Here is a 57,671-nt window from a genome sequence, read left to right as displayed (position 1 = left end):
GCAATGATTACAGGGGCAAAATTTTGAGGATCAAGCCGGAGCCGGACGGGACTTACAGCATTCCGGAGGGTAACCTCTTTCCAAAGGACGGTTCGCAAGGGAAGCCCGAGATTTACGCCATGGGCGTCAGGAACCCGTTCCGCATTTCCATCGACCCGAAGACCAGGTACCTGTACTGGGGCGATGTGGGCCCGGATACGGAGGTGCCGGGCAGTGAAGGTAAGATGAGTTACGACGAAATTAACCAGGCCCGCAAGCCGGGATTTTTCGGTTATCCCTATTTCCTGGGGGACAATGAGGTGTTTCCCGACTACGATTTCGCCACAAAAAAGGAAGGTCCGGGAAAAGACCCGCAAAAGCCGCACAACGATTCGCCGCATAACACGGGTACCCGCGACTTGCCCCCCGCACAACCCGCATTCATCTGGTATGGCAAGGGGCCTTCTAAAAAATATCCGCTCGTAGGCAAAGGCGGCGCCAGTGCCATGGCCGGTCCCGTGTATTACAGCGATTTGTACCCCAATGCGCCTTACAAGCTTCCGGAATATTATAATGGCAAGCTGTTCATTTTTGAATGGATCCGGAAATGGATCATGGCGGTGACGATGGATGCGAACGGTAACTACGTCGGTATGGAGCCGTTTCTGCCGCAACTGAAAGTGGTTGCGCCGATCGATATGCAGATCGCGCCCGACGGCGCTATTTACCTGCTGGCCTACGGTACCAACTGGTTTGCCCGCAATACCGATTCGGGGATCATCCGGGTGGAGTACGCCGAAGGCAACCGCAATCCGGTAGCGGCCGTGACGACCGGCAAAACCATCGGAGCGGCGCCTTTCACAGCCACCCTTTCAGCCAAAGGTTCGAAGGATTACGACGCTAACGACAAGCTGACTTACGAATGGAAGATCGGGACGAAAAAGCTGGTGGGCGAGGAAGCGAAGCATACTTTTACCAAACCTGGCATTTACAATGTGGTCCTCACCGTCTCCGACCAGCATGGCGGTAAAGGTACGGCCACGACCGAGTTCAAGATCGGTAACACGCCGCCGGATGTAAAAATCGAGACGAAGGCCAACCGCAGCTTCTATTGGGATAATGCCCCATTTGATTACAATATTAAAATTACCGACAAGGAAGACGGCAAGATCGAGCGGGCCAAAATCCATGCGGGTTTTCACTACCTGGCTTTTGGGAAGGACCTTGCAGGCGCATTGTCGGGCACGGAAGGGGATAATATCCGGCATGCAGCCACGGCGAATCTGTATGCTTCGCTGGATTGCAAGGCTTGCCACACGATGGAGACCAAGTCGATAGGGCCGGCATTGAAGGATATTTCCAAAAAATACGCGGGTAACGCGGACGCACACGATATGCTCGCGCGCAAGATCATCACGGGCGGTAGTGGAAACTGGGGTTCATACCCGATGCCGCCCCACGCCGACCTGCCCGAAAAAGATGCGAAGGCGATAGCGGGCTATATTCTTTCATTGGGCAAAAACGCGGCCCAAACGCCGCTTTCGGCCCAGCTGAAACTAACTGAGCACATCGGTAAGGGCAATGAAGGTGCTTATGTGGTGCAGGCTTCTTATACCGATAAAGGTGCGAATGGCATCGGCCCCCAGAAGACTGCCAGCCACATTGTGCTGCGCAATCCGCTTGTGCAAATGGAGGATTACCAGGAAGGAAATGTAGGGGTGGTAATTGCAACACAAAACACGGGTTACGTTTCCTACATCGCGAATATTACCAATGGCAAATACACGCGGTTTAATCAAATAGACCTTTCGCATATTAAAAACATCCGGTTGCGTATTCAGGAACATGGCGCCGGCGGGACGATCGAGTTGCGGCAGGGTGGCCGGGAAGGCCTGTTGCTGGGCAAAACCGAAGTGCCGGGCGGACGACTGGACGACCTTAAAACCGGTTGGAAAGAAATACTGCTGCCGGTGAGTGGCGGTAGCGGCGTCCACGATCTTTACCTGGTTTTCAGGAATGAAAAGATGAAGAGCCCGATGTTCCACATCGACTGGATGTATTTTGAAAACGATTTCAATCCTTGACCTAACAGGCCTCCGGCCGATCATCAGGGCTGTTTCAACAACCACACGTCCGAAATTTTCGACTGTTTGCGCCAGTTCAGATGCGATTCTTCCGGGCCGTCGAAGGTGACGGAAATTTTGCCGTCCCGGGTGAGACTCAACGGAACGATCCATTCTTTGAATGTCTCCGGTTCTTTGTTGTACATCACCGGCGAAAGCCTGCGCCCGTCCACACGCAGGAGCGCGTCGCCTTCGCCTGCAACGCGTATGATGTAGCGGGCGTGCGGGTCGAGGTTTTCGTAGTCCAGCTCGGGTTCGCGCTGGAACAGCTGCGTGGAGAGGCGTTTGCGGCTCATGCCGTTGTCCCACCACGCCACGTCGGTAGCGTCTTCGGAAATGGTTTTCACGCGCGGGCCCTTCGCTACGCTGGAAATATCATCGTAATAGCTTCCCGGTCCGGGATTTTCCCAGAATGCAATGGTCTGCAATCTCGCCAGTTGCTCGTCGGGATTGGTCATTTTTCTGATCTTTTCAAATTCATCGGCCAGCCACCAGCGGTTGTTGAGCGGGTAGTTTACGAAATCCATTACGACACCCCGTTCCGGGTTACGCGGCTTGTGTTTTTCGGTGCTGGTTTGCAGGCCGATAGATTTGTACAGGGCGTCGCTTAGGTCAACAATCTCTTTATAAAGGTCGCGGTCGACAGAATGCTGGTCAGCCTGGTTGACGATCGCCAACGCCTTGTCCATCGCCTCATTTAAATTGTCTTTGGTAGCGGTCGCGAGGATCGCATTTGCCTGCTTTTCCAAATCCTGTTCGTAAATGAGACGGAGACGTGTATACTGGTCATAATATGCTCTGAGCACCAGCATTTGCCAGCGCCAGTTGCCTTCCAATGTTTCTTCTACTCTTCGGAACACCCGCCAATTCAGGTAAGTCATTTCCACCCCACCATTTTCTGTCAACGGCCCTTTCCAGTTTTGTTCCAATCCTTCAATAGCACTCGCGGCAATTGAGTTATGGCCAAAGAAAAACCTCGAATATTCTTGGAGAATCCCATGCACATCCGCTTGCGGGTCCCAGCCGCGCATGCTCCACAGTACTTTGTTCACATCGTCGTGGCTGCCGTCGGAATAGGAGACGAAGCCGTCTGTGAACGGTGCATATTTCGCGTGGATTTTGGCAAATGCGAAGGGTCGCGGATTCACGGATTCCCTGCCGAGTGTCAAAGCAAATGCCTGATCGAACTTTTCGACCGGGAATTCGCAGCGTACTGAATGCGTAATGTCGGGATATTGGCGGTGCTGGTATTGCTTCGGCAGGCGGTAGCGCGTTTCGGCCATGGGCGGGCTACCCGGGCCGGATACAACGCCTTGCAGCCAGGTCGGCTTTTCGGTTTCCAGGTATTGGTAAAAATAATCGATCTGCTCGGTGTCGAACCCTTGCAGGGAAATCCACATTTTGGCTTTGGGATGATACTTCACCAGCCTGGTTTGCAGCTCTTTCAGAAATGGCAACACTTCGGACGGATGGTTATCGCCCGGGTCGCCGCCGGGAAAGAATATGTGGTCGAGGCGGGGAATTTCTTTGTAAAATTGCTCGTGCATATCCAATTCCGCCTGACGTTTGGCTTGGTCGGTCAGTTCGAACGTCGCGGGTGTCCATACCCAGTAATCCATATCGTACTTCCGGCAAATCTCGCTCATTTTGATACGCATTTCCCTGGCCGGGATTTTGAAATGCGGGCTCGGCTTATCGTCTTCGTGGAACGGAATGCCTTCTACCGCATTGCTGCCAAAAATTGCCAGTTCCCGGATGTACTGGTCAAACTGCGCGACCGTCCAGGCGTCGTAAGTATTGGCGGTAGAACGGTAACCCAACTGATGTCCGCGGATCGGGTAGGCGGGCGACGACGCCATATTTACAGGCCCATCGAGTTCCAGAAGCGGCCTGCCCATAAATGCCTTGCTCATTTTCAAATGCCGCAGCAAATATCCCGTACCGAACAGCACACCGCGCGCATCGGCGCCGATGATCCAGATGGTTTTTCCGGTATTCGTCGTTTCGGTGGCGATGCGGTAACCTTCCGGATTGAACCCGGGACCGTTTCCGTCGCCCGCAGGAACATTACGCGAGAGCAATGTCTTATCCGACGCCAATGCGAAGGCAATTACCGGGGCATTACCTTTTGGCCAACCGATGGCATTTTTGAGCGTTATCCCCGTCCGTTTCGCGATTTCCTCCGTCAATACCGCGGGAGCGGTTTCTTTCATCGGTGATGGAACATTAGGCGAAATGACCCAGGATGCATTTTTCAGGTCGATGGATTGCGCGGCGCATGGAAAATAGGCGGCCAGGAATAGCAGGATGGTAATGAGTTGCTTGAAGCGGGTTTGGGCATGCATGGTGAATAGAAATCGATGTGTTACCTGCATTACTGCATTTGAAGTATTTCAGGCTAATGCTGGTGTGAAGGCCAGCTTGTTTCAAGGTCGACCTTCAAACAAACTATTCGCAGGCCTCCGGCCGGTCAGATATGCAAGATCCCGGCAATGTCCGAACGGCAGTAACGATTGATCATATTCCGGTAAAGTAGAAAACTGCTGCTTTCGCTACTTTTAGGATTTGAAACATTTAAAACCTTTATGACTCTTCTTAAACCGCTGTTATTCTGCACGTTTTTACTGCTTTTGACAGCATTTCAGCCCGCATTTTCGCAAACGCTTCCAACCGTGAAGACATTCGACGTAGGAGAAGCCAAGCAGGCCGTCGCGGTGGACGCGCAGCATTTTTATGTCATCAATAACAGCACCATTACCAAGCATTTGAAAACGGATGGAAAGCTCGTTGCGACCTGGGACGGCACGAAGGAGGGTATAGTCCATTTGAATAGCGGGGTCGTAATCAAGGGGAGGCTGTATTGCGCCAACTCGAATTATCCTGAAATTCCGATGACGAGCTCGGTGGAAATATTTGACGTAAAGACAATGAAGCACGTCGATACGCACAGCTTTGGCATCGCCCAGCACGGGTCGCTTACCTGGCTCGACCAGAAGGATGGTCACTGGTTTATCGGCTTCGCGCATTATGCGGGCAAGGAGGCGAGCGAGGGGCGCGATGTGCGGTGGACGTCGCTGGTGAAATATGATATGGAATGGCGGCAGGTGGAGGCTTGGGTGTTCCCGAAAAACCTTGTCGATTTGTTTACGCCCAAAAGCAATTCCGGAGGGGCATGGGGAGGCGATGGGCTGCTCTATTGCACCGGCCACGACCGGGGCGAAGTGTATGTGCTGAAACTCCCGAAATCGGGCTATACATTGCAGCATATCAGTACATTACCAGCGCCGATCAAGGGGCAGGGCATAGCCATTGACCGCTCAGTAGTGGGTAAAATCTCGCTGTACGGCATCCAGCGCAGCAAACACACGGTTACCGTTTCCGAAATCCGATAATCCTTTGTATCGATGAAACCACATTTCCATTACCTGCTCTGCTTTTTCCTGGCTGTTTCTTTGCAATTGGGTCATGCGCAGAATACAACCGATCACCGTTTTGAAGTCAAAACACTCATTGTGTTTTTCGACGGCCTGCGCCCGGATTACATTACCGAAGCGCAAATGCCCAATCTGTTTGCATTTAAAAAACGTGCGGCATGGGGAAAGCATCATCACAGCGTCTTCCCAACGGTAACGCGGGTGAATTCTGCGTCTTACGCGACAGGTTCTTATCCGGGCACGCACGGGCTGCTGGGTAATTCGATTTACATTCCGGAGGTTGCGCCCAACAAGTCTATCGGAACCAGTTATGGTGATCTGAGCAAAATCCCCGGGGCTACGTCGGGGCCACTCCTGACGGCGAAATCGCTCGGCGAAGTGTTGGCGGATGCCGGTCAGAAGATGATGGTTTTTAGTTCGGGAACTACCGGACAGGCTTTTTTGCAAAACCATACGGTGAACGGCGCCGTTGTCAATCCGGATTTGATTTTACCCGAGTCGTTCAAAAAGCAGGTTTCGGATGAAATCGGCCTGGTTAGCCAGGGTACCGATGAAGAAATGGGGCGTCACAAATGGATTACCGATGCATTGTTGAAATATGGTTTGATCAAAAACGGCCCGCTGGTAAGCGCGATCTGGTTTTCGGACCCGGACGGTGCTGCGCATGAGCATGGTATCGGTTCGGAGGAGGCAGTGAAAGCGATCAGATACGTCGACGGGCAATTTGGACGCATTATGGATGCATTGCAGGCGAAAGGTACGGACGAGCGATATAATGTGATCATTTCCACCGACCACGGTTTCGTGACGCACAAGGAAAAGCCGGGCCTGGCTGACTTTCTGATCAGGGAAGGTTTTAAGAAAGACAAGGAATCGGACGACGTGGTAGTGGCGGAGGGCGCGATTTATGTCAAAAACCATGACGAAAAAGTCATTTCCAGCATCGTAGCCGCATTGCACAAGCAGGAATGGGTAGGGGCAGTTTTTACAAAAGGTATTAAAAAAGGCGACGCAAAGGGCGAGGTAAAAGGCACGCTTTCCTTCGACCTGATCCATTACAATCATCCCAAACGCTCCGGTGATATTCTGGTAGCCCCGAATTGGAACGACGCTAAAAATGATAAGGGGTATGCAGGTACCGATTTTTCAGGCGGCGTGGCAGGCCACGGAGGTTCCAGTCCTTATGAAATCAATATCGCATTGCTTGCTGCCGGACCTGACTTTAAAGCTGGCGCGACTACTGAATTGCCGACTTCCAACATCGATATCGTTCCTACGGTCCTCAGTATTTATGGTCTGCCAAAACCTGCCACAATGGATGGCAGGCCAGTAGCCGAGCTTTTGAAAGGGCCCCAAAAAGCAATGGGTAATACTAAAAAGCTGGTCCTCAAAACGGAAGCGTCTTATCCGTGGGGTACTTATAAATTGTCGGCGGAAATGTCTGTGCTGGGTGCCTGCCAGTATTTCAATTTTGCCCAAACAGAAAGAACGCCGGCCCACTGACCGGCGTTCTGGAATGTGCGTTCTGAAATCAGTTTTTGGCAAATGCAATTTTAATGCTCCTTACCTCGCGGATCCAGCGTGCGGGTTTCTTGTCTTTCGGTGTGACAATGCGGAAGGGGCCTTCGCCGGCAGGCAATGGCTGGCCGTCCTTCTCGGTGGCCAGCAAAATCACCTGGTCGGTAAATTCCGGGTCGATTTCGGCGAGCGCGTAAAGTACTTCGTAACCGTCGGCAGCGGTGATCAATGCGTATTTGGCGAGATTTTCACCCCGCAGTTTCGCGCCCGTGGTTACCCCGGCTTTTTCAAGCAGTTCAATCAACGCGACGCCTTTGAACTCATGTTCCTTCCCGTCGCGGTCTTTCACTTTGTGGCTGATCTGCTTCATCGCGGCCAGATCCTGCGTTTTCAGTTCGAGCGGCGTGGTTACTTCGCCGGAAATTGTTAGCGTGGCTGCGGTTTGTGCATACGTATGCGTCGCGAGTGCGCACATGAGCGTTGCGCACAGGAGGAGTTTGTTTCTGAATGTCTTGATTTCTTGCATGTTATTGGGCTTTTGAAATGGAATGCGGGTTTGAAAATGCGGGGTTCGTGATGAATGCCGAATCGGTGAGCATGCCGAAAAATGCGATAATGTCCTTCTTCTCCTGCGGTTTGAGGCTCAGATTGCTACCATTCTCATCGTTGGAAATATCCTGTAAAAAGCTGCTTAGCGTTTCGCTCTGCCGAATGTGCTCGCTATAATGATCGAGGACGGCTTCGATGGTTTTGAAACGGCCGTCATGCATATAAGGCGCGGTAAGGACGATATTTCGAAGGGTAGGAACGCGAAAGCGGCCTTTGTCCATCGATTGGGCGGTGATCTTTTCGCGGCCGGAATCGGCAAATGTACTATCGAGGCCATTGTTGTGAAAAAGCTCCTTGAAGGTCTTCGGACCGCCGTGGCAATGCCCGCAGTTGGCGCCGCGGATGCCGCGTTTCGGGTCGGGGCCGTTTTCGAAAAGCTGCATGCCCCGGATTTGAGCGGCGGTGGGTTGGTATTGGCCAGCCAGGTAGCTGCCGTCCACGCCCAGGCTCACAGGCCGGCCATCGGTGAATGCCAGTTTTTGCTCGTGGCAGCTTTCGCAGGAGAATTTGTTGTTGGCGGAAAGCTTTTTCTCATAAAAGAGCATCCGGCCAAGGTACGCACCCTCTTGTGTGGTTGGGTTGTCGGCGGGAATGATGAAACGCGAGCCAAAATTGGCCGGGTATTTCAGTTCGTAAGGTACCGGGGTTTTGTGCGTGATGGAAACCAGACTGGCGAAAACGCAAAAAGTGGCGCTCAGGACGCTAACAACCCATCCCGAACCCACGAAATTGTACCTCGTCAATACCTTGCGACGTCCCGACATTGTTTTAAAAATAATTGAAAACCAGGTTCACGAAGAAATTCCTGCCTGCTTCCGGGAAGCCTTCCACAAGCGTGTAATTCTTGTCGAAAATGTTGTTGATACCGGCTTCGGCCGAAATGAATTTATACAATTTCACCGAAGCTTTCGCATTCACGAGCGTGTAAGCGCCCGCTTTGGTGCCATAGCTGGTACTGTACCGGCTGCTATTGTTTTCCACGCTGGCGAGCAGGTTGGCCACTTTCAGGAACGAGAAGTCGGCGTAGGCGAATACTTTGTGCTCCGGCACATTCGTGAACAGGATCGCCGGGTTGGTTTTGTTTTTCCGTTTGATAAACGAATAGTTCGAGCCGAGTTTCAGTCCGTTGATGATCTGGTAATCGAAACCGGCCTCCGCTCCATAGAAACGGGCTTTTCCGGCATTTTGCAACTGGAAACGGCCCGGCTGTACATTGTCCACTTGCTGGATAATGTCGTCGATATTGCTTTGGAAAATACTGGCTTGCAATGCGAGCTTTTCAGCCACTTTGCCCGAATAGCCGAGGTCGTAGTTCAATGCGACTTCCGAGTGCAGGTCGGGATTCGGAATGGCCTGGCCCATGCGGTAGGAATAACGGTCCTTGATGGTCGCGAAACGGGTTTTGCGCGCAACGGTACCACGAAGCGAATGGCTGGCGGTAATGTCCCAGAAAAGCCCGATCTGCGCATTCACGGCATTGTTTTTACTGTCGGCGAAATCGCTCAGCTCTTTGGTCGTGGCATTGTATTCCTGCGCCTGGCTTGCATTTCTTGCATTAAAACTAATGCCCGGTACGACGGCCAGCGAGGGGATGATCTGGTAGGTGTTCTCGATGCCGATGGAAACGGTATTGTCGATGTACGATTGCACCGGCTCGCCTTTGTCGTGCTCGCGGTGGATGTCGCGCTTGTACTGCACATTGAATTTGAACACATTATTGTCCCAAGCCCGGGATTCGAATTCCGCATTGCCGCCGAGCGTGTAGTCGTCGTAGAAGCTCTGGAATGCGTAACCTTTGGTTTGGGCAGTATAAGTCGTATCGTCGTAGCTGAACAGCGAGTTCACGAATGTATCGTAGTAAAGCCGTGTTTTGACCTTGCTTTTCTCGCCAACCGCCGTATTGGAAATAAAATACAGGCTCTGCTTGTTCCATTTCGGCCATTTCCAGAAGCGCGTCGTGATTTTGGAATCGTCGCCCACGTACGGCGGCGTACCTTTTTCGCCGTGCTGGTTGATGTATCCGATCACATATTCGTCGGTGGCATTGGGCGTAAATCCTGCTTTGACGCTGAATTTCAGGTCGTCGCGGTACGCATTCTCGCGGTCGGCCGTTTGCTGGTATTTCCGGGGTTTGAAATCGTCGGAAAGCGGGTAGGTGTCCTGTTTGAGCTGCGATGCACCGACCTGGTAAAAGAATTTGCCGAGCCGCGACCCTGCATTCACGTTCCATCGGTAACCGTCGCCGCTGAAAACACCGGCCCGGCCATTGATCTCGAACTTGCTCACCGGTTTGCGCGACACGAGGTTAATGGCCCCGCCCATCGTGTTGGCGCCATACAATATCGAGGCGAAACCTTTGGAAACATTCACTTCGGCGAGATCGAACGTCGTGAAGCGGCCCATATCCACATAACCGTCGTAAGGCACGTACACGGGTACGCCGTCGATGTACACGGGCACCTGGCGCAGGTCGAACCCGCGCACGTATACGACCGACTCGTTCCGAGGCCCGACGTTGGCAATGCTCACACCGGGCAGGATATTCAATGCATTGGAAAGGTCGTTGCGGTTGAACTGCTCGATGGTGCGGTAGGAGAGGCGGGAAGCGATGCTGTCGCGGTTGCTGATGCCCGACACGCGGACTTCGCCCAATTGAAAGGTGCGGTCAGCTGACGAGGGCGTTTCCTGTGCCAGAGCGGCAAACGAAAGATGGGTGAGTAGGAGTAGTAGCAATTTTCTCATTAGAAAAGCGATATGTATAAACGGGTATATCGCAAATATAATGAGTCCCGGACAATGGGCGGGAAAAAATTGACGAGTTACATCAGATGAGTGATAAAAGCTCCTGTTCTTCGGCCAATGCGGCGAGCAGCTTATCGTTCAGGCGTTTGTAGGCGGTCATGACGCTCCGTGCGGTGTCGGTAAGCACTGCGCCTCCTCCTTTGGTGCCTCCTTTTTGTGTAACTACATAAGGGCCTTTGCCCAATGTATTGAGCGCATCGACCATCGCCCAGGCTTTTTTATACGAAAGTCCCATCTCCTTGGCGGCCTGTGCAATAGAGCCGGTTTCGGCAATGCGTTCGAGCAGTTCATAGCGCCCGGGCCCGAAAAATTTGACCTCATCCACAAACACCCAATGCCGGACCCGAATATCGACTTGTCTTTCCATACGGCAGTTTTTTTGATTTAATTAATCTTTCATTTCAAAGCCGCAAACTATGATTAAATCATAACTTTGCGCCCCAAACAAGTTCTTTAATTTATTTTCCAAAAGAAAAAGGTTTCACATTCAGTGAATTAATAGGGAATCGTGTGCAAATCACGAACTGTCGCGCAACTGTAAGTAACGGGATAGTTTATGCCAGGGTGATGTCCACTGGGAATTCAATTTCGAATGACTGAATGACTGAATGATTGAATAGGAGAAAACTATTCAGTCATTCAATCATTCGATCATTCATAATTGTATCGGGAAGGACGGCATAAATGTTACAAGTCAGGAGACCTGCCTTTTTTCGGATCATTACTCACCTTAAACGGTTAAAAGTATGTTCATTTTTACGACCCGCTGCCCGCGGTATGGCAGAATCGGGGAGGCCTCTCTTTGTGCCCTGCTGGCAGCGGCACTGGTATCTCCTTTGAACGGTGCATTGGCACAAACCGCACGTACGAATGCTGCTGACAGCGTTTCCAGTACCCACCATTTGTCGGAAATCACTGTTTCCGGTACGCACCGCAGTGCATTTTCAGGCATCAACAAAATCGACGTGCCGTTGCGCGACATGCCGCTGACGACCTCGGCTGTTTCCGTCCGGACCATCGAGCAGCGTGGCATCGACGATTTGCAGGAAGCCATGAAAAACACCACCGGCGTAAGGGCCAACAATACCTATGGTGGCTTCCAGCATTTCACGATCCGTGGTTTTTCCAATTTTGTACTGATGGTCGATGGCGTGCGCGACGAGCGGCATAACATTTCCACTAGTGCACCCAGTACCAATCTCGCCAATGTGGAAAGTGTGGAAGTATTGAAAGGCCCTGCCTCCGTGCTTTTCGGGCATTCGGCTTTGGGTGGGATCATTAATATCGCCCGGAAACGGCCTACGGCGGATTTCAAAGCCGATTTTTCGGCTGCTTATGGCAGTTTCAACACCCGTCGCATCCGCGCAGGAGCGGGCGGGCCTATCAACGACAAGCTGCGGTACCGCGTCGATTTCGGAATGTCGGATACGGACGGCTACCGCCATTCGGGCTCGAATACCAACAATGGCTACCTCGCATTGGAATACACGCCTACCGGGCGCGACCTTTTTTACCTGACCATCGGCGCCAATAAGGACATTTACGACACCGACACCGGTCTGCCGATGCTCGAAGGCAGCAAACTGGCGCCGGGTATGGACCGCGACGCGCGTTACAACGACCCCGCCGATTTCCTGAAACATACGCGCTACGACTACCAGCTGAAATATGTGCACCGTTTCAATTCCGGCCTGACGCTTTCCGACCAGCTTTCGTACTACGACGATAATATCAACTACTTCTCGACCGAGGAGCTGTCGTTCAACGCTACGCTCGATTCACTGAACCGTTCGTTCCCGTTCTATTTCAACCACCTTACCAAGCCGCTGCAAAACCAGCTGGAACTGACTTACGAGTTTGATACCAAAGGCATTTCACACAAGCTCCTGGCGGGTTATTCGCTGAGTATTCTCGACCGCAAGACTTACAACGGCGATGTTTTCGGGCCAGGGAAGAATGCGACCGTTTCTGTTCGGAACCCCATTCTGAACCAGGGTTATATTGATTTCAAGGACACCTACTACCGTGCAACTATGGAGAATGTGCATGGCATTTATGTGCAGGATTGGATTAAAATCAGTGAAAAACTGAAAGGTTTGATCGGCCTGCGTTACGACATTTTCCGTGGTACCTATTTCACCGATCAGGTCGACACCGACCGTAATGTGACCGAGGAAGGACCGGAGTCGAAAATCTCGAAATCTGCATTGACCTACCGTGCGGGACTGGTGTATCAGCCTTTGGAAGCGCTTTCGGTATACGGTTCCTATTCCACCTATTTCAAACCGGCCCGTCGCGTGGCCCCAAACGGCGAAACGTTCGATCCTGAAACGGGTTACCAGGGCGAAGTAGGTTCGCGGCTGGAAATGAATGCAAAATGGACGGCCAATCTGGCATTCTACTACATGCGCAAAAACAACCAGCTGGAAGCATTGCCGGGCGGTATTTACAAGCGCATCGGCTCGGCGGAATCGAAAGGGTTTGAGGCCGAGATCAATGGTTCTCTGGCACCGGGATTGGATGTGACGGCGGGTTATACGCTCTCGAAAGCGAAATATCTGGCTTTCGACGGTCAGGAAGTCAACCCGGTAGCGGGGAAGCAGGTAGCATTTGCACCGAAAAATATGGTGAACGTGTGGCTGAACTACGAGGCGCAAAATGGTGCCCTGAAGGGTGCGAGCATTGGTGCCGGTGCCAACTATATGGACGAGACATTTACCAACAGCGCCAACACATTCGTGATGCCGGCCTACACGATAGCTGATATGGCGGTTGGGTATCGTGTGGGGCGCGTGGGTATCAGGTTGAATGTCAATAACCTGTTCAACGAGCGCTATTATGCCAATGCCATCTACGCGAACCAGTTCTCGCCCGGTGCCACGCGGAATTTTCTGGTTAGTGTGAAGTACAGTTTATAGTAAATGCGCAAATGGCGCAAATGGCGCGAAGGTCCCCTTCGTGACTAACTATTCGCAGGCCTCCGGCCGGTCTATACGGAAAAGCGATAATGCCATATAGACCGGCCAGAGGCCTGCAAATAGTATGTACAAATCAAGAGATTTGCACCAGTACACAAAATGAAAAAGCTAATCAAGCTAACCCTGCTAATGCACCGCTACCTCGGCTTTGCATTAAGCCTGCTCTTCGTAATCTGGTTCCTCTCAGGCTTCGCGATGATGTACGTCAAGTACCCCACCATGCGGTACCACGAACGCCTCCAACGCCTTCCTGCCCCCGGTTTCAGCAAAGCACACCTGACGATCGCGCAAGCCCTCGACAGCGCAGGAATCAAAGATACTTTACGCTCCATCCGGCTGGGAATGCTCCTGAACCGCCCGATTTACCGAGTTACCACCATTAAAGGCACCTACCAGGCCGTTTTCGCAGATAACGGAGAACAGTTTAACGGCGCCGACACCGCATTAGCCGCCCGGCTTGCCATGCAATTTACCAAAGGCGAAAAAATCAAAAGCATCGAGCTCCTGACCGAAATAGACCAATGGATGGCCGCCGCGCGCTCGCAGGGATACACGACGCCCGTGTACCGCGTGCATATGTACGACACCGCGCGCACGTATGTGTACGTAGCCGCGCAGACGGGCGAGGTAGTACAGATGGTGAATGCGAAACAGCGTTTCCTCGCCTGGCTGGGCCCTATTCCGCACTGGATTTACCCGACGGTACTGTTGCGTAACCGGCCGCTTTGGAACGATATCGTCGTCTGGTCTTCCACTATCGGCAGCATCATGTGCATTGCGGGTATTGCGATGGGCTTTGTGCGGTACAAGCGTAGTCGCGGGATTGCATTCAGTCCTTACAAAAAGAAATGGTTCCGCTGGCACCATTACACCGGTTTTGCATTCGGGCTGTTCGTTTTTACCTGGGTTTTCAGCGGATTACTGTCGATGACACCCTGGGATTGGGCGCCATTTACGAGACTCGAACCGGAAGAATCGGTGGTATGGACGGGTGGTATTTTGGATACGCGCAGGTTCAGCATTTCACCTGCCGCCGCTGCCGGGAAATTGGGTACGGAATTTGGCCAGAAGGAAATCCAGCTTGTCCAATGGAACGGAACGCCTTACTATCTCGGCTACGCTGACGAACATCACACCCGCCTGCTCGCCGCCGACGAGGAAACTTCCGTACCGGTTACGCAGCTGCCATCGGAGCCATTTATATCAAAATTAAAGGAAATGAATGCAGCAATACCGGTGAAGGAAGCGGTAATGCTGCATGAATACGATGATTATTATTATTCCAAAAACCATGAAAAGCGACTGCCGGTGCTTCGGGTAAAAATGGCTTCGGAGGACGAAAAATGGTATTACGTCGATCCGGCGACGGCTCAGGTGGTGCTTAAACACCAGGACCTGAGCCGGCTGGAACGATGGTTATACCACGGTCTGCACAGCTTTGATTTCCGGTTTCTCGTTTACAAGCGACCGCTGTGGGATATTGTGGTGATTGTATTGATGATCGGGGGTACGCTCGTGAGCATGACCGGACTGGTTTTAACTTTCAAGTGGGTTGGCAGGAAATTTTGATTTTATCCCCAACTTTTCCTCAAAAACCAAAGGCTTACCACCACCGGAAACCCAAGCGCCAGCCAGGACACCGCGTCCCAGATGTTATCGCCGGTCAATGCTGAGAGTAGGCCTATGCCGGAGAAAATGCCGATGATGACGGGCATGCCCCATACTTTCCAAAAATTGCTTTTCATGTTCGGGATATTTTTGAATGATCGTTCCGGTTACGCATTTTCCTTCTGGGCAATTACCGTCAGGATTTCCGTGTCGTTCTTGCTCAACCGGTTGATATGGGCCTTCGTGGCCTTGTTTCTCGCAAACCATAGGTAAAGCCCGCTGCCCAGGATGACGATCGTGGCAATATCGAAAAGCGCCCAGATGATTTTCAATGGCAGCCCGCCATAGTCGCCGAAATGCAATGGTTCTGAAACGAACAATGCATTCACAAACCAAGGCATGTCGCGCATATCGGTCAGTTTGCCGGTTTTGGCGTCGATCAATGCCGGTTTGATAATGCGTTCGGTCAATGGCGTATTACCTTTCATGAACACGGCGTAATGGTGCTTGCTCGTGAATGCGGTACCCGGGTAGGTAATGATCGACGGCTGCATTTCCGGTGCCCGCTCACGCGCTACGGCCACGGCCGCATCCAGCGAACTGAGCTTGCCGGTGAGCGGCTGCGCATTTTTGTAGGGAGCTGTCATCTCGGCCAGCTGGCCCATTTGCCATAAACCTAAAATGACTTCCGAAGTGGTGTTAATCACGCCCGTCAGCCCTACCACGGTTCCCCACACGATCGTCACCACACCGAGCAGGTTATGCAGATCCAGCCATTTCAGCCGGGTCGAGCGTTCCGTGCGGACCATTCCGAAATCGAAACGTTTCATGATCGGGCCATACAGCATAATACCCGAAACGATCGCCGCCACGAAAAGCAGCCCCATCAACCCCAGAAACAACTTGCCGCCGATGCCCATGAACATATCCGTATGCAATTGCAGCATCACATACATAAAACCCTCCTGATAGTTGGGGGTATCGAGCAGCTCTGCCGTATGATCGTCGACGATCGCCACCGTGAAATTGTCGGGCGGGGCGTCGATCGAATCCGAGAGGCTGAACGACGTGGTATTGGGTTCATGTTCATCCCAATATACATACCGGATCACTTTGTTCGGGTACTTGGCCTGCGCGGTTTCCGCCAGCTTGTCGAGCCCGGCCAGCGGCGTTCCGGCCGGTACCTGTTTCGCGAGATGTGGCTTGCCTTCGAGTTCTTCGATTTCTTCATGGAAGATCAGCGGCAGACCTGTAATGCAAAGCATCAGCAGGAAAGCCGTGCAGATCAGGCTCGTCCATTTGTGGATCAGGAACCAGGTTTTGATTTGCTTGACGGAGCTCATGGTTGTTGGGGGAATAGGGTTTATTCAGACAGTTTTGCGAAGCCCTGGATCGCTCCCTGGTGCTGGATATTGAACACCTGCGTGGCCTTGTCGCCATCCACGACATAGTAGCCATCGATATTCTGCGACTGGTTTTTTACCCAAAGATAGACTTTGCCGTCGATCTCGGTAATGGATTGTTCGTTGGCATACACGTACTCGTGCTGCGGCATGCCGCCCAGTTTGGTTACCTGTTTGGTGGTCATGTCGTAGGTGTAGAAATCGAAAATGGGATTGGCCGGGAGGTTGCTAAAATCCGGTTTCAAAGGCGTGGATACCATTTCGAAATACAGTTTTCCGCCTTTTACCAATGCGATCGCCAGTGAATTTCCCGCTTGCAGCTGATCGGTGGAGAACTTCCAGGTTTTGTCGAAATCGGTTTCACCTTTCTTGATACGGATGATGTTGGTGGTTGTGAAAGCCACGTTCAGGCCGGTATTATAGAGGTACAATGCACCGTCGTCGCCGATCGACCACATTTTGTTGCCCGACGAGCCCCATCCGATGCCTTTCAGACCGTCATAGGTAATTGTCTTTTCGTATTTCTCGGTAGCAATGTCAACAACAGCGATGAAGATAGAATTGAACACGTCGTCGCCGTAGCCTTTGGCGACGTTGGTTCCGTAGGTAATGCTCAGGTACAGTTTGCCTTCTTTGGCGGCAATCGTATGTTTTCCGACAGCCTGATATTCAACCCCATCCTTTTTTACAACAGAAAGGTCGATCTCGCCCGTGCGGAGCATTGTCGTGGGGTTGAATTTCTGGATTTTCAGGGTTCCGCGGGTTTCGTCGAGGTAGTAGCCCGAAGTCGCACTCACTACCAGGAATTGGGTCGAACCAGCTATAAAGCCCTCGTCTTTGAGTGAACCGTCGGCATTAACGGTAAACTTCTGCAAACCCTCGTCACCAGCCGCATTGCTGCGGTTGAAGATCCATTTACCAAAAGTGCGGAAACCGAATGCGTCGGAAATTTGCAGGGATTTGGCATTGGTAGTGGGTAGCGTTCCGCCGGGCATCCCGTCGATCGTTGAAAAATAGCCGCCGCCGAAGCTGCGGTCGCTGGATGTCATGACCACGAATTTCGCATTCTCGGGCGTCGGCGTGATATCATCTTTGTCGTCGTCGGACGAGCATCCGAAAAACGCCAGCGTGAAGGCCAAAAGGAGTGATTTAATCAAAAGTGTTTTCATAAACTGGATTGTAAAATGGATGAAAATTTATCTGAGGGTGTAATTGACTTTGATATGAAAGCTGCGGCCGGCATTCTGGATCCGGAAGTTGTCGTAGACGTTTGTGTTGAAGATATTCTTGGCCTGAAATCCGAATGCAAGCCGTTCGTTCACAGGATTATAGGTGAATCCTACGGAATGCAGTGCCTGGCTTGGGACAATGTTGGGAGCATCGAGGCGGGCCTTGCCCCATAACCCGAGAAAGCCATCGGGCTCCTGTGATTTGGGGATGTAGTCGAGGTAGTATTCGCGTACGAAAGTGAAATAGTAATAGAGTTGGAGCTTTCCGTTGCCCGCAATGTGGTCCAGACTGGCATTGGCGCCCAGATTGGCAAAGAAATAGGGCGTGTTGCGCAGCCGCGCTTTTTCCAGCAGCTGGTTCCCCGTATCGAACAGCCTGAAATCCTGGTAGGTAAAATTGCCGTTCGCGCGTAGCCAACGGGTGAAATTCACATTCAGATCGGCTTCGACGCCAAGGCCCTTTACATCGCTGACGTTTTTGTTTTGGGTAAAAATAAAATCCACCGGCACCTTGATGATCAGGTCGCGGGTAATGCGGTAAAAGGTGTTGATTTCCAGGTTGTAAGCATTGCGCTTCTCCGTGCGGAACCCGGCATTGATATTGATGCTCTTTTCCGGTTTGAGCAGAAAGTTGGAACGGTGGAAATTCCCGTCGCCAAACATTTCGTCCTGTTCGGGCAGCCGCGTGGCCGCCTCGGCCGAAACCCTGAAAAACGTCCCGGGTGTCAATGCAAATTTTAATGCTTCCGCGATCCCGAAGTTGCTGTTCGAAACAAAACGGTGCTCGCCCAATGCGGTGCCCCACACATCCACATTGATAGTCGAAGTATTGTAATAGTAAAACTTGCCGATCAGGTTATTGGTTAGCTTCTCATTCATGAAAACAGACTGCAACCCGGCCGCGCCGACGAACTTGTAATATTTGGCAGGCAGCGAAAGAATGTCCTGGCCGGTTTCGGGCATTTTCAGGCCCCGCGGGTCGTGTCCGTCCCGGCTGATGTTGGTCGACACCACATTGACTTCCAGTTTGTGCGCGTCGTCGAGGTGATAACCGATGTTTGTCCGCGAAGTGAAGTAGGAAAATGTAATGTCGGAAAGACTGCCGTTTGCCGACACCTCGCCCATCCGCGACGGGCTGGGGATGAAATTGCCAAACCAGTCGTAAGTGCCTCGGACGGTATCTACCTGCTGGGTATGAATGTCGCTCACGGTCAGGAACTGGTCCAGACTCAGCCGGTTGAAGGTTTTCCGGTAGCGCAGGGTAGGGATCACCGAGTACTGCCTGCTCACCGCCGCACCGAAGGGCTGCGACATCGACGAGCCGTATTGATTTTGCCGGTTAATACGGAACCATGTTACACCTACACGCAATTCATCCGCCCAGCGCAAACCCGTGAGGCCGCCGTAAGCTTCGGCATAATAATTCGTGAATTGATTATGGAAAAGCCGCACTTGCGCTTCGCTGCGTGCAGCGGTTTCGTGGTCGGTAACCGTTACATCTACTTTGTAGTTGTTGTCGGAACGGTTCAGGAATGCGTCCGCGCCGATGAAGAAATGCCGGGTAGTATCGGTATAGAGCCCATTCAAGGATGCACGGTGCGTATTGAACGAAGCCATTTCCCAGGATGCTTCGGCATACCGGTACAGCGACTTCTTCGTCACCAGGTTGACCGCCCCGCCCAGCGCATCCGCGCCCAGGCTCGTGGGTAGCACGCCCTTGTACACCTCCACGCGTTCCAGCATGTTCACAGGTACGAGCGCGATGTTGTAGCCCGCACCGAGGTAATCCATTGGAATACCATCCTTGAAATTCTTGATCGCCCGGTCCTGGAACCCGTTCATCATGAGACCTGCATTGGACCCGAGCCCGCCGGTTTGCCGGATACGGATGCCCGCCGAGCGGTTCATGAGTTCCACGAGTGTAGAAGGCTGTTCCTGAACGGCCTTGGTATTGATTACCTCGGCTTTAATGGGTTGTAACCTGGCTTCCTGGGTCTCGCTGCGGCCGGTTACCTGCACTTCCGAAAGCTGCGTCTGGTCGTCCGGTAATACCAATGTGACCGGGTCGCCGATATGGGCGAAGGGTACCGTTCGGGTTACCCGCTTGAAACCGATGTGTTGGGCACTCACGGCATAGCTGTTCCGGCGCGGAACGGCCAATGTGAATTGTCCCTTTTCATTGGTAATTTCATGGAGGTCCATTCCATCGATGGCGACGGAGGCCCCGATCAATGGTTCGCCGCGATTGTCCTTTATAATTCCTTTTATTTTGTAAGTGTCTTGTGCATAGATGGTTAATGGCAATACGAGCGTCATGGCCACAAAAAATCTTAGTAAGAGGAGGAAAGGTTTCAACGCTGTATTACTTTTACTTAATTAAGACTGTTTAAAAATAACGGCAAATGTACCGATCCGGCCCCGGGTGCGGTTAACGCCAAAAGCAGTATTAATGCCGCCAAAAACAGAGTTTGATGAAAATCGTATTCAGATCGGAAGAATTTGCAGAACTCAACTACGAGCGGGGATATTCCGAAGGATTCGGTGTGGACGAGCGGTCGGGAATATGGGAGGAGAAATACGAGTACGATTACCTGGGCATTCATTCCCGTATTCACCGGATCTTTTGTCCGGGTATGATCTTCTCGATGATCGAAGGGGCGCTCGACCATGATCTCGTGCAGATTATCGAAAGCGATTTTCCGTACCTGCAAATGCATTTCGAGCTGTCGACTGCCGGCTGCCTCTATTTTCCCAAAGCCCAATCGGAAATCGACACGATCATTTACGGCGGAACGCATTCATTGCTTTTTTACCCCGCGCTGAAAGGCCATTTGCATTACCTCAAAAAACCATTGTCTTACAGCGTGGAGATCGAGCTTTCGGTTGATTTCCTGCGCAGGCTCTTTCACAACGATCTTGAAGTGCTCCGTGACTTTGGAAAGAATATCGAAAAGAACCACCCGGCGGTAATGGGTAACCGCAGCTTTCCGATCACGCCTGCCATGAACAGGTTACTGGCCGAAGTCCGCGATTGCCCGTATACCGGTTCGCTGAAAAAGCTTTTTGTGGAAGCCAAGGTGGTGGAGCTGCTGACTTTGCAGATCAGCCAGATCAATGCGGGCGAAGACGGTAGGAAAAACCTGAAACGGTCGGATATCGATAAGTTGTATGAAGTAAAAGACCTCCTGCTGCGCCATATCGACGACCCGTTTTCCATCGAAGAGCTCGCTCGCGTCGCGGGACTTAACCGTACGAAGTTGCAGGAGGGTTTTAAGGAACTCTTTGGTACGACCATTTTCGGGTACATCAGCGATACCCGACTGGAAGAAGCCCGCCGCCACATTCTGGACCCCGGCTCGGTACTCTCGATCGGCGAAATAGCGGCCATTTCCGGCTACAAAAATCCCCAGCATTTCACTGCCGCATTCAAGAAAAAATTCGGTTACCTCCCCCGCGACGCCCGCAAGTGACGGCTCCCTGTTATTTTACAAAAAAATAGGTTAGAAATATTTGTTATTTGTATTATAGAACTAATTTTACGTTGTGTGAGAGCGTGAAACTACTAGTTATCTGATGGTCAGAATGGTAGTTGAAAATCCGATCATAACGGCACAAAACACGTCGATTCAAGAAAGAATAATAAGCCGATAAACGAACAGTAGTGTAGAAGCGTGTCATGGGGCTGCCATAACACGCTTTTTGTCGTTCAAATGCGGCAACTGATACCGTTCACTCAATCCCCTGCGAACCATTTCCATGGCTTTCGAGACATAATGTTTTAAACAACATTGATCAGCCATGAAAATCGGATTTCTCATTCTCAGCTTATTTTTCTGTCAAAATGCATTCGCGCAGCGTGATCCGACGACGCCCGGCGTAGCGTCGCGCGACCGCATTTGGAATGTAGAGAAACAAGTCCCGTTCACGGACATTTACGCCATACGCAACATTGGCGGAAAACTCCACGCAGCGAGCGCTAACCAGGTATTTGTAGCCAATCGCTGGGGTTCCTCGTGGGCCGCATCCACTAAATTCAATCCCGCACCCGAGGGAATCGACGACCTCATCAGCTTCAAAGGCAAGCTGTACGCCACCGGTTACGGAAAGGGCATTTATGAAAGCGCCGATAATGGTAAAAGCTGGCGCTTTGCATCCCAGGGCTTTTCCGGCGCCGCGCCCATGCGGTTTGCCGAAAGAAAAGGGAGCCTGTACATCGCCACCGACGACCAGGGTATCCAGCAGCTCAATGCGGCCGGCACTGCCTGGACTGCATTCAACAAAGGGCTCGATTTCGGGAGCAGTTACAGTTTCAACGCCATTATCAACACCGACAGTAGCCTCATCGGCGGGATGGGCGCCAACGGCACGCTCGCGGTTTTGGATGACCAAACGGCCGAATGGGAGATCCGTTACCATGGCGGCCGCATTCTTCCCGGCCTGACAACCTTCGATTTTGTGCAAACGAAGCAGCATATCTGGGCATTTACCAATTCCAAAGCCTACGCGAGCAGCGACGGGGGCGTTACCTGGACGCATGTGCCCGCAAGTATGCGGCACGGGAGCGTTTCGCGGGCAACGTCCAATGCCACGCATATTTACGCAGCGGTGAACTTCGGTGAAAATCATTCCATCGTTTACAGCCGACCCGTTGCCGCTCCACTTTCGGAGGCATGGACGACGGTTGACACGCTGGCAGGCTATTACACTTACGGCCTCGCATATACGAACGGACGCCTGTATGTTGCCACGCAGAAAGGGCTGATCAGTACTTCCGTGGGTCCGTCCATTGAAGTGCCGCGGCAGACGGTTCCCCGCAGGAATTTTTTTGTGTATCCCAATCCGTCAGTCGGTCATGTAACGCTGGCGAACGGGCTGGCTGCCGGTGGTGGCGAGTTCAGGCTGACCGACGTTAACGGAAAAGTTGCATTGTCGGGCCGGGTTACTTCGGACAGCCAGCCGCTCGATATTTCGAAGCTTGCCCCGGGTACCTACTATTATCTGCTCACCGGCACCGGCGAGGTAACAGGCCGCCTGGTGGTGGGTAAGCAATAACTTCACACCCCGAATTTTCGGAGATTATACACCAGGCTGATCAGGAAATACCGCTTTAATACCCGGCTGCGGACGTCTTCGATATAGGCGTCGCCAGTGTTCCGTACGAGGCTGCGGTTCTGGTTGAGCAGGTCGAACACCTGCAACCGCACCTCGGCTTGCTTCGTGCGAAGAAATTGTTTCGCAATGGACGCATTCCAGAGCAGGAAACGCTGGTTGTATCCCTCGGCGCGACCGGTGTTGCCGGTGTAGGTAAGGTCTGTTGTGATAACCAAATTGCCTGGGAGCTGCCAATGCACATCGCCTGTGGCATATTGCGACCAGTACTGCATATTTTGTTGGGATAACAGCGAGTACCGCGCCTGCTGGTAAGTAATGCGTGCGCTCAGCCCGTAGTCGATCCGGCCGTTGTAATCGGACTGCAGACGAATGCCCTGCCCGAGGGAAGTGGATGTGGTAACGTTATCCAGGTCATTGATCGTGTTCGTATTGCGTGCAATGCTTCCCTGCGTGCTCAGGTTAACCGACAGCCGCAGTGGCTCGATCTTTTTGCTTAGCCCTACAAACCCGTTTCCCGACATAAATCCTCGTGTATTGATCGGCGTCGTAACCTGCACACCCGAATCGTCGGTGCGCGTGGAAACTCCGATGCGATTGTTGCTTTGGTTGAAACTGCCAAAAACAAACAGGTTATCCGTCCCGCCTCGCGACGATGTGCTGAATGTGAGCGTAACATTATGGTAGTATTCGGGGCGCAATGCCGGGTTTCCGATGCTGATATTAAGCGGGTTCGAATTGTCCGCGACGGGTATCAGCTGGGTAATGCCCGGTGAAACGACGCGCGTCCGGTATTGCAGCCGCAGGTTCCTGTTCCCCCGGAAAGTGTACGAAAAAAGCGCATTCGGCATGAAATAGGTGTGTAGCGTTTGATAACCGGCGTCTGTCGATCTGTCGACCGGTCGCAGCGATGCCAGCTGCGCATCCCCGCCCAACGCGATGGTGTAGCGCAAACGCCGCGTCTGAAAAGTGGCGCCGAGGCGGTTGGTTTCGAAGGTATTGGCAAAATTCCTGCTCAGAGAGCCATCAGGCTGGTCGTACTGATCCGTTTCCTCGGTTTTATTAACCACATTCCGAAGCAGCTTTGCAAAATTGTTGCTGTAAGCATACCTGAATTCCAGTTTTTTGGTGAAAGAAATGGGTTCTGTAAACGATACGGTCACAGTGTTTTGCATAGAAAACTGGTCCTGTGCATTCCGCTGGTCGATGCGTTGCCTGGGTTGGGTGGTCAATGTGTCGAAAAAAGTGTTGACCGATCGGTTGTAAGCCGTTGTATTGCCTGTGGTCAGGGTTGAGTTGAGGTTTGCGGAAAGCGACCGGCCTTCCTTTCTGAATTTCCGCATGAGCAAAAGGTTATTATAACCATTCAGTCCGGTTCCGTCGAGGTCGTAACGGGTAAGCCCCCGGTTGAGGGAATCCGCTGGTGAACGGTAGGAATAACTGTCGCTTTGAGTGAGCAAATCTTTCGTCTGGAAACTGATATTGGGCGTGAACCGCAGGCTGGTCAGCGAGTCGATAGGCAGGTCGAAACGGCCGTTGATACGGTGCGTGAGCAATGTATTTTTGGAATAATTGTGTTGATCCGTGAGGAACGACTGGCCCGGCAGAATGTTTTCGCGATGACTTTGCTGGTCGGTCGTGGTCACCGCGCGGCTGGCGAAATAGCTGGCAGCCATTTCGGGGCGTTTCCCCCATTTCACGGTATTGCTTTCGGTCCGGTAGTTGGCACCTAATGCGGCTACTTCGGTGATATTGGAAGGCGCCACAGGTCCGCCGTCGCCACCGCCCGGCTGGCCAATGAATTGCGGCCCGCCGCCGCCTTCGGAAAGATTAAAATTCTGCTGGTTGAGGTTGTTGGCCTGCCCGATCACCGAAATCTGCCGGTTAGGCCCGCCATTGTGGTTGTTGAAACGGTTTACATTCAACTTAGCCTCGTACCGCGCCGATTGTTCGCCGCTTTTGGGCCCTGCCCCCAGCGCGTTTTGCCCGAAATAGCCTTTGCCTTTGTCTTTCTTGATGGTAATGTTGATCGTCCGCTCGCGGTCGCCGTCGTCTACACCCGAAAACTGCGATTGGTCGGACGACTGATCGTACATCTGCACCTTGTCGACAATATCCGCAGGCAGGTTGCGGGTCGCCATTTTGGGATCGTTGCCAAAAAACGGCTTGCCATCCACGAGTACTTTGTTCACGGCCTGGCCGTTGGCTTTGATGGAGCCGTCACGTGCCACCTCCACGCCCGGCAATTTGCGCAGCAGTTCCTCCACTTGCGCATTAGGTTGCGTTTTGAACGAGCCTGCATTGAATTCAATGGTATCCTGTCTAATCGTCACAGGCGCTCGTTCCTGTTTGATGACGATCTCGTTAAGCTGCGTGCCCTGCTCGGTCATGAGCAGCTCCCCGACGTCCAGCGGGGCATCGCGGACCACGGTAATGGGCATGGAAATATTTTTGTAACCCATAAATGTGACCAGCAGCCGGTACAGGCCCGGCGCGACCTTTTTAAACCGGAAATCGCCCTCGCCGCCCGTGGTCGTTGCGGTTACGTATGCGGAGTCGCGTGCGTGCAGGAGCGACACGGATGCGATGCGCAGGGGCTTGCGCGAGGCCGAATCGAGCACGATACCGCTGATCTCGCCTGCCGGGGTGACTTTCTGGGCAAACAGGGGCGACAGCGAGAGCAGCAGGAGGCAGCATATCAGTTTAAATGCCTCCACCGCCGGGTCCCATTTTTTGGTGAAAATCGGCTATCGCTTTCTGGCGGATGTCCGTCATTTGCTCCGCACTGACACTTTCGGCCTCCGCATCGGGCATTACTGCTTTGTCGTCGACTTTGCCCAGGCTCACTTTCGTAGCCCTGAACTGCTCACGGCTTCCTTCTACCAGTAGCACAACGCCCTTTTCAGGCGTAAGGCCGGGCACCGGTGAATAGCGGAATGGCAATTCGGTCGTAAACCAGACCGCATAAGGCTCTTTGTGATAGTTGACCACCGCTTTCTGACAGGAGTAACCTGCGATTTTTTTGGTCTGCTGGGTGAGCTGCCAGCCGCTTGTCGCTTCGATCGGTGCTTCGGTTTTGTAGGTATGGGATTCCTTGTCTTTCCCGACGGTCACGAATGTCAGGACTTTCTGACCTGCAATGTCGATCACCGCATATTCTTCGAACGGGCGTCCGGCATTGGACATCTGCGGCATACCGCCTGGTTCCTGAATGACCTTTTTCATCATATTCTCCTCGTCGCGGTTTTCGCGTACAAAGTTTCCGGCGAAAAGCACTTTCTGCCCGATGGTGCGGGTATCGGGGACGTCTGTCGGGAAGTTGGGGTCGCCCTGTTTCACCTCTTCGCCGTTCACCATGAAGCGCAGGCGTGACTGGTCAATTTTGCGTACGACTTCGTAACTGATTTGCCCGGAGGTCTGTGCGAGCATGTCCGGAGCGACCGCACAAAGCAGCGCGATCATTGAAAGAAACTTTTTCATAATGTCACCGTGGTTTTGATTTGACGGATCAAAGGTCAGATGACGGTTTGTAAGGTTCTGCTATTTAATGTTAAGTAGTGTTAAGATACAGATCCTGCCAGAGTTCAATAAAAAATGCTCCCGATGCCAGATATGCCCCGAAAACTAAAAAAAATTACATTTTATAACACATTATCAAGCAAGGGGCCTTATATTAGTTCTACAAACTCAACCTAGCACCCCTCTGATTACTAATGGCTTATAACCTATACTTCAAACTGTTTCTGTTTGTCGTGTTTTTCCTATCGACTTTGTGGATTTATAGGCTTTATATGAATAGCCCCAACCGCGAAGTTTCCGGAAAAACCTCGGCACTGTGGATCGCCGGCATGCTGCTGCTGATATGGGGTGTACGAATGCCCTTTCTGCGCGACCGGGAATACGATATCGATACCAGTACCTGGCTTAGCGCGGTCATAGCCATCAACCATTATCCCGACAAGCTCTGGACATTGCTCAATTACACCGATGCCAGGCCTCTGACCGTGGTACCTTTGCTTGCCGGTTCGTGGGCAGGTATGCCGGTCAATTACAGCAGCGCCGAAATCATCGGGCTGTTACTCTGGACGGGAACGGTATTGCTTCTTTATCAGATATGCAAGCTATTTGCCGGGAAGAGTCTCGGGTTGGTCATGACTTGGAGCCTGGCGCTTTTCCTGGGTACGATCTGTCATATTTTCGCGGCTTACAATTCGGAACATAGCAGCATTTTCATGGTGACCGCGGGCGTCGCGTTGTTCTTTTTGTACTTCTATCGCCGATGGACGAGCCCGGCAATCGCAACGTTGACGGGCATGTTGCTGGGAAGCGTTGTTTACGCCAAATTTCAGAATGCTCCCATGGGATTGCTCACGGGGGCATTTTTGTTGCTGGCCATGGCTCAGCGGAGGGATTGGCGGAATATGGCCGCATTGTTCGCAGGCTGCCTTTTTCCTACCATTCTGGTCAATGTGTTTTACGGTTCGCGCGGTAAGTTGGATGTGTTCTGGAACAACTACTTCTGGAATTACTTTTACTATTCCTTCACGACGCAGTTTTCCTCTATGCCCATAGCCGAGCGGTTCAGCCCGGGGCGTGTCGTCCGGTTTATTTTCTATGCGACGAGTTCGGGTATCTACGTACTTACGCTCGCCGCACTGGCGGCAACATTGCCGTTTTTGTCTTTTAAAAAATGGAGTTCAACATTCAGAATCAATTGGATACCGTTCGTTTTTGCCTTCTTGTTTTTGATGCTGAGCATCTATGCCGTGCTGCAATCGGGGAACAATTTTGAGCATTATAAACTCTTTCTCTTTGTTCCGTTGCTGATTTTTGTGGCGTTGTTTCTGTCCGTCAGCCAACCGTTGGTACAAAAGTATGCGATAGCGCTGCTCTTGCTAGGCGGCATGGCCCAAACAGCTGTGAGCCTCAAATACCTCGAAGGAGATTTGGCTTACGACAAACGAAATGACACGGACAAAAAGGTGGTAGGGCACATTGTCGCGCACACGCGCTCGTCCGATCCCGTGGTGGTATGGGGCTGGCGCGACGGATTGCTGGTGAGCTCGCAGCGGCCCATGGGATACCGTGATGTGCACACCTTCCATTTTTCTATGAAATCGCCGCTTGTTCCGCACTGGACCCGTGATTTTGTGGAAGATATGGAAGAAAATAAGCCTAAAATCTTCATCGAAGCGATGATCCGCGATTACTCGGAGCGCGGGCATCTTTTCCTTCCGCATGATAAAGTGCCGATAGTGCGCGAATATGTGCGGCGGCATTACGAGCTGGTGAGAGAGTTGGACGGGGTTAAAATCTTTCACCGTAAAGAAACGCCTGCCATTTCGCTGCTGCGTTAAAATGCCTTATTAATCAATGCTATTTTGTGTTAAATAGTGTTAAGGCCCCGGAAATCATCCGGGGGGAAAGCTTAGCTTTGCGGTATGACCAACCGCCGTATCCGATCGATTTTCTGGCTCATGACCGCCTGCATTGTCGCGATCAATGCATTTCAGGCGTATTGGCTGTTGACGACGTACCGGCTCAACCGGCAGCAGTTCGGTAATGTGGTTCAGGATGCATTGTTCCACGTAGTCGAAGGGCAGCAACTGGATCATGCGCGTATCCTGATGCGTGAACACGACGTTCCCGGGAAACCGCCAGGCGGCTACGTCCCCAACGAACCGCCCGGTGGTAATATCCCTAAAAGCGCATCGGGCCGGGCTGGCCGCGAGGCGCGTGTGGTAGTGAGGCGGTTGGGCGTTCGCAGCGGCGAGAGTTCCCGTTTTTATTACCAATTCAACAACGATAGTGTGATCGTCGCACCGGCGGACACGCTTGCGCGGCGCATTTCCAGGTTTGTGGTGCAGGAATGGAAGGAGGGCGGCCGGGTAGATTTGAAGAAGATTTATGCAGCCTACCAGTCCGAATTGGCCAGAAGGGACATTCACGCCGCGTTTTTGCTGGATACCTTGTACATTCTTCCGAAGTCCGGGTCTAATAACGTGATCATTTTTAATGGTTTGCGCAGGCAGAGCGACGACCGGTTCAGGACTTTACCGTTGCCCATCAACCCGGTAAAGCATTTGTTCGTCCAGGCTACTTTCGAAACGCCGGTGCCCTACCTGTTGAAGCGTATGGGCTGGCTGTTGGGATGTTCCCTGTTGCTCTTGCTGCTCACGACGGGTTGCTTCGTGTTTATGCTGCGCACGATCATGCGCCAGAAAAGGCTCTCCGATATCAAGAATGATTTCATCAACAATATGACCCACGAGCTCAAAACGCCCATTGCAACCGTCAATGCGGCCGTAGATGCGCTGCTGAACTTCGGGGCGCTGAACGATCCGCGCAAGACGGAGGAATATCTCCATATCTCACAAAATAACCTGCAAAGGCTTTCGGATCTCGTCGAAAAAGTATTGAACCTGGCGGTGGAAGAAAAGCAGGACTTCGAGTTTCGGACTGAGCCGGTCGGTCTGGCCGAAATCCTCTGTGAACTCGCGGCCAGTCACCGCATTAAGGCTGCTAAAACGGTGGTTTTTAATATGCATATCCCCTTTGGAACGATGGTGCAGGTCGACAGGATGCATTTCGGAAATGTGATCAATAACCTCATCGACAATGCGATCAAGTATTCCTACGAGCGCGTGACCATATCGTTCAACTACGAACAGGAACCCGGTGGCTGGCAACTTACTGTTGCCGACAACGGTATCGGCATTCCAAAAGCCTACCAGGCATCCGTTTTCGATCGTTTCTTCCGCGTGCCTACGGGCGACCTGCATCAGGTAAAAGGTTTTGGCCTCGGGCTGGCTTATGTCCGGCAAGTGGTCGAGAAACATGGTGGAAGCATTAGTCTGGCCAGCGAACCGGGGAAGGGTAGTGCATTTGTGTTAAAATTCTAAAAAATGGCGACTGTACTATTCATCGAGGACGAGCCCGCGCTGGGGATGATTGTAAAAGACAGCCTTGTTTATCGGGGCTTCGATGTGCTCTACGCCGCCAACGGGGCCGAAGGCCTCGAACAATACCGCCTCCACCACCCCGATATCGTGGTCGCCGACATCATGATGCCCGACATGGACGGTTTCACCATGGCCGAGCAAATCCGTCGCGACGACCCGCATACGCCGATTATGTTCCTCACCGCGCGTTCTCAGACCTCGGACGTCGTTCGCGGTTTTGAATTGGGAGGAAACGATTATCTCAAAAAACCATTTAGCCTCGACGAGCTCGTCGCGCGCATCAATGCGCTCCTGCGCACAGGGGCGTCCCGCACCCAAGTGAACGGAACGCTCAAAATCGGCCGCTACATTTTCGACCCCGCCAAACAAAAACTCGCTGTCGACGACCGGGAAGTAACGCTATCCCACCGCGAAGCCGAACTCCTCCGCCGCCTCTATCAGCAACGCAACGAAGTCCTGGGCCGCAGCGAAGTCCTCAACGAACTCTGGGGCGACGATTCCTTCTTCAACGGCCGCAGCCTGGACGTTTTCATTACCAAACTCCGGCGCTATTTGAAGGAAGATCCTAAAATCCAAATTATTAACATTCGGGGGAGAGGGTATAAGCTGGTGCTTTGAGAATCTATACTTTTGGTTTAGTACACATACAAAAATTACCAGCAATGCGTCACACATGGACGCGCCGGCGTACTGAGGCGTAATTAACAATTCTACGCACCAATTATAACTCAGTATGAACTTCCGAATTTCACAATTTACAAGGGCCGTATTGGCTTCGCTGGTGATGGCGGCGTGCCTGGCCTGCTCCAAAGACGAAGATGCCGTAGTCGATCCCGGCAATACCAATGCCGATGGTTCGGTGAACATCGACAGCGTCAGTTTCGCATCGGCGGCGCCGGAAGGCGATAGTGGTACCGCGGCCGATGAAGATGACCTTTTGGCTAATTCTACTTTTTCAACGGTCGTTTCGATCAATTTCGGCAGCATTGTTACCATTACCAATCCGCTGGCTGGCAATGGCGTGGAGGTTACGGAGTCCAATGGCGATGTGATCATTAATGCGACTGCGGCGGAAGTGGAATACGTCCTGTCCGGCACCACCGCGAATGGCTCCGTCAAGATTTACAGCGATAAGAAATTCAAGCTTACGTTCGATGGTGTTAGCATTACTAATGCCGATGGTCCGGCAATCAATATCCAGTCGGAAAAACGTGCTTTCATTGTTCTGAACGGCAATACCACCAACTCGCTCACCGACGGCGCCAGCTATACGGCCAGTGGCGGGGAGGATGTGAAGGCCACGCTTTTCAGCGAAGGGCAAATGATTTTCAGCGGAACCGGTACGTTGAATCTGAAGAGCAATTATAAACACGCCATTTGCAGTGACGATTATATACGCATTATCAGCGGCGCCATTACAGTTACCGGTGCGGCGTCGGACGGTATCCATGCCAACGACGCATTCATAGCCGACGGCGGAACGGTCAGCATTGCCGCGGCGGGCGATGGTATCCAGTGCGAAGAAGGCTACATTGTGATCAATAATGGCGACTTCACCTTAAATGTGGCCGATAAAGCCATTACAGCCAGCTATGATACCGACACGACCATCGATCCGTTCGTGACCATCAATGGCGGAACGTTCAATATCAAATCATCGGCCGGGGAGGGGATCGAAAGCAAAAGCGTGCTGACGATCAATAACGGCGATTTCAATATCCAAACCACCGACGACGGACTGAATGCAGGCAGTTTCATTTACATAAATGGTGGCAATATCTACGTGTACAGCTCTTCCAACGATGGTATCGACTCCAACGGCCCGATGACGATCACCGGCGGCAGGATCATTTCCATTGCCGCCGGCGGCCCGGAAGAAGGTTTCGATTGCGACCGAAACACATTCAAAATTACCGGTGGGATACTCATCGGTACCGGTGGCGCAACAAGTTCGCCTACTGCGAATGTCAGTACCCAGCCATCGGTGATCCTCAGCCCGGGCTCGGCCAACCAACTGATGCACATCCGCTCGTCTGATGGCGAAGTGATGACGTTTACGATTCCGCGAGCGTACAACACAATGCTGTTTTCAAGCCCCAAATTAAAGCAGGGAACGAGCTACCAGGTTTACACCGGCGGCACTACGGCAAGCACAACCGACTTTTACGGACTATACACATCCGGGACCTACACGGCCGGCACCGCCGGCACCATTTTCACCACGAGTTCGATGGTGACAAATGCCGGCGGCAGTCAGGGCCGCTGAGTCGGGGACGCCTAGTCAGGGCCGGTAGTTTCCTACTTCGAAGTTGCCGGCTTGCCCGGTTTTGGAAATACATGGTGGGTATTGGCCCATTGCTGCCAAAGACCCGCCAGGTGTTTTACTTTTTCAGGATGGGCTGCAGCCAGGTTTCGGGTTTCCGAATGGTCGGTCGAAAGGTCGTATAGCTGCCAGGTCGAATCGGCGGCGGGGGAAACCAGTTTCCAGTTTCCTTGTCGTGCATATCGGGCGCCAAAATGTTCGTTGAACAGCTCCGAATGACCTTTCGAAGGTTTTCCTGAGAACGAACTGACGAGGCTCAGGCCGGTTGTGGGCTTGATATCCTTGTTTTTGAATTGCTTCGGATATTTCGCGCCTGAAAGTTCGCAGAACGTCGCCATCAGGTCCATCACATGACCCGCGTGATCGCTGAAACCTCCTTTTTTAGCCGTAACACCCTTAGGCCAGAATGCGATCATGGGCGTATTCACACCACCTTCAAACGATTCGGCCTTCGCATACCGGTAAGGTGTGTTAGCCACGCCCGCCCAACGCGGCCCGATGGAAGCGTAGCTGGTTTGCGGTCCAGGCATCACCTGTTTTTCCGTTGCATAAATGATTTTCCGACCGTCGCGCGTCTCGCTCGGGCGGTCGAATCCCGGGCCATATCTGGCACAGTTCTCGGGACTGGCGCCGTTGTCGGTCAGGAAGAGGATCAAGGTGTTATCCAGCTCGCCGGTTTGTTTTAATGCCTGGATAATGCGGCCGATCCCCTGGTCCATCCGATCTATCATCGCGGCGTGGACGGCCATTGCCATGGCGTCCCATTCGCGGTCGGGGTTATCCTCCCATTTCAAAGCACCGGCTGCGGTCTCAGGCAATTTGGTCACTTTGGGGTCGATCAGGCCCATTTTGACCATTCTTTCATAACGAGCCTTGCGGATCGTTTCCCAGCCGCCCTTGTAGGTATCCTTATATTTTTCAATATCCTCCGGTTTCGCCTGCAATGGCCAATGCGGCGCATTTTGGGCTACGTAGAGGAAGAACGGTTTGTCGGATTTCGAAAAATCGCGGATATAAGCGACCGTCGTGTCGTTGATGGCGTCGGTATGATAGTAATCCTTGGGAACGGTTTTCACAGGCTCTTTGCCATTCACCAGGCTGAAAGGATCAAAGAAATCGATGACACCCCAGATCGTCCCGAAATACTTATCGAAGCCGCGGCTGGTGGGGTATTGTTCAATGGGAGAAAAAGGGCCGACCTCCTTCTGGTGGTTGAGCCAGGCCAGCTGTTCCTGCGGAGTCTTTTGTGTAAATGTGTTAGAAACGTGCCATTTACCGGTCATGCCTGTCTGGTAGCCTGCCGTTTTGAGCACCTCTGCGAGTGTCACCGTATTTTCCGTAATGTGTCCCTGGTAACCCGGCTGGTTTTCGGCCTCGGTCATTTTCCCGATCCCCGCCTGCTGGTTATACAGGCCCGTGAGCCGGGACGCGCGCGTAGGGCAGCAACGGGAGGTATTGTAAAATTGCCGGTACCGCAGGCCGTTTTGGGCAAGGTAATCCAGGTTTGGCGTGCGGACCTCGCCGCCGTAGCAGCCCATATCCGAATAGCCCATGTCATCCGCGAGAATCACGATAATGTTGGGACGTTTGGCTGCTTTCGGATTTTCGGTTGTATTCCTGCTTTTCAGGGCCACCAGGCCCAGGCCCGCTGCAAATGCGAGCATGATAAGGGATAGTTTGGTTTTAGACATTTCCGAAAGTAGAAATTTTTTTGCTTTCGGGTAGTAAGGTGAGAGGAACTAGCGGCATTAATGTAAAATCAAAACCTTAAATCTCATGAATCCGAAACCTTTCCTCGCTTCCGCAGTCATCCTTTTATTTATTCAATTTGTTTCTTTTGGCCAGTCAACAACAGGTCCTGACAAGAACATTACAAGAGCGACTACCGCGGACTTCGGCAAGAATGACTGCGAGCAAAATGTGAACCGTCTGTACGAAATGCTGGATGAAAAAGACCAGGAAATCAAGCGTTCGAGAGAGCAGGCCAATGAACTGATCAAAGCGCTGATTGAGTTGAAACGTGATTCAAATACACAAAACATCAGCCCTCAAACTTCCTTGACCACACAATCGAATGAGCAATCGGCAAAGTTGATCGACCACATTACTTCCAAACGGAAAACAGAATACCACGTGCGCAGGCAATACATCCGTGGTCCGCGAGGAGGCTGTTATTACATTAATTCGAATGGCAATAAGACCTATGTCGATCGCAGCATGTGCGACTAATTTTCCGGTCACTCGCCTACCGCCTATTAAATAAGGTTTCAGAGTTTAACAAACCTGGAATTCCACAACGGTAGCGCAAACAGCCCGCAAACCTGGATGAGGTACGAGCCGGGCAACAGCTGACGGATATTTAAGCTGATATGATCTCCCGCATCCGATGTCTGCTGTAATACCACATCGCCGCTGGTTTTGAAAACAGTGATATGCAGCGGCCCGCCATTTTTCCCGCCCGATAAATACAGCATGTCAGCCGCCGGATTGGGGTATAATGCAAAACCGGAATGATCAGCCTGCCGAATGTAAATAATAGAAGATAAGCTAAATGTACCATCGTAGTCGACTTGTTTGAGGCGATAATAAGTGTGTGGGTACGGCGAACCGTCCATGGTTTGGTAGGTTTTCTTCGCGTAGACGGTTCCTGCACCGGCAACCCGATCCATCAGTTGAAAATGAATGCCGTCCGGTGATTTCTGCACTTCGAAATGGCTGTTGTTGGTTTCCTCGGAAGTCGCCCAGTTTAGTTCGTTGGAAGCACCGGCGGGTTTTCCATTAAAATAGATCAGCTTCACAGGGAAAGCATAGGAGGGGTCGGGTTGTAAAAATCCCTCCGAAAGGATATTCGGGCTGAACTTACGCGTCGCGACGGCCACTTCGCCAATGCTCCATTCCAAAAACACGTTACCCGAGTTTTGCGACCCATGGCCGCTGGTAACGACCGGTAGTCCCAGACTTTGCGCTTCGGATAATTCACGCACCAGCAGCAGGTTTACAAGCAGTAGTAGTTTTTTCATGATGTAAATAGGGCTTGCTAGTAAACAAGTACGCTGGTGTAGCCCCATTCCGAATTGGTCCAGTTCGGGCTGCTTGTAACGCCTGCCATGCCAAAACGGTAGGTGCCGGGAGGGAGGTCCTTGAATACCCCATTGACCGAAAAGATCGCCCGGGTGTTCGCAGGTACTTGTAATCCGAACATTCCGAGATCGAGTGTCTGGATGGCACTGCCGGGGGCCACATTCTGGCAGGCCGGATAAATACCCAGCTCGCTAGCGGGCGCATAACCGCCCAATGCCCTCGAAGCCGTCACAAATACCGTCTGCCCCTGCTGTATCGTCACTTCCAAGGGTTCAGTGATGAAGGAAAGCGTACTGGACGGGAAAACAGTAGTTCCCGCATTGTAATAACTTTGAATGATCCCCGGCGGGCCTGCTGCGCCCTGAGGCCCCTGCGGGCCGGTACCGCCCAGGAGCAGCCAATCGGGTGCGGCGGGTGTTCCTTTGTTATAGTAAAAGCCTTCCGGAGCTTCGGTTTGATAAACGAGCAGACCGGTAGCAGGCTGCGAAAGCGACGTTCGCTGGCTCGCCGACATCCGGGGCAGCAGTAATCCGCGCGAGTCGCTTTTCAGGTCGAGCAGGGCGCTGGGATCGGGAGTACTGGTGCCGATACCGACATTGCCGCTGTTTTTGTTGCTGATTCCCGAGCCATTTACCTGCCATTGGTTATCGGCGCTGCTCAATGCGAAGGGAACGCTCACGAGTTGCGTAGAGCCTAGATCCGTAAATGCATTACCGCCGGCCGGGTCCATTTCCACTTTGAGAAACTTGGTGCCGTCATGCCAGGGTACGGCGGCCATCGAACCCATCACATCCGTTGCCCCGCCGGAACCGATGGCGAGGCTGAACAAGCCGAGCGAATTGGTGGTGACAGTCCGTGTTTCGCTGTAATGTGTGCTTCCGTCGGGGGCATTCTGGCGGATGCTGAGCCTCAACCGGATCGTTTGATTCGTGAGCGGTACGCCGCCTGCGTCGCGGGCCGCCGCCTGGTAGTTGATTTCCTGGGGCACTTGTGCATTCACAACGACCGTAGCGAGCCAGGCAATTAAGGTTGAGAGTAGTAAAATCAATTTCATGGCATAGAGATTAGTAAAATGATGTCCCAAAACTATTGCTGGAAAACCATTCTAAGTCAGGCGATTGAGTAGGATGCAGGTTTTTTGTGTAGATGACGGCTGCGAGAAACTGTTGGAGAAGAATCCGGGTTTTCCTAACTTCTCAAATCACTAACTATCAAGGTTATGGCGGCCGCGAAACACCGTTCGATCGACGAGTACATTGCAACCTTTCCGGAAGATGTGCAGAAGGCATTACAGGATATCCGTGCGGTCATCAGGGACGCCGCTCCCGGGGCCGGGGAGACGATTTCGTACGATATGCCTACATTCAATTTGAATGGGACTTACCTCATTTATTTTGCCGGATGGAAGAAGCACATTGCGCTGTACCCCGTTACGGAGAAAATCTTCGCCACGCTTTCTGCTGAACTTTCTGGTTATAAGGGATCGAAAAGTTCGGTGCATTTCCCGCTGAACAAGCCCATCCCGCTGGATTTGATCAGGAAGATTACCGAATTGCGGATTGCCGAAAACCAGGTCGCTTCGGGTAAATGAGCTATTTGCCTGTCGGGGTATATTTTTTCAAAATATCGTCAATCCGCGGGTCCGGCATCAGGTCGGTTACTTCTATAAGCTTTACCCGCGAATAGTCCGGGTGCAGGGTATTAATCACATAATTATATGAAAGGGGCATTACCGCCGACGGCACTTTCAGCGCGAGTGCTTTGCATTCATTGAACCATCGGTCGCCCGGTGGCTGGCATTGCGAATAGTCGTTCGGATCGCGCCACCCGGGTTCGAGGTCGCGCTCGGCGATCGAATCGATTACAGCATCGTCGGGTATTTCGAGAAACATGATTTTGAAATCCGTATTGAACCCGACGCCCTGCCTTCTTACCATGTTTTCCAGCAGCGCAAGCGGGACCGTTTCAGATGCGTAGATCACCTTGTTGCCCGCGCTGTTCCACCGCCCCCGCATTCCGGAAGCAAACAGGGTATTCGCATAAAGTTTATGGACGATGCGGAATACGAGCATGTTTTACGCAGGGTAACCTTCCGCCATTTGATCGAGCTCCTCGTTCAGAAAATCCACCCCGCCACCGGTAGTCAGCCAGTCAGCGGGCTTTTCCGTCGAATTCCAGAATGGCTTTTGCAGCCAGTAGTTAAACTCGTCGATGGTGCCGAAAAGCGCTTCTCCTTTTTCAAACAGGGAGATTAATTTCAAAAGATGCTCGCCATAAAGCGGCTCCAAAGGCTTTTGGGCCTCCTTATAGTTGCTGATCGTACGCGCGGAAACGTTCATGATCGCCGCCAATCTCCGTTCGGGCATTTTGATAGCCTCGGCGAAATCGTAGAAAACTTTCGTGTGCAACCCTTTGCGGGCAGAAAGCACCATTGAAAAATTGCTGTCCATGTCAATGTGGTTGAATTTGGATTTCAAATTGGAACCGGGTTGAGCAGCGGCTTTCATAACAAAGGAGATTGAGTAACCCAAATATAGGAATTTTTTCAAAAACAAAGGTGAATTTTTTCAAATAAGTATAAACATAGTACAGCCTTCCTTTATTCCTCAACTTTGAAAGCCGAAATTCCTAAATAGTTAAATATGATCAGGTTGACACACATTCTCGTCCCGCTGGCCCTGGCCATCGTGACAGTCCCCGCGCAGGAAGTTGTTGCGCAAAAGACAAGTACCACACAAACCACCGAAAAATTCGACCGCGACTACGCACTGGAAGCAACCATGCTCGGCTTTTTTGCCAAGGATGGTTCCCGGAACCCCACATTGAAGGCCAATAAAGGCGATCGCGTCCGGATCACCATTACGAACGGTGAGCTCATGACGCACGATATCGCGCTGGAAAAGCTCGGTATCAAAAGCAAAGTAATCATCGAAAAGGGTACCAGCACGAGCATTACTTTCAAGGCGGAGCAAAGCGACACCTATTTCTGCTCCGTGCCCGGGCACCGCGCGGCGGGGATGGTGGGAAGTTTCGAGGTGGTGGAAGGCGTTATTTCCAACGAGACAGTGGCTGGTCAGCTGCCCGTGAAGGATGGTCAGCCGCTGAACCTGGGTTTTGAAACGGGCGACCTGAAAAACTGGACGGCGACGGGCGATGCATTCACCAATGCACTTTTCAGCTCCGATCCATCGCCTGTTCATGAAAAGGAAATGAATATTGGTTACGAAGGAAAATATTTCCTCAGCAGCGGCGGTACGCTCAATTACAAACAGACCGGCACACTCACGTCCGTGCCATTCCAGGTCACGCAGCCTTTCGCTGCATTCAGGGTGTCGGGCGGTGCATTGCAGGACACGCGCGTGGAAATCGTGACGGCCGCGGATAATAAAGTGGTGTACCATATTACCGGGCAGGGCAGAGCCACGTTGCAACCGGCGGTGGTGGACCTTCAACCTTATCAGAACAAAGAAATTTTCATCCGGATCGTCGATAATGAGACCGGTATTTCGCAAATACCCTACATTGCGAACGACAAATGGGCGCACATCAATTTCGATGATTTCCGTTTCTACCCTAGCCGCCCAGATTTTCCCAATGAGCTGAAACAGAAGGATATCATCATTCTGCCACCATTGGACCCGGTTTTGAATGCCGGTTTGTCGGGTAAGGACGCGGCCAGGGCAATGACCCCGCCGAGCGGTTTTAAAGTCACCCTGGCCGCCGCGGAACCGGACATTATCAGGCCCATCAGTTTCACGGTCGATTACCGTGGCAGACTTTGGGTAGTAGAAGGTCATACCTATCCCGTACGCGCCCCGGAAGGCCAGGGAAGGGACAAAATCCTGATTTTTGAAGACACTGATGGCGACGGTACGCTCGACAAACGCAAGGTATTTGCCGAAAACCTCAACCTCATCAGCGGTATCGAAGTGGGAATGGGCGGTGTATGGTTAGGTTCGGCACCGAATCTGCTGTTTATTCCTGCCGATTTCAAGAATGACACACCCGCCGGCCCGCCGCAGATATTGCTCGACGGCTGGGGCCTGGAAGATACCCACGAAGTGCTCAATAACCTCCGCTGGGGGCCCGATGGCTGGATTTACGGCACGCACGGCGTATTCACGCATTCCAATGTAGGCAAGCCCGGGGCGCCGGATTCCGAGCGGACGAAAATCAACGCCGGCGTATGGCGTTACCACCCGACTACCCACAAATTTGAAGTGTTCGCCGAAGGATCGAGCAACCCGTGGGGGATTGATTTCAATGATTACGGGCATCCGTTCATCACCGTGTGCGTGATCCCGCACATGTACCACGTGATCCAGGGCGCACGCTACCAGCGGCAGGCTGGGAAGCATTTCAATCCTTACACTTACGACGACATTAAAACCATCGCCGACCACGTGCATTGGGTAGGCGAACGCGGGCCGCACGCCGGTAACTTCCGCTCGGCGTCCGCAGGCGGCGGGCATGCGCATGCGGGAGCGATGATTTACCTCGGCAACAGCTGGCCCAAAGAGTACCGTAACGATATTTTCATGAACAATATCAACGGTGCACGCCTCAATATGGACCATCTCACGCGCTCGGGCTCCGGTTATGAGGCCACCCACAAAAACGATTTCATGGCGATGAACGATTCCTGGTCGCAATGGCTGAACTTTAAATATGATGCGAGCGGTTCCGTGTGGGCGATCGACTGGTACGACAAGAACCAATGCCACAGCCCGAACCCGGATGTACACAACAAAACCATGGGCCGGATATTCAAAATAACCCACGACAATGACAAATGGGTGCAAGTGGATTTGTCGAAAGCGTCGGATATGGAGCTCGTCAACTACCAGCTGAACCCTAACGAATGGTATGTTCGTCAGGCACGCACCATTTTGCAGGAACGCGGTCCCAATAAAAAAGTACACAAAGCATTAAAAGAGATTCTCGCGAAAAACCCGGACGAAACCCGCAAACTCCGCGCATTGTGGACGCTCCACGTGACGAAGGGACTCACGGAAAAGGAACTTGCGGATTTGCTTTCAAACGATAGCGAGTACATTCGCAGCTGGTCGATACAGCTTCTTACCGAAAACAAATCCGTTTCGCCCGAAACACTGAAAAAATTCGCTGAAATAGCGCAGAAGGACAATTCCAAGCTGGTAAGGCTTTACCTGACTTCCGGAATGCTGCGCCTCGATCCTTCGCAGCGCTGGGACGTGCTCGATGCATTGGTTCAAAAGGCCGAAGACAAGGACGATCACAACCTGCCGCTCATGGAATGGTACGCAGCCGAACCGCTGGCGCCAATCGATGCGAAACGTGCATTGCAACTGGCCGAAAAATCGAAATTTCCAAAAATGCTGCCTTATATGATCCAGCGCGTGGAGGCGATCGGAACGGAGGAGTCTAAAAAGATTCTGAAAGACTATAACAAAGTGGGAAAAGCCGCAAATCCGCACGAACAACATGGCGGCCATGCAACCGGAACCGCAATGAACCATTAAGAAAAAGGGCTTCCATGTAGAAGCCCTTTTTTAATAACGTTGAGTAAATTATTGAAGTATTTCGACAAATATATGCGAATAAATTTATCTAAAAACATGACAAAAGTCATATTTGCGATTTTAGTTGGGTTTTGAGTGAAACGTGCTTTATTACTTTTAAATAGTATATAATCATGAATTGGAAAAATGTAAATATTTGGATGATTCTGTTTCTGATGTCCCTTGTAGCGCCGGTTTTCGCCCAGCCGGAGGGCAGTTTTAAAAAGACAAGGCTGACGGGAGACTTCATTTCCGAGGGCGCTGCCGTAGCGGATCTGAACAAGGACGGAAAAACAGATATTGTCGCCGGCTATTACTGGTTTGAAGCGCCGGCTTGGACGAAGCACGAATTGGCGCCATCGCGCACGTTCGATCCGAGGAAGGAATACAGCAACTCCTTCCTGAACCTGGGAATGGACGTCAACCTCGACGGCTGGGATGATGTTGTGATCATCGATTTTCCGGGCAAAGCAGCATTCTGGTTCGAGAATCCGCACAACAAAGCCGGAGTATGGCAAAAGCATTATATCGCCGATTCAGTGGGTGTTTCGAATGAGTCACCTGGTTTTGTAGATATGGATGGTGACGGGCGGCCCGATATTCTTTGCGGCGATCCGGGCAAAAAGCAGATCATCTGGCTCAAAGCGCCCGTCAAAAAAGGGGAGACACGCTGGCAGCGCTTTCCATTGAGCAAAGAGAATGTACCGGGGACAGAAAATTTCTCGCACGGAATTGGTTACGGCGACGTCGATAAGGACGGAATCGGAGACGTGGTCGTGCGCGAGGGTTGGTTTAAGGGGAAAAAGGATAATCAATCGGGCAACTGGGATTTTTACCCCGCCAATCTGGGTGAACCGTGCTCACATATGCAGGTACTGGATGTAAATGGCGACGGGAAAAATGACGTCGTAAGCGCCTCCGCACACGCATTGGGCATCTGGTGGCACGAGCAACAGAAAACGGCCGACGGCAAAATCGATTTCAAAACACACCTGATCAGCAATACTACCGCGCAAACGCATTCGTCCATCATGGCCGACCTCAATGGCGACGGCAAAAAAGAATACATCACCGGCAAGCGCTTCCTCGCACACCACGGGCGCGACCCGGGCGACAGTGACCCGGCCATTCTATTGTATTTCGAAATCACGCCCGGAAAAGAACCCTATTTCACGGAGCATATGATCGACAACGATTCTGGCGCGGGATTGAACATCACGGTACACGATATGAATGGCGACCGCAAACCGGATATCGTCGTCGCCAACAAGAATGGTGTTTTTTTATTTGAAAATCAGATCAGGAAATAGTTTTTCAAGTCCAAAGATCGGAGATTGCTTTTCTCAACATCGTTTGTTTATGGAAAGGGGAAAAATCAATTTTTTCGAGAAAATGGCGACCCGCATTACTGCCTGGACCGGTAGTTCAATGGCCTTCGGCGTAGCATTAGGTATTATCGTGGTTTGGGGCGTTACCGGGCCTGTCTTCAAGTATTCCGACACCTGGCAACTCGTAATCAATACGGGCACGACGATCGTGACCTTCCTGATGGTTTTCCTCATCCAGAAATCGCAGAACAAAGATTCGAAGGCTATTCAATTAAAACTGAACGAGCTGATCGCAGCCAGCCGGTTTGCGAGCAACCGCATGGTCGATATCGAGGACCTGAGCGAAGCGGAGCTCGACGTGCTACGGAAATTCTATCAGAAATTAGCCGAAATGTCGGAGGAGGACAGCGACATTCACACGTCACATTCCATCGATGCGGCGCAACGGCTGCACAAGAGTAAGAAAGGAGCGCTTTCAAGTCTTTCCAAGGGAGATACCGGCTCTCAGGAATAGCTATTTGCCTTTTTTCTTGTCCTTTTTATCCTTCTTGCCATCCTTGGAGAAGATCTTTTGCAAAAAGGTCTTCTTTTCTTTTTTGTCCTCCTTCACGGATGCAATGCTGATTTCGTTGTCGATAGAAGGCTGAATGGCGTGTATGAATGCATTTTGCAGGATGTTTGTAATGGCCACCCACACATTCGTTTTAGGATCGTCGAGCCGTCCCTGGAACGGCACTTTGGTGGCAACCTGGTCGTTGTTTTTGTTTTCAAACAGCTTACCCGCCCCGCCCGCAACGGCCTCCCAGAGCTTTTGCAGCAGGTTATCTTTCCGGTCTTCCTTGCCTAAAACATCCAGATCTTTGAGCACCGGCTTCACATACCCCTTGAATTGGTCGTCCTTCGCCGCCACTTCCGTGTACAGCCCGAACCGTCCTTTGTTGACATCTATTTTGGCATATGCCTGGAAAAAGTCGTTCAGCTTCACGAGGTTGGTATTGTTCAGCTCGGCGCTCATATCAAAAGTGGGGGCATCGGCAAGCGGATTCAGCTTCGCATCGAAACGCAGCTTGCCCTCGTACACTTCCGCGGTCGCGTGGATGCTCGCGGGGAGGACGGCCGAAGAATCGTAGCTGTTGCGGAGGTTTTGCGCAAGCAGGTTCAGGTTCGTCAACGCAATAGCGACATTCGGGGTGGAGCTGAAATCTTTATATTCGATCGCCCCGCCGCGCAGCTCACAACGGTTGATGCTCAGGGGCATGAATTGATCGAGGATCTTGCGGAAATCGGAGGAGTCTTTTATTACCTCCTTCGGCTCGACTTTATCTTTCGTGAAAAGCAGGTAAGGCCTCTGGAAAACCAGTTCCCCTGCGATCGAGCCTTTGAATAATGCCTTCCATTCTACCGAAAGGTCGATCTCTTTGGATGCAAAAAAGGGCGTTTGCTTGCTGGTGATGGAGTCCTTCTTATTAATGTAAATGCTGTCGATCTTGTAAGCACCGCGGATAATGGCGAGATCGACGTCGTTGATATGCCCATAGTAACCGTTCATCGTAGCCAGACTTTTGTTTGCGAAATGGAGAACGACATAGGGTAGTATGAGCCGGATCACGACGATCGCGATCAGTATCCCTATCAGGATTTTTGCGGTTCTTCTTTTTCTGGAATGTGTGCGTGTAGTGGTCATTTCACGGCGAGTTTGGGATAGGATCAGTATAAATTTTCATGCCGCTTATTTAAACAATCGTACCAATGCAGAAGCGTGCCTTCGCAGGTTCTGTAATTTTCTGTGAAAAAAACCTAAACTTTTGTCCAGTCCCGCGCCGGCTGTTCGTCAACAGGCTTTAAAACTTAAACCTATTATCAAAATGAAAGACTTCATGTTTGTTTTCAGAAACGACCCTGCGGTGATGGCGGGCATGTCGCCGGACACTTTGCAAACCAGTATGCAAAAGTGGATGGACTGGATAGGGGGAATCGCGGCACAAGGCAAACTGGTGGATCGCGGGAGCCGGCTGGCCAACGAGGGTAATGTGGTAAGGCCGGCCAAGATCGTTACGGATGGACCTTACATTGAAACCAAGGAATCCATCGGCGGCTTCATTATGGTGCGGACGGAGTCATTGGATGAGGCGACAGAAATAGCGAAAGGTTGCCCTATCCTCTCAGCGGGCGGTAATGTCGAAGTAAGACCTATCATCAGAATGTAGGTTTAAAAAAAATCCAAACTTTTTGTCCAGTCCGGTGTGGGCTGTTCGTCAACAGACTTTAAAACTTAAACCTAATATCAAAATGAAAGACTTCATGTTTGTTTTCAGAAACGACCCTTCCACTTTGGCTGATCGTTCACCCGAGGAAATGCAAGCCAGCATGCAAAAATGGATGGACTGGATCGGTGGTATTGCCGCGCAAGGCAAGCTGATCGACCGCGGTAACCGGCTGAATCCGGCGGGTAGAGTGGTAAAACCCTCACTGGCGATCACCGACGGTCCGTATATCGAGACGAAGGAGTCGGTAGGCGGTTATACGATGGTGCGGGCGGAGTCGCTGGACGAAGCAACCGAAATGGCCAAAGGATGTCCCATCCTGCTGTTTGGCGGCAATGTGGAGGTAAGAGAAATAGACCGCATGTAACCCGGACGCCCGATTGTTCCCTAAGCCTTTGTAACCAGCAAAGGCTTTTTTTAATTTACAGCCATGGAAAACCAGGAATTGATACCGCACTTGTTCAGGACCGAATACCGCAAGATCACCGCGGTACTCGGTAAAACGTTCGGTTTGGAACACATTGAAATCGCCCAGGACATTGCCAGCGACACTTTTTTGCTCGCTTCCGAAATGTGGGCGATGAAGGGAGCCCCGGATAACCCGGTGGCGTGGCTCTACACTGTCGCACGCAACAAAACGCTCGATTACCTGCGCCGTGACAAGCTTTTTAAGGAAAAAATCAGCGGTCAGATGGTCAGGAACAGTGAGATGGATGACGAGATTACCATCGACTTATCCACCCAAAATATCACCGACAGCCAGTTGCAGATGATGTTCGCCATTTGCCACCCGTCACTGCCCGTCGAGTCACAGATCGGGCTGGCACTCAATGTATTGTGCGGGTTTGGTATTAACGAAATTGCCGGTGCGTTCCTGACCAACAAGGAGACGATCAACAAACGGCTATACCGGGCACGGGAGAAGCTGCGTACCGAAAAAGTGAAAATGGAGTTTCCTGCCGAAACCGAAATCGAATCGCGGCTGGACGCGGTGCTGAAAACTTTGTACCTGCTGTTCAACGAAGGTTTCTATTCGGCGGGAAAGGACGTTACGCTGCGAAAGGATGTTTGCATCGAAGCCATGTGGCTCACCAAAATGCTGACCGAAAACCCCGGTACCAACAGGCCGCCCGCCAATGCATTACTCGCGTTGATGTGTTTCCACGCCTCCCGTTTCGAAGCGCGGACCAATCCCCAAGGCGAAACCGTGCTCTACCAGGACCAGGACGACACCCTCTGGGACTCGGCGCTGATCAGTCGTGGAGAGTATTATCTCAACCGCGCATCCTGCGGGCGGGAGCTCTCCCGTTACCACCTCGAAGCCGCGATCGGTTACTGGCATACGATCAAAGCCGATACAGCCGAAAAATGGGAGCACATTCTTCAATATTACAACCAGTTGCTCGTCCTCGAATATTCCCCCATCGCCGCCCTGAACCGCACCTATGCCCTGGCCAAAGCCCGTTCCAAACCCGAAGCCATCCGCGAAGCCGAGAAGCTTAATCTGGCAGATAACCATTTGTACCACTCGCTTTTGGGTGAGTTGTATCTGGGGATTGACGATGGGAAAGCGCTAAATTATTTCAAAAGCGCGCTATCCCTCGCCCGCTCACGCGCGGATCGGCAGTTGCTGACGGAGAAGATCCAGCGGATCGGGGACCATAATGGTTAAAATTAATCACCGGTTGTTAACAGGAACAAGTACTTTGTATTGAAGCGCTACCGTTTGTTCATCGGTGGTTTTTTGTGTGAAAATTCAGAGGGGAAAATGATACCTTGGGGAGCTTAAATCTGAATCTCACGCAAAACAGCAGTAATATGGACATAAAAAGCCCAATGTGGTCGTTCAGGAAATCTTCCCCGAAGACAACCAAAGTGGTGTCTGCCAGCGAATTTGTGGAGCTAGCCAGAACCAGCCCATCTTCCATTATGCGAAGCCGTTTTGTCTCTCCTAAAATTGGTAGTAAAGAATTTGGTTACTTCGTAGTGGAACTCAAACATGAGCCAAGAAAATAACCCTGCACATCAGCATAAAGAAAGTGCGCAGTTAAGTGAACCTCCTGTGCCTATGCACGTAATGGAGCAGTTTATTGACAATCAACGATTGACGTTACAAAACGAAGCGACTGAACTTAGGCTTCGTGAAAAACAGCTTGAGCTTAACGCTAAGCAAGCAGAAAAAATAATTGACGTCCAGGCCGATCTTGTTAAAAATCAGGAAAAAGAAAAGCGAAAAACTGCTACAAGATATGCTTATATCGGCAGCGGCGTCCTCGCCATTATATTTGGCTTTATACTCTACTGCCTTCAACTGGGCAAAGAAGATTTCGTACTCAAATTTATTCAGATTATCGGCTATTTGCTTACTACACTTGGAGGTTACTATTTCGGCAGAAAGTCAAAGTCAGAAGTCGCGAAGCGGGAAATTAAGTTTGATGAAGCTGAAATAATCAGCTAGTAATAGTTAAATCTGGTTTTTCCCCCTGCATTAAGCTTTTATTAATACCCCTGTTAATCCTGCCCGCCTAATTTGCCCATCGTTTTGCTCGGATAATTGGCAGCGACGTACGCCAAAGCTGCGTTAGCGCCACAGCTAAAACTCCCTATTAACCCAAACTTTAACAACCCAAAGCATTAAAAATCCCGGTTTGTGTCCTCTTAACGCAAAGGACAAGAACACATTTTGCATGAAACGACTATTCCTAAGCCTGACCCTTTTCATTTTTACCAATCAAACTTTTGCACAGACGTCGGGCGTCGGTACGCCGCGCGTCGCCACGCCGGACGTCGCCACGCCGGGCGTCTCCACGCCGGGCGAATTGAAGCTCTGGTACAAAAAGCCAGCCGGAAACACCTGGACCGACGCATTGCCCGTCGGGAACGGCCGACTGGGTGCGATGGTGTACGGTAACCCCGAAAAAGAGGTACTCAAACTCAACGAATCGACGGTATGGGCGGGTGGCCCCAACCGCAACGACAACCCGAATGCCCTCGCCGCATTGCCCGAAGTGCGGAAGCTGATTTTCGAAGGCAAACACAACGAGGCCGCGAAGCTGGCAGCTGAAAAAATCGAGTCGAAAACGACGAACGGGATGATGTATCAGCCCGTTGGAAACCTGAATATCGACTTCCCGGGTCATGACAAATTCACGGATTACTACCGCGAGCTGGACATTGAAAAAGCCATAACGACTACTTCCTACACCGTCGACGGCGTGAAATACACCCGGCAGGTCATTGCCTCGGTGCCCGACCAGGTGATTGCGATCCGCTTGACGGCCGATAAGCCGGGGAAGCTCACTTTCACTTCGTTTTTGAATAGTCCTCAGAAGGGGGAGAGGATGATAGAGAAAGGAGGAAAAATGATTTTTGCGGGTACCAGCGGGGACAAGGAAGGTGTGAAAGGGCAGGTTGCGTTCCGCGCGCAAGTACTCGTAGCGCCCGAGGGCGGGCAGTTGAGCACGGGAGATACTTCGCTGACGGTGAGCAAGGCCAATGCGGCTACGATTTACATTTCCATTGCTACCAATTTCGTGGATTATAAAACGCTCACGGCCGATCCCAAAACGAAGGCCGACCAATATCTGAGCAAAGCGGCGGCGAAGCCATTTGCTACCGTACTCAAAAGCCACATTGCTGCCTATCAGCAGTATTTCAACCGGGTAAAGCTTGATCTGGGTACATCGGAGGCGGCAAAATGGCCTACGGATGAGCGCATTGTGAAGTTCGCTTCCGGGAATGATCCGCAACTGGTGGCGCTTTACTTCCAGTTTGGGCGGTATTTGCTGATCTCTTCTTCGCAGCCGGGCGGTAATGGAATGCCGGTCGGGCAACCGGCGAACTTGCAAGGTATATGGAACCAGGAAATGAACCCGCCGTGGGGCAGCAAGTATACCATCAATATTAATACTGAAATGAATTACTGGCCGGCCGAGGTGACCAACCTGACGGAACTGCATGAGCCATTGGTTCAAATGGTGAAGGAACTGTCGGTGACGGGGCAGGAAACGGCGCGGGTTATGTACGGTGCGAAAGGCTGGCTGGCCCACCATAACACCGATTTGTGGCGCATTACCGGCCCGGTAGACCCGATTTTCTACGCAATGTGGCCCATGGGCGGGGCGTGGCTGAGCACGCATTTGTGGGAAAAATATTGCTATTCGGGAGATAAGGAGTACCTGAAATCGGTGTACCCGGCTTTGAAGGGCTCCGCGCAGTTCTTTGTAGACTTCCTGGTGCCGGAACCGACACACCAGTGGCTGGTGGTGGTGCCGGGCATGTCGCCCGAGAATGCCCCGGCGATCCGTTCGAAAACGACGATCGGGGCGGGGAATACGATGGATAACCAGATCGTGTACGACATTTTCACCGCTACGATCCGCGCCGCCGAGGCACTGGGAACGGACGCCGATTTTGTAAAAACCTTGAAAACCAAACGCGCACAGCTGCCTCCCATGCAGGTAGGGAAATTCGGGCAGTTGCAGGAATGGCTCGAAGACCTCGACAGTCCCGAAGACAAGCACCGCCACATTTCGCATTTGTACGGTTTGTATCCTTCACACCAGCTCTCGGCGTACCGTACGCCGGAGCTTTTCAGCGCGGCCAGGACTTCGCTGGAACACCGCGGTGATGTTTCCACGGGCTGGTCGATGGGCTGGAAGGTGAACTGGTGGGCCCGCCTGCTAGACGGGAACCGCGCCTACAAGCTCATTACGGATCAGCTTTCGCCCGTGAATGCGCCCGGCGTGGCGACTCCCGGCGTAGCGACGCCCGGCGTGGCGACGCCCGGCGAAAAAGGGGGAGGCGGCACTTACACCAACCTCTTCGACGCCCACCCGCCATTCCAGATCGACGGTAACTTCGGCTGCACGGCCGGCATCGCCGAAATGCTCATGCAAAGCCACGACGGTGCGATTCATTTGCTCCCGGCACTCCCCGATAGCTGGAAAAACGGGTCGATCAGCGGCTTGCGGGCGCGCGGCGGTTTTGAAATACTGACATTGGAATGGACAGATGGAAAGGTTTCCAAATTGGTCATTAAATCAAACCTGGGTGGAAACTGCCGGTTGAGGCTTCCGAATGCGCTGAAAGGCAATGCCCTGGCGCTCGCCGCCGATGGGAGCCAAAGCAGCAATCCATTTTATCAAATACTGGATATTCCCAAACCGATAGTTTCCCCGGCGGCAAAAATGGCGCCTTCGAAGCTACCGGAAACGGCCTTGTACGATTTCAAATCAGAAAAAGGCCGGACTTATACATTTACCCGCTAACCTAACCCTTATTAGTCCTATCACCATGAATAAGAAGATCTGGATCGCCGGAGTGCTGGCTGCTACGCTGGTCACCTGCCAGGTATCGAAGCAAAACGGTTCCAAAAACGAAATGCTGCGTACAACGGACGCGTCGGTGAGCGCCATTCCCGCCTTTACCGACAACCCTTCACCCACGCACCTCACGCCTGAGCAGAGCATCAAAACATTCAAACTACCGAAGGGTTACCACCTCGAACTGGTAGCGAGCGAGCCGATGATCCACGAACCGGTGGCGATTGCCTGGGACGGCAACGCGCGCATGTACGTGGCCGAGCTCAATACGTATATGCAGGACGTGGAGGGCACGGACGAGCACGCACCCACTAGCCGCGTAATGCTGCTCGAAGACACCGACAATGACGGTAAAATGGACAAGAGCTCCGTGTTTATCGATAAAATGCTTTTGCCGAGAATGTTGCTCTGTGTAGGTAATGAACTGCTTGTCAACGAGACGGATACCTACAATGTTTACAGCTATAAAGACAATAATAAAGATGGCGTAGCAGACGAAAAACGCCCGGTTTACACGCCTGATAAAAAAGCACCTGGTAACCTCGAACACCAGCGCAGCGGGCTCGACTGGAACGTTGATAACTGGATTTACATGGCCGTGGACGCCGTGCGTTTCCGGTATACCAATGGTATTTTAAAGCCGGACTCCATTCCGAGCGGTTCCAGCGGGCAATGGGGGCTTACGCATGACAATTACGGCCGCTTGTACTTCTCGTCGGCGGGCGGCGAGACGCCCGCATTAGGCTTCCAGATCAACCCTATTTACGGGCGAATGGAATTTGCCGACCAATACAAAGAGGAATTCAACGAAGTGTGGCCGATTATCAAAACCCCGGATGTGGAAGGTGGCCTGAAACGCCTGCGCCCCGACACGACGCTCAATCATTTCACGGCCAGTTGCGGACAGGTAATATTCCGCGGGGATAAGCTCCCTTCCGATCTGCAAGGCGATCTGCTGATCAGCGAACCGGTGGGAAGACTTATCCGCCGGGCGAAAGTGACCAACAAAAACGGCAAGATCACGCTCGAAAACGCCTATCAGAAAGAAGAATTCATCGCGTCCACGGACATGAACTTCCGCGCGGTGAATATGTATACCGGTCCGGATGGCTGCCTGTACATCGTGGATATGAACCGCGGGATCATTCAGGAGGGCAACTGGACAGGACCTAAAAGCTACCTGCGCCCGCAGATTACGCGATTGGGCCTGGATAAAAACATTCAGCATGGCCGCATTTACCGCCTCGTACACGATGGTATGGCACCGGGGCCGAAGCCCAAAATGCTGGATGAAAGTTCGAAACAGCTTGTGAGCCATCTTGGCCACCCGAATGGCTGGTGGCGTGACAATGCGCAAAAGGAACTGATCGTTCGTAACGATCAATCAGTGGTACCGTTGCTGAAAGCGATTGCGGCAGGTGAAAGCAACGAAGCGATCAAATCGCCGTCGGCGCTCGCACGGCTGCACGCATTATGGACGCTCGAAGGGTTGAATGCACTGGATCAGAATAGCATTACCCGTGCATTGAAAGATAGCGATTTCGAGATCCGGAAAGCGGCTGTTCGCATGACAGAGCCCTATCTGAAAAAGAACGATGCGATGGTGGAAACACTGGCGGCATTGAAATCCGATCCGGTGGCAGATGTGCGCATGCAGCTGATATTTTCACTGGCATACAGTGAATCGCCGAAAGCGAAAGCATTGGCAGGTGAGATTGTCAGAAATGCCAAGGGCGCGGAAGTACTTGCGCGTGCGGAAAGAAGCGTGGAAAAGAATGAGGATGCCAAGAAATTCGGGACGAAACTGGGGCGGCTCGACGCGCCCGATCGCACGTTGGTCATGAATGGATCTGTGATTTACAAATCGCTGTGCGCTACCTGTCACGGGGCGGATGGGGCCGGTTTGGAAAGTAAAACGGCACCGGCACTGAAAGGTTCGCGGCGGTTGAACCGCAACAACACCCAGGCGTCCGTTCGAATCCTGTTGCACGGCTTGTCCGGACCGATCGAGGGGAATACTTATCCGACGGAAATGCCTTCGATGAAAGACAACGACGACGAATGGATCGCTTCGGTGCTCAGTTATGTGCGGTACGAATTTACCAACTCGCCGCCTGTGCGCCCGGCAGATGTGAAAACCATCAGGGAGCAGACCGCATCACGCGACAAGGCATATACGCTGGATGAGCTGTCGATCCAGTAACTGAAACTTTAAACCGAAACTCTGGAATTAATGGGAAGCGAGCAGTTTTTGCGGTCGGCGCTTTGGAAAAAGGGCATTGGCTTGTCGGTGGGTGCAATGTGCGTGGCGATGATGTTGGGGGCCCCGGACTCCGACTGGCCGAATTATGGAGGTAACAAGGCCGGGAACCGCTATTCACCGCTGGATCAGGTCAACACCGGAAATGTGCAGAACTTGCAGGTGGCCTGGATGTACGACGCCTCCGAAAAGCCGGACCCCGCCAATCCGGGCCGGCAACGGAACCGCGCCATTCAATGTCAGCCGATTGTGGTTAATGGCGTGCTGTATGGCACGACGCCGGAATTGAAACTCTTCGCCTTAAAAGCCGGTACCGGTGAGCAAATCTGGAAATTCGAGCCATTCAAGGACGACCGGCTCAATTCGAACCGGGGTGTGGTGTACTGGGAGAATGGAGATGATAAACGTATACTCTACACGGTCGGGTCGAGCCTGTATGCCGTGAATGCGGTAACAGGCGAGATTATCAAGGGTTTTGGAAAAGATGGCCGCGTGGATATTCATGCAGGTTTACAAACGGGCCTGGATCATGATGTGAGCAAGCTATCCGTGAATGCGACCAGCCCGGGAATTGTATTTAAAAACACATTCATACTAGGCTCGGCGGTATCGGAATCAGGCGACGCCGCACCGGGGCATATCCGTGCATTCGATGTGGTAACGGGAGATTTGAAATGGGTTTTTCACACCATACCGCAGCCCGGTGAATATGGCTACGACACCTGGCCGAAGGACGCTTACAAGAAGATCGGCGCGACCAACAATTGGAGCGGCATGAGCCTCGATGAAAAGCGGGGCGTGGTGTATTTTGGCACAGGATCACCGGCTTCCGACTTCTATGGCGGCGCCCGCGAAGGTAGTAACCTGTTTGCCAATTGCATTATGGCCCTCGACGCCGAAACCGGTAAGCGGAAGTGGCATTACCAGACCATCCACCACGATCTCTGGGACCGCGACCATCCCAGCCCGCCGAATTTGACGACCATCACGCACAATGGTAAGCGGGTAGATGTGGTAGTCCAGAGCACGAAGGACGGCCTCGTTTACGTGCTCGATCGTGATAAAGGCACGTCCGTTTTCCCGGTCGAGGAGCGGAAAGTACCTGTAAATGGCCTCCCGGGCGAACATCCTTATCCAACCCAGAAATTTCCTTTGAAACCAGCGCCGCTTTCCCGCCAGGTATTTACAGAAGCGGATATTACAGATATTTCTCCCGAGGCGCACGCATACGTGAAGGAGCGTTATCTCAAAATCAAGACAGACCATAAATTCTCTCCTCCAAATACAACCGGTACATTGCTGTTCGGGTATAGCGGCGGGGCGGAATGGGGCGGTAATGCGGTCGATCCGGACGGTGTTTTTTACCAGAATGTGAATGAAGAGCCCTGGGAGCTGATTATGGTCGATGCGGCGCAAAAGAAATCCGAAGCGCCGAGGACACTGGGCAATTCGCTGTACCTGGCCAATTGTGCGGCTTGTCACGGCCAGGACCGGAAGGGAAGCGGCCCTGAACTGCCTGCATTGGTGGATATTGGTAAAAAATTGAGTCCGGTGCAGATTAAAGGTATTCTTAAAACCGGTAGTGGTCGTATGCCTTCGTTCGGACATTTGTCTGATAAGGAGCACGACGCATTGATTGATTTTCTTTTAAATCGTGAAAAAGAGGGCGCAGCGCCGACCAAAACGGCTAATGCGACTAACAAACCCACCAGCAAAGACGGCTTCCCGTACGTGCCTGCCTACGTGAGCAAAACCTGGCAGCGTTTCACGGACCAGAACGGTTATCCCGGCGTGAAACCGCCGTGGGGCACTTTGAATGCGATCGATCTGAATACCGGCGAATACCTCTGGCGTGTGCCGCTCGGCGAATACCCGGAATTGACGAAAAAGGGCATTCCGGTCACCGGTACCGACAGCTACGGCGGCCCGCTCGTCACGGCTGGCGGACTGGTATTCATCGCCGGTACCAAAGACGAGAAAATCCGCGCATTCGATAAGAAAACGGGCAAAACCGTTTGGGAATACCAATTACCTGCAGGTGGCTTCGCTACGCCGATCACCTACCAGATCGACGGCAAGCAATACATCGTGATCGCAGCCGGTGGCGGACGCGGCCAGAAGATCGGCGGGAACTACATTGCCTTTGCATTGAAATAACACTAAACCTGTACATAATGAACAAGAAAGAAAACTCCGCCGAAAACAGTCGCCGGAATGCTATGAAGATGCTCGCGGCAGGCTCAGCAGCCGGTCTGCTATCGCTTTTCGAAAGCCCAAAGGCCCGTGCCGAGCGTTACGTAACCCCGCAATATGCCAAGGGAGCGGCACCGGTCACCATTACCAAAGTGAGCGCGATTACAACGGCCCCCGGTGGCTCCAACCTGGTGATTGTGAAAGTCGAAACCTCGGAGCCGGGCTTGTACGGGCTCGGTTGCGCCACATTCACGCAGCGTGCGATGGTGGTGATACCCGCGGTGAATATTTACATGAACGAGTTTTGCGTGGGGAAGGATGTCGATAATATCGAGGATATGTGGCAGTCGGCGTACGTGAGCTCGTACTGGCGTAACGGCCCGGTGCTTAACAATGCATTGTCGGGCCTCGACCAGGCGCTTTGGGACATCAAGGGCAAGCGGGCGAAAATGCCTGTGCATCAGTTGCTCGGAGGCAAGGCCCGCATTGCGGTGGACACCTACACGCATGCGAGCGGGCCCACACCCGAGGCCATTGCCGACAAGGTGCAGCAATATATGTCGGAAGGTTTCCGCCACGTGCGCATCCAGCAGGGTGGCTACGGCGGGGTAGGAGCCATGGACGAGATCAAACCCGATTTCAAAACAGCCGGCTTCGGTCGTGCTACCGATGATTTCAGCGACCAGCGGACGTACCTCAAACGCGTTCCCAAAATGTTTGAAATGGTGCGCAAAAGATGTGGCGAGGACGTTGAGTTGCTGCACGATATGCACGAGCTAGTGGAGCCGATGGATGCCATCAATATGATCAAAGGGCTCGAAGAATACCGGCCTTACTTCATTGAAGATCCATTCTCGCCCGAGAATATGGGTTGGTTCAAACAGCTCCGCCAAAGCACCACGGTGCCGATCGCGATGGGCGAGCTTTTTAACAATATCAACGAGTTCCGCGACCCGATGGCCAACCAGCTTTTCGACTACATTCGTTGCCATATTTCGCAGATCGGAGGCATTACCCCGGCTATGAAAGTGGCGCGTCTGGGCGAGTGGTTCAACGTGAAAACGGCATGGCACGGGCCGGGCGATACGTCGCCGGTAGGGCATTCGGCCAATAACAATATCGACATCGCCGTGTGGAACTTCGGTATCCAGGAGTCGCAGCGGTTCAGCGAGAAGGTGCAGGAGGTATTCCCGGGCTGCCCGACGATCAAGAACGGGTATTATTATGTGAATGAAACACCAGGGCTCGGCATCGACATTAACGAGAAAGAAGCTGCGAAATATCCGATCGGGACGAAGTCGCGGTGGACGGTGCGGAAGAGCGATGGTACGCTTTTAAAACCTTGATAATCAGGTTGAAAAATGTTAATGGCCAATTTTTTATAGGAATTGTTTAAAAAAATGGCTGGAAACGGGGCTTGTTAATGCTTTGTTAAGCTTTTTTTAAGGGTGGGAATTTAGGTTTGCCGGACTTTATCGATCCATTTTCCGGCACCATTTCCTATGAATGACTCAGACTTGTGGAGAAGTTTCCGAAGCGGGGATGAAACGGCCTTTTCAATGCTTTACAAATCCCATATCGACATGCTGTACCGGTATGGCCATAAACTGACCGTCGACACGCAGCTGGTCGAAGACTCGATCCAGGACATGTTCATCGAGCTCTGGAACAGCCGCAAACGGCTTTCGGACACCGATAGCATCAAATACTACCTTTTTCGGGTGTTGCGGCGCAAAATCACGCAGCACCCGCTAAACCGAAACGTAGCCGGTGCCGGGGCGGAGATTTCCGCTTTCGAGCATCGGTTTTTCTCCGTTTCCACCGAAAGCGAACTCATCGACACCGAGAGCGAACAGGGCCGCTCGCGCGCACTCGGCCGCGCGCTCACGCAACTGCCCCCGCGCCAGCAGGAGGTAGTGAACCTGCGCTACTACCACGAGTTCAACCACCAGCAGATTGCCGAGATCATGAATATTTCCCTGCAATCGGTGCATAATACCCTGCAAAAGTCTATGAAAGGGCTCCGCGAGTTGCTATCGGGCTATTCTGAAATCATTTTAACTGCGTTGGTTCTCCTAATCTTTCATTGAGCTAATTTTAAATTTTTGTAAAAAAATTGTCTTTCTCTGGGGTAATCTGCCCGCCTTTCCGCCATTTGTCTTTGGAGGATGAAAAACCAGATTTTTCCATGAATTATTTGTCATTTGAGCCGGAGGATTTTGCGACCGATGCATTTTTTTGCAGCTGGGTGCTTCATCCTACTCCCGAAACGGAGCGCTTCTGGCTCGACTGGCTGCGCAACAATCCTTCCAAAGCCCGCGACATCGAGCTGGCGCGCCAAATGGTATTGCTGGCATCGTCCGACGAGGGCATGTCGCCGGGTTCCGAGACTGTCGACCGGATCTGGCAAGGCATTGAAGAAGGAAAGAACACGAAAGTGGTCATTTTCAGAACCCGCGTGATATGGTTGAAAGTAGCGGCCGCGGTGGTACTGCTGCTGGTCGCGTTCGGAGGCTATTTCTACCGGACGGGTCAGAAACATTCCTATCGCACCGCGTTCGGCGAATCGCGGCGGGTATTGCTGCCTGACGGCACATTGGTGACGCTTAATGCGAATTCAAGCCTGCGCGTGGCCGATCGCTGGGGCAGACGTACCGAGCGCGAGGTTTGGCTGGAAGGCGAGGCTTTTTTTAGTGTAAGTAAACTGAAAAAGGAGGGACAGGCCGTGAAGTTCACCGTTCATACCCACGACTTGAATGTGGAAGTACGCGGGACGGAGTTCAATGTCAATACCCGGCAGGACCAGACGCAGGTTGTCCTCAGCGAAGGCCTGGTGCATTTGCAGCTCAACGATCGTTCCAAAAAGGAGATTCAGATGAAGCCTGGCGATCTGGTAGATTTTTCGCGGAAAAAGCAGCAGCTGCACATCCGTCACCTGCCCGACGCGAGCCCGATGTATTCGTGGAAGAACAATCGCTGGACTTTGAACGATGCCTCGCTGGCCGAAATAGCCGTGCTGATCCGGGAAACGTATGGAGTGACCGTGCGTATTGAAAATGATTCATTGAAAAACCAAACCGTGAACGGCGTCGTCCCGACCGACAACATGGGCGACCTGCTGAACGCGCTGGAAAGCATCCTTCCCATAACCATTACACACGAGGAGCAACGGGTGACGATCCGTGGCCGCCCTGACTAACAGCTAAAATTTTTATCGAAACCTTCAACCAATGCTCATGAAAAAGATCAACTTACTCATGATGGGATTCCTATGCGTTGGCGGTTCTGTGGCCAATGCCCAGACGTTCGCCCGCGGGCAGGTCCCACAGCCCCAACGCAGCGAGCAGCCATCCTACCGAAGCCTCGACCAGGTCCTGCGCGACCTCGAAAAGCGGCATTCCGTATATTTTATGTACCACAATGACAAAATCAAGTCGTTGCAGGTGCAGTACCAGGGCCGCAACGGCGAAAGCATCGAGGAAACCCTCGACCGCGTCCTGAAAGCGAATGGTTTGGAATACAAAAAACACGGGAAAATCTACGCGATCTTCCCGAAAGACGCCGATGCGAATTCGGTGCGCGAGTTGAAGCAAAGCCTGCGGCA

Annotated in this window: 44 protein-coding genes and 1 riboswitch (2 of these 45 cut by a window edge); of the genes, 27 read left to right on the top strand and 17 right to left on the bottom strand. The window is 52.3% G+C overall.

Annotated elements, in window-relative coordinates; genetic code table 11:
* Window positions 1-2,063, top strand: partial view of a PQQ-dependent sugar dehydrogenase gene (locus BMW93_RS00455; RefSeq protein WP_090373233.1) — the 3' portion only. 646 nt of this gene lie to the left of the window's left edge; the window shows 2,063 of its 2,709 coding nt (coding positions 647-2,709); the start codon falls outside the window, past its left edge; it ends in the stop codon at window positions 2,061-2,063.
* Between the two features lie 23 nt (window positions 2,064-2,086).
* Here the strand turns inward: BMW93_RS00455 and BMW93_RS00450 are convergent, their stop codons facing one another.
* Window positions 2,087-4,447, bottom strand: a complete 2,361-nt coding sequence (locus BMW93_RS00450; protein ID WP_090373232.1) for a hypothetical protein — start codon at window positions 4,445-4,447, stop codon at window positions 2,087-2,089.
* A 240-nt stretch (window positions 4,448-4,687) separates the two neighbouring features.
* Between BMW93_RS00450 and BMW93_RS00445 the strand changes: the two genes are divergently transcribed.
* Window positions 4,688-5,494 (top strand): hypothetical protein, encoded by an 807-nt coding sequence (locus BMW93_RS00445; RefSeq protein ID WP_090373231.1) that lies wholly within the window; start codon window positions 4,688-4,690, stop codon window positions 5,492-5,494.
* A 12-nt stretch (window positions 5,495-5,506) separates the two neighbouring features.
* Window positions 5,507-7,039, top strand: coding sequence for an alkaline phosphatase family protein (locus BMW93_RS00440; protein ID WP_090373230.1), 1,533 nt, complete (start codon window positions 5,507-5,509; stop codon window positions 7,037-7,039).
* Between the two features lie 28 nt (window positions 7,040-7,067).
* Here BMW93_RS00440 and BMW93_RS00435 read toward each other — a convergent pair whose 3' ends face one another.
* The 4 genes from BMW93_RS00435 to BMW93_RS00420 all read right to left on the bottom strand — a co-directional run bounded on the left by BMW93_RS00435 (window position 7,068) and on the right by BMW93_RS00420 (window position 10,832).
* Window positions 7,068-7,580: a molybdopterin-dependent oxidoreductase gene (locus BMW93_RS00435; RefSeq protein ID WP_218147646.1), complete on the bottom strand. Its 513-nt coding sequence runs from the start codon at window positions 7,578-7,580 to the stop codon at window positions 7,068-7,070.
* Between the two features lies 1 nt (window position 7,581).
* Window positions 7,582-8,427 carry a cytochrome-c peroxidase gene (locus BMW93_RS00430; RefSeq protein ID WP_090373229.1) on the bottom strand — a complete coding sequence of 282 codons (846 nt, stop codon included), beginning with the start codon at window positions 8,425-8,427 and terminating at the stop codon, window positions 7,582-7,584.
* 4 nt (window positions 8,428-8,431) lie between these two features.
* The gene (locus BMW93_RS00425) at window positions 8,432-10,405 is read right to left on the bottom strand and encodes a TonB-dependent siderophore receptor (protein WP_090373228.1); all 1,974 of its coding nucleotides are present in this window, start codon (window positions 10,403-10,405) and stop codon (window positions 8,432-8,434) included.
* Between the two features lie 82 nt (window positions 10,406-10,487).
* The gene (locus tag BMW93_RS00420; protein ID WP_090373227.1) at window positions 10,488-10,832 is read right to left on the bottom strand and encodes a winged helix-turn-helix domain-containing protein; all 345 of its coding nucleotides are present in this window, start codon (window positions 10,830-10,832) and stop codon (window positions 10,488-10,490) included.
* A gap of 92 nt (window positions 10,833-10,924) precedes the next feature.
* Window positions 10,925-11,191, top strand: a riboswitch (cobalamin riboswitch).
* Between the two features lie 20 nt (window positions 11,192-11,211).
* Here BMW93_RS00420 and BMW93_RS00415 point away from each other — a divergent pair.
* Both BMW93_RS00415 and BMW93_RS00410 read left to right on the top strand, forming a co-directional pair.
* A complete protein-coding gene (locus tag BMW93_RS00415; RefSeq protein ID WP_090373226.1) occupies window positions 11,212-13,383 on the top strand; it encodes a TonB-dependent siderophore receptor in 2,172 nt (723 codons plus the stop codon).
* 159 nt (window positions 13,384-13,542) lie between these two features.
* Window positions 13,543-15,012, top strand: a complete 1,470-nt coding sequence (locus tag BMW93_RS00410; protein WP_090373225.1) for a PepSY domain-containing protein — start codon at window positions 13,543-13,545, stop codon at window positions 15,010-15,012.
* A 2-nt stretch (window positions 15,013-15,014) separates the two neighbouring features.
* On the opposite strand, the gene BMW93_RS00405 is transcribed toward BMW93_RS00410, so the two are convergent.
* Genes BMW93_RS00405 through BMW93_RS00390 form a run of 4 tightly spaced genes read right to left on the bottom strand, consistent with a single transcriptional unit; the run spans window position 15,015 to window position 20,038 of the window.
* Window positions 15,015-15,188, bottom strand: coding sequence for a hypothetical protein (locus tag BMW93_RS00405; RefSeq protein ID WP_218147645.1), 174 nt, complete (start codon window positions 15,186-15,188; stop codon window positions 15,015-15,017).
* 30 nt (window positions 15,189-15,218) lie between these two features.
* Complete coding sequence (locus tag BMW93_RS00400; RefSeq protein WP_090373223.1) at window positions 15,219-16,394, bottom strand: PepSY domain-containing protein; 1,176 nt, start codon at window positions 16,392-16,394, stop codon at window positions 15,219-15,221.
* A gap of 20 nt (window positions 16,395-16,414) precedes the next feature.
* Window positions 16,415-17,623 (bottom strand): hypothetical protein, encoded by a 1,209-nt coding sequence (locus BMW93_RS00395; RefSeq protein ID WP_090373222.1) that lies wholly within the window; start codon window positions 17,621-17,623, stop codon window positions 16,415-16,417.
* Window positions 17,624-17,650: 27 nt separating this feature from the next.
* Entirely contained in the window at window positions 17,651-20,038 is a 2,388-nt protein-coding gene (locus BMW93_RS00390) for a TonB-dependent receptor plug domain-containing protein (RefSeq protein WP_218147644.1), read from the bottom strand.
* A gap of 116 nt (window positions 20,039-20,154) precedes the next feature.
* On the opposite strand from BMW93_RS00390, the gene BMW93_RS00385 reads away from it, so the two are divergent.
* Window positions 20,155-21,153, top strand: a complete 999-nt coding sequence (locus BMW93_RS00385) for a helix-turn-helix transcriptional regulator (RefSeq protein ID WP_090373220.1) — start codon at window positions 20,155-20,157, stop codon at window positions 21,151-21,153.
* Between the two features lie 328 nt (window positions 21,154-21,481).
* Window positions 21,482-22,735: a T9SS type A sorting domain-containing protein gene (locus BMW93_RS00380; RefSeq protein ID WP_090373219.1), complete on the top strand. Its 1,254-nt coding sequence runs from the start codon at window positions 21,482-21,484 to the stop codon at window positions 22,733-22,735.
* 2 nt (window positions 22,736-22,737) lie between these two features.
* On the opposite strand, the gene BMW93_RS00375 is transcribed toward BMW93_RS00380, so the two are convergent.
* Both BMW93_RS00375 and BMW93_RS00370 read right to left on the bottom strand, forming a co-directional pair.
* The gene (locus tag BMW93_RS00375) at window positions 22,738-25,509 is read right to left on the bottom strand and encodes a TonB-dependent receptor (RefSeq protein ID WP_090373218.1); all 2,772 of its coding nucleotides are present in this window, start codon (window positions 25,507-25,509) and stop codon (window positions 22,738-22,740) included.
* The gene (locus BMW93_RS00370) at window positions 25,496-26,272 is read right to left on the bottom strand and encodes a GLPGLI family protein (protein ID WP_090373217.1); all 777 of its coding nucleotides are present in this window, start codon (window positions 26,270-26,272) and stop codon (window positions 25,496-25,498) included. The genes BMW93_RS00375 and BMW93_RS00370 overlap by 14 nt, the downstream gene beginning before the upstream one ends.
* 311 nt (window positions 26,273-26,583) lie before the next feature.
* Here BMW93_RS00370 and BMW93_RS00365 point away from each other — a divergent pair, with 311 nt between their 5' ends.
* The 4 genes from BMW93_RS00365 (at window position 26,584) to BMW93_RS00350 (ending at window position 32,020) form a co-directional block, all read left to right on the top strand.
* Window positions 26,584-28,149 (top strand): hypothetical protein, encoded by a 1,566-nt coding sequence (locus BMW93_RS00365; RefSeq protein ID WP_229240108.1) that lies wholly within the window; start codon window positions 26,584-26,586, stop codon window positions 28,147-28,149.
* A gap of 84 nt (window positions 28,150-28,233) precedes the next feature.
* Window positions 28,234-29,694 (top strand): cell wall metabolism sensor histidine kinase WalK, encoded by a 1,461-nt coding sequence (locus tag BMW93_RS00360; RefSeq protein ID WP_090373215.1) that lies wholly within the window; start codon window positions 28,234-28,236, stop codon window positions 29,692-29,694.
* Between the two features lie 3 nt (window positions 29,695-29,697).
* Complete coding sequence (locus BMW93_RS00355) at window positions 29,698-30,372, top strand: response regulator transcription factor (RefSeq protein WP_090373214.1); 675 nt, start codon at window positions 29,698-29,700, stop codon at window positions 30,370-30,372.
* A 115-nt stretch (window positions 30,373-30,487) separates the two neighbouring features.
* Entirely contained in the window at window positions 30,488-32,020 is a 1,533-nt protein-coding gene (locus BMW93_RS00350) for a carbohydrate-binding domain-containing protein (protein ID WP_090373213.1), read from the top strand.
* Window positions 32,021-32,052: 32 nt separating this feature from the next.
* On the opposite strand, the gene BMW93_RS00345 is transcribed toward BMW93_RS00350, so the two are convergent.
* A complete protein-coding gene (locus BMW93_RS00345) occupies window positions 32,053-33,768 on the bottom strand; it encodes an arylsulfatase (RefSeq protein WP_090373212.1) in 1,716 nt (571 codons plus the stop codon).
* 85 nt (window positions 33,769-33,853) lie between these two features.
* On the opposite strand from BMW93_RS00345, the gene BMW93_RS00340 reads away from it, so the two are divergent.
* Window positions 33,854-34,306 carry a hypothetical protein gene (locus BMW93_RS00340; RefSeq protein ID WP_090373211.1) on the top strand — a complete coding sequence of 151 codons (453 nt, stop codon included), beginning with the start codon at window positions 33,854-33,856 and terminating at the stop codon, window positions 34,304-34,306.
* Window positions 34,307-34,344: 38 nt separating this feature from the next.
* On the opposite strand, the gene BMW93_RS00335 is transcribed toward BMW93_RS00340, so the two are convergent.
* Window positions 34,345-35,097 carry a T9SS type A sorting domain-containing protein gene (locus BMW93_RS00335; RefSeq protein WP_090373210.1) on the bottom strand — a complete coding sequence of 251 codons (753 nt, stop codon included), beginning with the start codon at window positions 35,095-35,097 and terminating at the stop codon, window positions 34,345-34,347.
* A 17-nt stretch (window positions 35,098-35,114) separates the two neighbouring features.
* Window positions 35,115-36,212 (bottom strand): hypothetical protein, encoded by a 1,098-nt coding sequence (locus BMW93_RS00330; RefSeq protein ID WP_090373209.1) that lies wholly within the window; start codon window positions 36,210-36,212, stop codon window positions 35,115-35,117.
* Window positions 36,213-36,377: 165 nt separating this feature from the next.
* Between BMW93_RS00330 and BMW93_RS00325 the strand changes: the two genes are divergently transcribed.
* A complete protein-coding gene (locus BMW93_RS00325) occupies window positions 36,378-36,749 on the top strand; it encodes an iron chaperone (RefSeq protein ID WP_090373208.1) in 372 nt (123 codons plus the stop codon).
* A 1-nt stretch (window position 36,750) separates the two neighbouring features.
* Here BMW93_RS00325 and BMW93_RS00320 read toward each other — a convergent pair whose 3' ends face one another.
* Together BMW93_RS00320 and BMW93_RS00315 are read right to left on the bottom strand one after the other, a co-directional pair.
* A complete protein-coding gene (locus BMW93_RS00320) occupies window positions 36,751-37,230 on the bottom strand; it encodes an RES family NAD+ phosphorylase (protein WP_090373207.1) in 480 nt (159 codons plus the stop codon).
* Window positions 37,231-37,233: 3 nt separating this feature from the next.
* Window positions 37,234-37,665, bottom strand: coding sequence for an antitoxin Xre-like helix-turn-helix domain-containing protein (locus BMW93_RS00315; protein WP_090373836.1), 432 nt, complete (start codon window positions 37,663-37,665; stop codon window positions 37,234-37,236).
* A gap of 135 nt (window positions 37,666-37,800) precedes the next feature.
* Between BMW93_RS00315 and BMW93_RS00310 the strand changes: the two genes are divergently transcribed.
* From BMW93_RS00310 to BMW93_RS00300, 3 genes are all read left to right on the top strand, one after another.
* The gene (locus BMW93_RS00310) at window positions 37,801-40,659 is read left to right on the top strand and encodes a PVC-type heme-binding CxxCH protein (protein ID WP_090373206.1); all 2,859 of its coding nucleotides are present in this window, start codon (window positions 37,801-37,803) and stop codon (window positions 40,657-40,659) included.
* A 200-nt stretch (window positions 40,660-40,859) separates the two neighbouring features.
* On the top strand, window positions 40,860-42,008 hold the full coding sequence (locus BMW93_RS00305) for a VCBS repeat-containing protein (RefSeq protein ID WP_229240177.1): 1,149 nt from the start codon (window positions 40,860-40,862) through the stop codon (window positions 42,006-42,008).
* A 49-nt stretch (window positions 42,009-42,057) separates the two neighbouring features.
* Window positions 42,058-42,540 carry a low affinity iron permease family protein gene (locus BMW93_RS00300; protein WP_090373204.1) on the top strand — a complete coding sequence of 161 codons (483 nt, stop codon included), beginning with the start codon at window positions 42,058-42,060 and terminating at the stop codon, window positions 42,538-42,540.
* Here BMW93_RS00300 and BMW93_RS00295 read toward each other — a convergent pair whose 3' ends face one another.
* Window positions 42,541-43,710, bottom strand: a complete 1,170-nt coding sequence (locus tag BMW93_RS00295) for a DUF748 domain-containing protein (RefSeq protein WP_090373203.1) — start codon at window positions 43,708-43,710, stop codon at window positions 42,541-42,543.
* A 181-nt stretch (window positions 43,711-43,891) separates the two neighbouring features.
* Between BMW93_RS00295 and BMW93_RS00290 the strand changes: the two genes are divergently transcribed.
* The 11 genes from BMW93_RS00290 to BMW93_RS00235 form a co-directional block, all read left to right on the top strand.
* The gene (locus BMW93_RS00290; protein ID WP_090373202.1) at window positions 43,892-44,233 is read left to right on the top strand and encodes a YciI family protein; all 342 of its coding nucleotides are present in this window, start codon (window positions 43,892-43,894) and stop codon (window positions 44,231-44,233) included.
* An 82-nt stretch (window positions 44,234-44,315) separates the two neighbouring features.
* Window positions 44,316-44,657: a YciI family protein gene (locus BMW93_RS00285; RefSeq protein WP_090373201.1), complete on the top strand. Its 342-nt coding sequence runs from the start codon at window positions 44,316-44,318 to the stop codon at window positions 44,655-44,657.
* A gap of 63 nt (window positions 44,658-44,720) precedes the next feature.
* The gene (locus tag BMW93_RS00280; protein ID WP_090373200.1) at window positions 44,721-45,962 is read left to right on the top strand and encodes an RNA polymerase sigma factor; all 1,242 of its coding nucleotides are present in this window, start codon (window positions 44,721-44,723) and stop codon (window positions 45,960-45,962) included.
* Window positions 45,963-46,289: 327 nt separating this feature from the next.
* Window positions 46,290-46,748 (top strand): YrzE family protein, encoded by a 459-nt coding sequence (locus tag BMW93_RS00270; protein WP_090373198.1) that lies wholly within the window; start codon window positions 46,290-46,292, stop codon window positions 46,746-46,748.
* A 229-nt stretch (window positions 46,749-46,977) separates the two neighbouring features.
* Window positions 46,978-49,560, top strand: coding sequence for a glycosyl hydrolase family 95 catalytic domain-containing protein (locus BMW93_RS00265; protein ID WP_090373197.1), 2,583 nt, complete (start codon window positions 46,978-46,980; stop codon window positions 49,558-49,560).
* Between the two features lie 25 nt (window positions 49,561-49,585).
* Complete coding sequence (locus BMW93_RS00260; protein WP_090373196.1) at window positions 49,586-51,817, top strand: c-type cytochrome; 2,232 nt, start codon at window positions 49,586-49,588, stop codon at window positions 51,815-51,817.
* 30 nt (window positions 51,818-51,847) lie between these two features.
* Window positions 51,848-54,031, top strand: a complete 2,184-nt coding sequence (locus BMW93_RS00255) for a PQQ-binding-like beta-propeller repeat protein (protein ID WP_090373195.1) — start codon at window positions 51,848-51,850, stop codon at window positions 54,029-54,031.
* A gap of 17 nt (window positions 54,032-54,048) precedes the next feature.
* Entirely contained in the window at window positions 54,049-55,413 is a 1,365-nt protein-coding gene (locus tag BMW93_RS00250; RefSeq protein WP_090373194.1) for an enolase C-terminal domain-like protein, read from the top strand.
* Between the two features lie 213 nt (window positions 55,414-55,626).
* Complete coding sequence (locus BMW93_RS00245; RefSeq protein ID WP_177193971.1) at window positions 55,627-56,157, top strand: RNA polymerase sigma factor; 531 nt, start codon at window positions 55,627-55,629, stop codon at window positions 56,155-56,157.
* Window positions 56,158-56,255: 98 nt separating this feature from the next.
* Window positions 56,256-57,266 carry a FecR family protein gene (locus BMW93_RS00240; RefSeq protein ID WP_090373192.1) on the top strand — a complete coding sequence of 337 codons (1,011 nt, stop codon included), beginning with the start codon at window positions 56,256-56,258 and terminating at the stop codon, window positions 57,264-57,266.
* A 37-nt stretch (window positions 57,267-57,303) separates the two neighbouring features.
* A protein-coding gene (locus BMW93_RS00235; RefSeq protein WP_177193970.1) for a SusC/RagA family TonB-linked outer membrane protein crosses the window boundary here: on the top strand, window positions 57,304-57,671 show its start. Its footprint extends 3,046 nt past the window's final position; only the first 368 of its 3,414 coding nucleotides appear in the window; the start codon lies at window positions 57,304-57,306; its stop codon lies off the right edge, out of view.

The sequence above is a fragment of the Dyadobacter sp. SG02 genome, from assembly GCF_900109045.1.
In the GTDB taxonomy this organism is placed as follows: domain Bacteria; phylum Bacteroidota; class Bacteroidia; order Cytophagales; family Spirosomataceae; genus Dyadobacter.
Note: the sequence above shows the minus strand (reverse complement) of the source record. Positions and strands in the feature narration are given on the sequence as shown.

What these genes read in the sequence shown, in the direction of transcription:
- BMW93_RS00320 (WP_090373207.1), bottom strand. Translation starts at nt 37,230, where the DNA reads ATGCTCGTATTCCGCATCGTCCATAAACTTTATGCGAATACCCTGTTT.
- BMW93_RS00305 (WP_229240177.1), top strand. Translation starts at nt 40,860, where the DNA reads ATGATTCTGTTTCTGATGTCCCTTGTAGCGCCGGTTTTCGCCCAGCCG.
- BMW93_RS00240 (WP_090373192.1), top strand. Translation starts at nt 56,256, where the DNA reads ATGAATTATTTGTCATTTGAGCCGGAGGATTTTGCGACCGATGCATTT.
- BMW93_RS00265 (WP_090373197.1), top strand. Translation starts at nt 46,978, where the DNA reads ATGAAACGACTATTCCTAAGCCTGACCCTTTTCATTTTTACCAATCAA.
- BMW93_RS00330 (WP_090373209.1), bottom strand. Translation starts at nt 36,212, where the DNA reads ATGAAATTGATTTTACTACTCTCAACCTTAATTGCCTGGCTCGCTACG.
- BMW93_RS00370 (WP_090373217.1), bottom strand. Translation starts at nt 26,272, where the DNA reads ATGAAAAAGTTTCTTTCAATGATCGCGCTGCTTTGTGCGGTCGCTCCG.
- BMW93_RS00245 (WP_177193971.1), top strand. Translation starts at nt 55,627, where the DNA reads ATGCTTTACAAATCCCATATCGACATGCTGTACCGGTATGGCCATAAA.
- BMW93_RS00350 (WP_090373213.1), top strand. Translation starts at nt 30,488, where the DNA reads ATGAACTTCCGAATTTCACAATTTACAAGGGCCGTATTGGCTTCGCTG.
- BMW93_RS00355 (WP_090373214.1), top strand. Translation starts at nt 29,698, where the DNA reads ATGGCGACTGTACTATTCATCGAGGACGAGCCCGCGCTGGGGATGATT.
- BMW93_RS00285 (WP_090373201.1), top strand. Translation starts at nt 44,316, where the DNA reads ATGAAAGACTTCATGTTTGTTTTCAGAAACGACCCTTCCACTTTGGCT.
- BMW93_RS00435 (WP_218147646.1), bottom strand. Translation starts at nt 7,580, where the DNA reads ATGCAAGAAATCAAGACATTCAGAAACAAACTCCTCCTGTGCGCAACG.
- BMW93_RS00405 (WP_218147645.1), bottom strand. Translation starts at nt 15,188, where the DNA reads ATGAAAAGCAATTTTTGGAAAGTATGGGGCATGCCCGTCATCATCGGC.
- BMW93_RS00325 (WP_090373208.1), top strand. Translation starts at nt 36,378, where the DNA reads ATGGCGGCCGCGAAACACCGTTCGATCGACGAGTACATTGCAACCTTT.
- BMW93_RS00340 (WP_090373211.1), top strand. Translation starts at nt 33,854, where the DNA reads ATGAATCCGAAACCTTTCCTCGCTTCCGCAGTCATCCTTTTATTTATT.
- BMW93_RS00445 (WP_090373231.1), top strand. Translation starts at nt 4,688, where the DNA reads ATGACTCTTCTTAAACCGCTGTTATTCTGCACGTTTTTACTGCTTTTG.
- BMW93_RS00315 (WP_090373836.1), bottom strand. Translation starts at nt 37,665, where the DNA reads ATGAAAGCCGCTGCTCAACCCGGTTCCAATTTGAAATCCAAATTCAAC.
- BMW93_RS00300 (WP_090373204.1), top strand. Translation starts at nt 42,058, where the DNA reads ATGGAAAGGGGAAAAATCAATTTTTTCGAGAAAATGGCGACCCGCATT.
- BMW93_RS00335 (WP_090373210.1), bottom strand. Translation starts at nt 35,097, where the DNA reads ATGAAAAAACTACTACTGCTTGTAAACCTGCTGCTGGTGCGTGAATTA.
- BMW93_RS00290 (WP_090373202.1), top strand. Translation starts at nt 43,892, where the DNA reads ATGAAAGACTTCATGTTTGTTTTCAGAAACGACCCTGCGGTGATGGCG.
- BMW93_RS00425 (WP_090373228.1), bottom strand. Translation starts at nt 10,405, where the DNA reads ATGAGAAAATTGCTACTACTCCTACTCACCCATCTTTCGTTTGCCGCT.
- BMW93_RS00255 (WP_090373195.1), top strand. Translation starts at nt 51,848, where the DNA reads ATGGGAAGCGAGCAGTTTTTGCGGTCGGCGCTTTGGAAAAAGGGCATT.
- BMW93_RS00400 (WP_090373223.1), bottom strand. Translation starts at nt 16,394, where the DNA reads ATGAGCTCCGTCAAGCAAATCAAAACCTGGTTCCTGATCCACAAATGG.
- BMW93_RS00440 (WP_090373230.1), top strand. Translation starts at nt 5,507, where the DNA reads ATGAAACCACATTTCCATTACCTGCTCTGCTTTTTCCTGGCTGTTTCT.
- BMW93_RS00260 (WP_090373196.1), top strand. Translation starts at nt 49,586, where the DNA reads ATGAATAAGAAGATCTGGATCGCCGGAGTGCTGGCTGCTACGCTGGTC.
- BMW93_RS00415 (WP_090373226.1), top strand. Translation starts at nt 11,212, where the DNA reads ATGTTCATTTTTACGACCCGCTGCCCGCGGTATGGCAGAATCGGGGAG.
- BMW93_RS00385 (WP_090373220.1), top strand. Translation starts at nt 20,155, where the DNA reads ATGAAAATCGTATTCAGATCGGAAGAATTTGCAGAACTCAACTACGAG.
- BMW93_RS00360 (WP_090373215.1), top strand. Translation starts at nt 28,234, where the DNA reads ATGACCAACCGCCGTATCCGATCGATTTTCTGGCTCATGACCGCCTGC.
- BMW93_RS00410 (WP_090373225.1), top strand. Translation starts at nt 13,543, where the DNA reads ATGAAAAAGCTAATCAAGCTAACCCTGCTAATGCACCGCTACCTCGGC.
- BMW93_RS00295 (WP_090373203.1), bottom strand. Translation starts at nt 43,710, where the DNA reads ATGACCACTACACGCACACATTCCAGAAAAAGAAGAACCGCAAAAATC.
- BMW93_RS00345 (WP_090373212.1), bottom strand. Translation starts at nt 33,768, where the DNA reads ATGTCTAAAACCAAACTATCCCTTATCATGCTCGCATTTGCAGCGGGC.
- BMW93_RS00380 (WP_090373219.1), top strand. Translation starts at nt 21,482, where the DNA reads ATGAAAATCGGATTTCTCATTCTCAGCTTATTTTTCTGTCAAAATGCA.
- BMW93_RS00310 (WP_090373206.1), top strand. Translation starts at nt 37,801, where the DNA reads ATGATCAGGTTGACACACATTCTCGTCCCGCTGGCCCTGGCCATCGTG.
- BMW93_RS00365 (WP_229240108.1), top strand. Translation starts at nt 26,584, where the DNA reads ATGAATAGCCCCAACCGCGAAGTTTCCGGAAAAACCTCGGCACTGTGG.
- BMW93_RS00270 (WP_090373198.1), top strand. Translation starts at nt 46,290, where the DNA reads ATGAGCCAAGAAAATAACCCTGCACATCAGCATAAAGAAAGTGCGCAG.
- BMW93_RS00430 (WP_090373229.1), bottom strand. Translation starts at nt 8,427, where the DNA reads ATGTCGGGACGTCGCAAGGTATTGACGAGGTACAATTTCGTGGGTTCG.
- BMW93_RS00250 (WP_090373194.1), top strand. Translation starts at nt 54,049, where the DNA reads ATGAACAAGAAAGAAAACTCCGCCGAAAACAGTCGCCGGAATGCTATG.
- BMW93_RS00420 (WP_090373227.1), bottom strand. Translation starts at nt 10,832, where the DNA reads ATGGAAAGACAAGTCGATATTCGGGTCCGGCATTGGGTGTTTGTGGAT.
- BMW93_RS00450 (WP_090373232.1), bottom strand. Translation starts at nt 4,447, where the DNA reads ATGCATGCCCAAACCCGCTTCAAGCAACTCATTACCATCCTGCTATTC.
- BMW93_RS00395 (WP_090373222.1), bottom strand. Translation starts at nt 17,623, where the DNA reads ATGAAAACACTTTTGATTAAATCACTCCTTTTGGCCTTCACGCTGGCG.
- BMW93_RS00280 (WP_090373200.1), top strand. Translation starts at nt 44,721, where the DNA reads ATGGAAAACCAGGAATTGATACCGCACTTGTTCAGGACCGAATACCGC.